Here is a 57,671-nt window from a genome sequence, read left to right as displayed (position 1 = left end):
TTTCAACGCGATTCCACATGCTTCCAAAACCAAAACCGGTCAATGTAAAAACTGCACAGATAACTATCACCAGAGCCCAAATCAACACCGTGGGGAGGGGGCGTCGATTCAACCGGCGATATAGTTTGAAAAACATGTTATGCATTGTCTCACACACTTTGGGGTAATTTTCACTAGGGTGGTGGCATGGACTTGTTTGATTCCTTGAGTGATACCGGCAAGGGGGTTCCGGAGTTTCGCCCGGATGCCCCTTTGGCAGTGCGGATGCGTCCACGTAACGTCGAAGAATTGGTGGGGCAGTCGCACCTTTTGGCACCCAATTCCCCATTGCAGAGGCTGTTACGGGGAGACACCGAGATGACCTCCTCGGTGATTCTCTACGGTCCGCCCGGCACCGGTAAAACGACTTTGGCATATTTGGTGGCGCAGGCAGGAGGTCGAGACTATGCCCAGCTGTCTGCCATCAATGCGGGAGTGAAAGAAGTTCGAGAGGTCATCAATGCGGCGAAGCAACGGCTGAGCCTGAGCGGACAAGAAACCATATTATTCCTGGATGAAGTTCACCGGTTTTCTAAATCGCAACAGGACTCGCTGCTGCCGGCAGTGGAGAACCGGTGGGTTATCCTGGTGGCTGCCACCACTGAAAATCCGGCTTTCTCGGTTATTTCTCCGCTGCTGTCTCGGTCCCTCTTGCTGACCCTGCAACCTTTAACGAACCGGGACATTGAAATCATCATGGACCGGGCTTTGGCAGATGAACGGGGACTGGGTGGGAAATACACCCTGACTCCGGACGCTAGGGAAAGTCTCATCAGATTAGCCGGCGCGGACGGGCGCAAAGCCCTGACTCTGTTGGAGGCTGCTGCCGGAGGAGCGGATTCCCGGGCTGCGAGCGAGATTACTGAAGACGATGTGGCAGCGGCAGCGGACACGGCTGTGGTGCGCTACGGTATTGACGAGCATTATGACGTGGCGTCGGCGTTTATCAAGTCGATGCGCGGCTCTGACCCCGACGCTGCCCTGCACTATTTGGCGCGGATGATTAAAGCCGGGGAAGACCCGCGTTTCATTGCCCGCCGCGTCGTTATCGCGGCGGCAGAAGACGTCGGGTTGGCAGACCCCAGTGTGCTGCCCCTGGCGGTCGCGGCAGCACAAGCGGTGCAATTGATTGGGATGCCAGAGGGGCGGATTCCCCTGGCAGAGGCTGTCGTCGCGGTGGCGACTGCTCCAAAGTCGAATCGGGCTTACGTAGGTATCAACTCCGCTTTAGCTGACGTGGAGTCCGGCAACATTGGAACCGTTCCGACCTATCTGCGGGATCAGCATTATCCGGGTGCCGCTACGGATAGGAAAATCGTCGGTACCTATCGCTACCCCCACGACGACACTCGCGGTATAGTCACGCAGCAATACCTGCCTGACCCACTGAAAGACAAGATTTATTACGAGCCTTCCGCGCACGGGTGGGAAGTCACTTTGGGTGATAGGCTGGCAAAAATACGCAAGATTCAAAAAATGGGGTAAGATAGCTAAGTTGCCCGGCGCTTTGGTTGACCTTCGGTTGCTTGGCGTCCGGACACCTGGGGTCTTAGCCATGAAGGTGACCCCTCCCCGTTGAGATGCCCTCGCGGGGCGACTTTGCGATAAGACAGGAAGAATAATAATGGGAAACCGTTCTCGGAAAATGGTGCGCTTGTCTCGCGCCTTGGGGATGCCGCTGACCCCGAAAGCTAAGCGGTACTTTGAACGTCGTCCGTATGGACCCGGCGAACATGGTCGCGCTCGTCGTCGTAGTGAATCCGACTACGCGGTGCGTTTGAAAGAAAAGCAGCGTTTGCGCGCCCAGTACGCCATTCGTGAGGCTCAGCTGGTGAAGACCTTCCAGGAGGCTCGCCGGATGGAAGGTCAGACCGGTGACAACCTGGTGGAATTGCTGGAAATGCGTCTTGATGCCCTGGTGTTGCGTGCCGGCTTTGGTCGCACTATGTTCCAGGCTCGCCAGGCGGTAACACACCGTCACATTCTGGTTGACGGCAAGATTGTGGACCGTCCCTCTTACAAGGTGCGTCCCGGACAGACCGTGCAGGTTAAACCGACCTCCCAGGTGAAGGACCCCTTCGTGGTAGCCGCACGCGGTTCGCACCGCGATGTGCTGCCTCCCGTCCCTGATTACCTGAAGGTCGATTTGGAAAAGTTGCGTTTTACGTTGGAACGTAAGCCGAAGCGCGAAGAAGTTCCGATTCAGTGTGAAGTGCAACTGGTCGTGGAGCACTATTCCCGCTAAACCTTACAGTGGCCCTGGGATTTTCCCAGGGCCAATTGTTTAAAGTTAGAATGCTTACGGCGCAAATCGCGCCGAAAACGCGGAAATGGGTCGCTATACCGGGACAGGAGAATGACATGATTGGTGAAATTGCCGGGATTATTGCCGCCGTGACTTTTGCGGTATTGGTGCTGGTTTTGGCTGTGCCACTGTGGAAACTGGGCGGAGTTTTTTCCCAACTGGAGCAATCCATTAAAGCAATCGGAGACGAAACGGTCGTGGCGGTCAAACAGGGGCAGACTTCTTTGGACCAGGTCAATAACCAGTTAGAACGGGTCGATTCTATGACCTCGGCAGCGAATCGTTCCGTCGAGGATCTCTCGGCATTGACGACCTTGTTTACGGCGACGCTCGGTCGACCGCTGATTAAAGTCGCGGCGTTTAGCTACGCGGTGCGTAAAGCTATGGGTATTGACCGAAAGAATGCGAAGTAGGGGGAGGAATGTCGAATACGGCAAAAGTAGTGGGAACGACGCTGCTCCTTTCGGCAGGGGCGGCGCTGGCGGCATACTTCACCGTGACCCCGTTCCGGCAGACTGTTGATCAGATGACCGAGCGTTTCCGTGCGGATATGTCGCAGCGTGAGGGGGAACTCATCGAGGCTCTCAGCTCCAGTGATTCAGAAATCGAACAGGCTCGTGAGACCTGGAACGCTCGGAAGGACGACGGCGCGGGTTTCAAAGTTGGACGCGGACGCCACCGTGACTCTGCTGCAGATGATGACCTGGACTTTTAATTACATTCATCGACAATAAACGAAAGCCACCCGGAACCAACCGACCGGGAGACTAGGACAGATAATTCCGGGAACAGCCCGGAGCTGAAAGAAAGAAACATATACATGCGTACTGCGGAAGTTCGTCAGCGTTGGCTGGATTTTTTTGCAAAGAATGGTCACGAGGTTCGTCCCTCGGTGCCACTTATTTCTCCCGACCCCTCGATTTTGTTCACTATCGCGGGGATGGTTCCGTTCATTCCTTACATTGTGGGGACTGAACCGGCACCGTGGCCGCGAGCCACATCGGTGCAAAAGTGTATTCGCACTAACGATATTGATGAGGTCGGGAAGACCACTCGTCACGGTACTTTCTTTCAGATGTGCGGGAACTTTTCTTTCGGTGACTACTTTAAGGAAGGTGCTTCGAAGTTTGCCTGGGACCTGCTGACCGGCAGTCAAAAGGACGGCGGTTACGGTCTGGATGGCGACAAGCTTTGGGTCACCATTTGGGAGCAGGACGAAGCCGCTTGGGACATTTGGACTCGGCAAATCGGTCTGGACCCTACCCACGTCCAAAAACTTCCGCGCGAAGAAATCTTTTGGGATACCGGTCAGCCCGGTCCTGCCGGTCCCTGTGCGGAGATTCACTTGGATCGCGGTCCCGAATACGGTCCCGAGGGCGGTCCGGAAGTTGACACACAAGGCGACCGCTACCTAGAACTGTGGAACCTGGTTTTTGATGAATTTCTCCGTGGCGAGGGCACTGGGAAGGATTACCCACTGCTGGGTAAGCTCGACCAGACCGCTATCGATACAGGCTTGGGCTTGGAACGTCTGGCTTTCGTCCTCCAAGGCAAAGACAACATGTACGAAATCGACGAAGTGTTCCCCGTCATTGCCGCCGCTCAGGATATGTCTGGACGTCGCTACACCTCTAGTACTGACCAGATGGATGTGCATTTCCGTATCGTGGCTGATCATGTGCGTTCCAGCCTGATGTTGATTGGCGATGGGGTTCGTCCCAGCAATGAGGGGCGAGGCTACGTGCTGCGCCGCTTGATGCGCCGCGCAGTCCGTTCCATGCGACTGTTGGGCGTATCCGAGGCTGTCATGCCACAGTTGTTACCGGCTTCCATGAATGTGATGAAAGCCTCCTATCCGGAACTGGAAAAGGACTGGGATACTATCTCCGAAGTGGCTTATGCCGAGGAGGACGCTTTCCGTCGCACCCTCGATGCCGGAACCGTCATCTTGGATACCGCGGTGGCGAAAGCGAAACAATCCGGTGCGGCTCTGAGCGGCGATGATGCTTTCCAACTGCATGACACTTATGGTTTCCCCTTGTCCCTGACCTTAGAAATCGCAGCGGAAGCCGGAGTTAAGGTGGACGAGAAACGTTTCACTGAGCTGATGAATGAGCAAAAGCAGCGTGCCCGAGCGGATGCCGTTGCCAAAAAGACCGGTCACGTGGACACACACGTTTATCACGAGTTGGCTGCGAAACTAGGCGAAAACAACACGGTGGAGTTCCTGGGATACACCGAAACCAGCGCTCCGGCGCGAGTGGTCGGCATCTTGCAGGACGGCAAACCGGTACCGGTCGCGACAGCGCCGGCTACCATTGAAGTCTTGCTAGATCGGACCCCGTTCTATGCCGAAGCCGGCGGGCAACTGGCTGACCAAGGTCAGATTACTTTCGCTGGTGGTGGCGTACTGGATGTGGCTGATGTCCAGGCTCCCGTGAAGGGATTGCCGATGCACCGGGGAACTTTGACGGAAGGTCAGGTCACCCTCGGTGAGGACGCTCAAGCCACGATTGATGTGGAGCGTCGTGGAGCGATTGCACGGGCGCACACCTCTACCCATGTCATTCACCAGATTCTGTTGGATTCTTTAGGACAGGGCGCGACTCAAGCGGGGTCGGAAAATGCTCCCTGGCACGTCCGGTTTGATTTCCGCAATGCGAAGGCTCTCCCCGATTCTTTAATGGCAGACATTGAGGCGGAAGCTAACGAACGGGTACAGACCAATATGACTGTTACCGACTACCAGATGCCGATTGAAGAAGCTCGCAAGACTGGTGCCCAGGCAATTTTCGGGGAAAAGTACGGCAAGATTGTGCGGATTGTTGATATTGGCGACGGTTGGTCCAGGGAGTTCTGTGGCGGCACTCACGTGCCGTTGACTGGGCATATTGGGTCTATTGCGTTACTGGGAGAATCCTCAATTGGCTCTGGGGTACGGCGTATCGAAGCGTTGGTTGGAAACGGTGCGTCGGGATTCCAAGCGAAAGAACACGCGTTGGTGTCTCAGGTCACGCAGCTGGTCGGCGCCAAGCCGGAAACCCTGGTGGAACGGATTACTTCCCTAATGGATCGGCTTAAGACCGCGGAAAAAGAACTCGAAAAGACCCGGTTGGCAGCATTGCTGTCCAATCTGGACGACTACGCTAAATCTGCTGAAACGCTGTGTGGCGTACAGGTCATTCACCAGGTCGCCCCAGCAGGTTCTGTGGACGACTTGCGTCAAGCAGCCACCACTTTGCGAGCACGATTCTCTAACGCAAATCCGGCGGTCGTTGCTTTGGCAGCCGTTATTGGCGGAAAACCAATGCTGGTTGTGGCAGTGAACGAAGCGGCTCGTGAAAAGGGCGTGAAAGCTGGGGCGCTGGTAAAGGCCGGTGCCGCTGCGATGGGCGGTGGCGGCGGCGGCAAGGATGACTTGGCGCAAGGTGGTGGAGCCCTCGCTGGGAAACCCGAAACCGGTCTGAATGCCCTCGTGGATACCCTGCGAACCATACTCACGAAGTAAGCAACTTGTCGGTTCGGGCTGGTCCCGAGCCGACAAGTCGAGAGGAGATAGCGCACAGGATGGTTGCCGGAAACTTTCTCGCCATAGACGTGGGCAAGGCGCGCATCGGAGTCGCCCGCTCGGTGTCGGGTACCTCCTTGGCTCTACCGGTGAAGACTCTGCAGGTGCAGCCGGACGGTTCTGAACTGGATGAACTGTTGGCAATCATTACGGACAGTAACCCTGCAGCTGTGTTTGTGGGCTTGCCGAAACTGATGAGTGGCAAAGAAGGCGAGGCGGCGCGGATGGCACGGTCTTATGCCCGGCGTTTAGTGCGGCGACTTGGTGAGCTACCGGTGCATCTCATTGATGAACGATTGAGCTCGGCTGATGCGCACGCCAAACTGCAACAAGCGGGAGTCTGCGCCCGCCGCCAAAAGGAGATGGTTGACCAACTTGCTGCCGTGACCATCCTCACGCGAGCTTTAGAAACTTTAACTCAAACAGGAAACTTACCTGGTGAGTTGGTTATCATTTAGTAAACCACGGAACAAGGGAAGTACATGTCAGAAACTGAAGATTTAGCTTCGATGGGACCCCGACGCCGACGTCGGTATTTGGCTCAACACGGTCAGGCTGCCTTGAGTCAGCTTGACTCGCAGTCTCCCGCGACCTCGGCACTTCCACCCGAGGCGGCTCTTCCGCAGACTCCAATACCGGCGTCGCCTTTCGTCGCATCTCCGTACACAACGGTTCAGCCAGAACCACACGAACTTCCAAACTTTCGTGACTATCACGAGGAACCTCACCCCCCGTCTTTTCCCCGCGTGACCCCAGACATACCCCCAGCCGCAGACACGACCTGGGAATCTCTGTTACAGGACACGCAGGTTACTCCCGCCGAGCAACCTGAAGTTACTCTGAGTGACAATCGTCGGCGTGATAAGCGATCCCGAATTCGGCGCCGTAAAACTATGCGCAATCGCACTTTTATCATCCTGGCTATAGTCGTGACGCTGCTGGTGATAGCGATTGTTTTTGGTGCCATCATCTTCAACCGTTGGTTGAGCGCAAAGGGAGCCGATTATGAAGGCAGCGGCACCGGTCAGGTCATGGTGACCGTTCCCGAGGGTGCTCTGGGGTCAGACATTGGTAGCATTCTGGCTAAAGCGCAGGTCGTGGCCTCTTCACAGGCTTTCTTTAATGCCTGCCGTGACCAAGAGGCGGCGTGTTCTGCGATTCAGCCCGGAACTTATGCCATGGCTAAACACATGTCTGCCGTCAACGCTTTGTCAATCTTGATTGACAAAGCAAACCGGGTCGATGATCAAATTACGATTGGTCCCGGTCTGACAAAGTGGCAGGTCAAAGAGCAGCTAGTCAACACTGCTGGATTCAGCGATGCGGACGTGGAGGCAGCTTTTGCCAAAGCTCCAGGGCTACCCAAAGTCGCTGGGGGAAACATCGAAGGCTGGTTAGCTCCCGGAACGTACCTGGTGGGACCTGGTCAGGACGCGACCGAAACGGTGCGCCAGATGGTGGCAGCGAACGTGAAACGGCTGCGAGAGTCAGGAATTCCTGAAGACCAGTGGGAGACCTTCCTCACCAAGGCATCTATCGTCCAGCGTGAGGGCAGTGACCTGCAAAAACAGGACTATGCAAAGATTGCTCGGGTTCTGGAAAACCGCATGGATACGAGCAAAGAAACCGTCGGGTTCTTGAACATGGATTCCACGGTTATCTACGGCTTGGGTGAAGCCTCGAAATCGCGCAAAATTCCGACCTCCGGTGAGGTTGCTGACGCTTCCAATCCGTACAATACTTACCGTCACAAGGGGCTTCCGCCGGGACCTATCGGGGTCGTGGGTCAGGACGCTTTTGACGGTACCCACAACCCGCCACCGGGAGACTGGCTTTACTTCACCACGGTAGATTTGAACACTGGTGAAACCCGTTTCAGTGCGACCATGGAGGAACAGAAAGCCAATGTGGAGTTGTTGAAACAGTTCTGTAAGGATCACTCCAATATTTGTAAAGGGTAGCGGGTCGTGCCGTACTGTTTGGTCCTGGGAGACCCAATTTCACATTCTTTGTCTCCCGTCATACATCTTGCAGCGTATCGCGAACTGGGTTTGAACTGGGATTTTCGGCGCCAACAGGTTCAGCGGGGGACACTCAATGCATTCCTGTCCGGAGCGGATACCCAATTGCGTGGCTTGGCGGTGACCATGCCTCTGAAGCCAGAAGCGCTGCAGGTTGCCACTTTTGCTGACGGTTTGGCTAAAGCTACCGGCGCGGTTAACACCCTGGTCCCGGCTACGGGAGGGGACTGGACTGGATTTAATACTGACGTCCGGGGCATTGTCGAGGCTTTTCGGGGAGCTACCGGGGAGGAATTGCCGTCAACGGGCAGCGCGGTTATCTTTGGCTCGGGCTCCACAGCGGCTTCTGCCCTAGCGGCTTGCGCAGAGCTGGGGATGAAAGAACTGACCATAATTTCGCGGAATACGGAACAAACGGGGGCGGCCTTTCAAGCCGCACGACGGATGGGCTTGTGCATTTCCGCAGTGGCGTGGCACCAGACCGAGGCGGTCAACCTAGCCCTGAGCGCGGCACGCCTGCTGATGGGAACAGTTCCCGCCCCCGTCCAAGATGCCCTGCCAATGGCGCAGCTGCGGATTAATCCGAATTCGATATTACTGGACGCGGCTTACGCACCGTGGCCGACTCCGGTCGCCCGCTGGGCAAAGTCCTGCGGTGCTCAGATTATCCCTGGTTGGGAAATGCTGCTGCACCAAGGCGTCGCTCAGGTTAAATTGTTCACCGGAGAGGAAATTGACGCTGCGGTTTTACGCCCCACTTTGCTGAAAGTCGTCAACTCCACAGATTAGAATAAGTGCGAGCTTTGTCTCATGATTTGCAGGCTCCCTATGCAGTTACAGCGCAGTAACGAGAGAGAGGACCGATGCTCTGGCACGTTTTGACATGGATTTTTAGCGGAATTTGGGGTTTTGTGGTGGGCGCACTGACCACCAAAATCCTGCGTCAACGCCATCTCGAACTGCCAGATTTGCATTACCTACCGTTTTCACTGTGCCTCACCTTTGTTACGGTATTAATTAACGTCGCCCAGTGGCTCATTCTGGAATACTTTTCAAACGACATGTGTTGCACGCATCTGTTGCTTACGCTACCGGTGTATTTGAGTACCGCTCCGTTCTGTGCGTTATTCCTGACTGACGCCCGCTATCGGCTGCTGCCGAACCGGTTGCTGGGATTGGGAGCGGCTATGCTTCTGCCTCTGTTGAGTATTGTCGCCATAATCCTGCATGACCCGGAGGCGCTGGCACGGGTCTGGGGTCTGTCTTTGGCTATGGGGTTGGTTCTGGCTTTCGCCACGCATTTCGGTTTAGGGATGGGAGACGTCAAACTCGGAGCGCTACTCAGTGCCTGGTTAGGTCTTTATGATTGGTTTGCACCCCTGGTCATGCTGCTGTTGGCATCCTTTTTAGCCGGAGTGTTTGCCCTAATTCTCATCATCAGCAAGAAGCTCGATTTAGACAATGACATTGCTTTTGGTCCCTGGCTCATCACGGGTGCGTTCATTACGTGGGTCGTGTATCTCCCTTCGATATTGGACGGTATCTAGCTGGGGTTGCTATCACGAGGGCGGGGCATCCGGTTCGGGATGTTTTGCGAAATGTGGCAAGATGAACTCATGCTGGAATGTGTCACTGCGGGGGAATCGCACGGAGCTGCCCTGGTCGCTGTGCTCAGCGGGTTACCTGCGGGCATTGAAATCACCACTGATACCCTGACCAAAGCCCTGGAACAACGGAGAAGGGGATACGGCAGGGGAGCGCGCCAAAAGTTTGAGCAGGACGTGGTGACCATCCTGTCGGGGTTGCGTCACGGAAAAACGTTGGGTTCTCCGGTAGCTGTAGAAATTAAGAACACAGAATGGCCCAGATGGCAGACTGTCATGAGCCCGGACCCGGTGCCTCGTCGGGCGCTGCTTCGGGACGCGGGGCGAGGCGACGTGCGTGAGGTGGCACGGAACCAGAAACTTACGAAACCGCGGCCGGGACATGCTGATTTTGCAGGCATGATGAAGTACGGCTTCACTGATGCCCGTAATGTGTTGGAACGTTCTTCGGCTCGCGAAACCGCTGCCCGGGTGGCGTTGGGGGCTTTTGCGCAAGCATTTCTGGATCAGGTCGCAGGTATTCGTATAGTGTCTCATGTCACGTCCCTGGGACCGGTTTCGGTTTCTCTGCGTGCCCCGGTGCCTCGACCAGAAGATGTGGATTATCTGGATCGTGACCCGGTGCGCTGCTTGGATCCGCATACGTCTGAACAGATGGTGCAGGCTATCGACCAAGCGCAGCATACGGGTGACACTTTAGGAGGAGTGATTCAGGTCATTGCTTACGGGGTGCCGGTCGGTTTAGGCTCTCACGTGAGCCGCGACCGCCGGCTGGATGCGCGTCTCGCCGCTGCCTTGGTTTCTATGCAAGCTGTAAAAGGGGTAGAAATTGGTGCTGCTTTCCTGCAAGCCTCCCTGCCGGGCAGCAAAGCTCACGACCCTCTCTACCGTGGTGACCAGCCCGCTGAGGCAAACACCGGCTTGGGCATGATAGTGCGCCCCAGTAACCTGGCAGGTGGCATCGAAGGCGGAATGTCCAACGGCAATCCGATTGTGGTCTCTGCTGCGGTGAAACCTATCTCTACAGTGCCCCACGCCCTACCCACCCTGGATGTGGCAGATGGCAGCCCTGCAACCGGGTTACACCAGCGTTCGGATACAACCGCCGTGGTACCGGCGGCGGTCATCGCGCAGGCCGAAGTTGCCCTGGTGCTGGCTGATGCTCTGTTGGAAAAAACTGGCGGGGATTCGGTAGCGGAGTGTTCGCGAAACTTATGGGCTTATTTGGACGAAGTCACCCAAAGGAACACATTTTCATGACTCGCAAGATTGTTTTGATGGGATTACCAACCTCCGGTAAGACCAAAACTGCCAGGCTGTTGGCTCAAATGTTGCACGCCACCTGGGTTGATACCGATTTAGAAATTGAGCGGCGTTTCGGCAAAGCTATTCCTTGGATTTTTAAAGAACTTGGGGAGGAAGGCTTTCGCGCCCTCGAATATGCGGTGGTACGGGATGTTCTGCGCGGACCAGCACAGATTGTTTCCCTGGGAGGTGGTGCCCCAACCTATGTCCCGACCCGTGAGTTGCTGCATGGACACACTGTCTACTATCTGAAAGCGGATCCAGACTTTCTGGTGGACCGTCGGGGGGGACGTGCCGGGCGTCCTGGATCACATAAAGGCACCCAAGTCCGTCCTTTGCTGGCAGGCGATTTGCGGAAACGGATGCATGAGCTGTATTGGGAACGAAGAGATATTTATGAAAGCATCGCTTCGGTGGTCATCGACGCGCAGCGCAAAAGTGGCGAAATAGCAAATGCCATTATCACGCAGGAAGAAACTCTGGCAGGTCGTCTCTGGGTGTCTACTCCGAGCCAACCCTATGCCGTCAGTTTCGGGCGAGATTTAAATTCTCAGGTGACCGACTTGATGAAGGCTCACACGAAAAAAGTTTTGGTGTTGAGCGCGCCTCCGGTCGCATCGGCAGCAAACAGTTTAGCGCTGCACCTAGATTCGTTGGGCAAACACGTCACCGTGAAAGTGTTGCCTGACGGAGAGGCTGCTAAGCAGCTTCCGGTGCTTTCTGAAGTATGGGAAGCAGCTGCCAGTGCCGGTCTGGAACGCCGCGATTTAGTGGTTGCCCTGGGCGGAGGAGCCACTACTGATTTGGGTGGTTTCGCGGCTGCGACCTGGCTACGCGGCATTGACCTCATCACGGTGCCGACCACCCTGCTGGCGATGGTTGATGCCGCAGTTGGAGGCAAGACTGGTATTGATTGGAGTACCGGGAAGAATTTGGTGGGAGCGTTTTATCCTCCCATCGGGGTGGCGGTGGATTTCACGACTTTGCGGACGCTCTCTCCCCAGCATCTGCGAGAAGGCTTAGCGGAGGCTCTGAAGTGTGGGTTTATCCGCGACCAACAGATTCTAGACATTGCTCGGGATAATGCGCCGGCGCTGCTGGATCCCGATTCCCCTTCGCTTCGCGAAATTATTCGGCTGGCTGTCACGGTAAAAGCCGACGTGGTATCTGCCGATTTATATGAATCAGGCCAGCGGGAACACCTGAATTACGGTCATACTTTGGCGCACGCCATAGAACGGGTAGAGGACTACCGTTTCCCCCATGGTCTAGCAGTGTCTATTGGGATGGTGTTTGCGGCAAACCTCGCCACGGTGCTGGGTTTAGGTTCAAAAGACTTGTCTGCGCGCCTGCGTGAGCAGCTGGAAGCTGTCGGTCTGCCCACCACCTATACCGACCACACTTTTGCGGAACTATTACCCGTCATGTTCACCGATAAAAAAGTTCGTGGCGGGCAGTTGCGGTTTGTCCTGCTGGAAGATTGGGGCAAACCCGTGGTCGTTCCGGTGGCTGATTCCCAAGCCCTGGTCAAGGCGGCTGAACTGACAGGAATTCCCCTGTGAGTCGACGCTGTTCGCTAGCTTTAGTGTCTCTGCCGGGAGCTCGCCTGCAGGAGTTGGCACAGGCAATTTCGCCGAACCTCGGGCTGCCCGTAATAGGTGCAGAGGACTTCGGTTCCTGGTCGCCGCACTGCGCTCCCGCCGTGTTCGTGCTGCCCTCTGACGTGCTCGAGAGCGGGGCAACTGACCGGGTAGAGGACTTTCGGCACGCCGGGAATCCGGTCTTTTTCCTGGATCTGCCATGGGAGGACTCGTGGCACGCGATGAACCCGGAGAATCTCCGTGACCCCAACGGCTTGCCTTGGCGCGCAGCCTATCGTCGCTTAGCCAAAAGCCGTCGCGAGCAACTCATGGCGCACGCTGACCACACGGTCGACGTGGACGGTACTTTCACAGAATTGGCGCACCGCCTGTTGAAAGTTATTACTACAAACGGCTATAGTTAGCCAGTGGTCTGCTTTTTCGGTAGACTGTTTGAGCTGATTTTGCTAACTGTTAAGACTGTAAAGGATGAAACGTGGCAACGACTAATGATTTGAAAAACGGCTTGGTGATGAAGATTGACAACCAGTTGTGGCAGGTTGTCGAATTCCAACATGTAAAGCCCGGTAAAGGACCGGCTTTCGTGCGCACCAAGATTAAGAACATCCTTTCGGGCAAAATCGTTGACCGGACCTTTAACGCGGGACTAAAGATTGAAACCGCGACCGTGGATCGTCGCGACATGACCTACTCATACAACGACGGCACCGATTACGTATTCATGGACGAAAAGACCTTCGAAATGGTCAACGTCACCCCTGAAATCGTTGGGGATGCCGCACACTTCCTGTTGGAAAACCAGAAATGCATCCTGGCTTTCAACGAAGGCAACGTTTTGTTTATCGAGTTGCCCGCTTCGGTCGTGCTTGAGATTTCGCATACGGAACCCGGTCTGCAAGGTGACCGCTCCAATGCGGGCACCAAGCCTGCCACCCTAGAGACGGGATACGACATTCAGGTACCGCTGTTCTTGAATATCGGTGACAAAGTGAAGGTTGATACCCGCTCTGGCGACTACATTTCGCGGGTCACTGATTAATACTGTCGTGGACGCGAGCCGGGGCGCAGGCTTCCGGCTCGCGTTACGCATTTTCGCGAGGGGATGAGACCGTGGGACATAAATTGCCGCGACGCACGCGGGAGCGGGTACGTGCCGTTGACGTGCTGTATGAGGCGCACGTGCGGGGCTGGGACACTCCTGAAGGCATATTTTCTCTGTCTCAGCTGCGTCAAGACGAGACTACCGCCCAAACTCCATTACCGGCGTATGCCGTGGAAATATTGGAAGGCGTGGCGGAGCATTTGGAGCGGATTGACGCAGCTCTAGCTACGTACTCAAAAGCCTGGCCTTTGCATCGGATGCCGGAGGTCGACCTGGCGATTATGCGGGTCGCGGCTTGGGAAATCTTGTTCAATCCTGATGTTACTGGACCGGTCGCTATCACCGCGGCGATGCAAATCGCAGAGGAACGATCGACTGACGAATCGCCGAAATTTATTAACGGTTTGCTGGGCGCCATCGACGACATGAGGGATACGTTGAGCAATACTGAGACTGACCAAACTTTGAGTGGTGAGGCAATTGCCAAACTTGAGTCCTCGGTACCTCAGAGCTTCGATACCGTCGCCAAGACCGCAGCGGCGGGCGGTGTTTTGGAACAGATTGACTTAGACAGCCTGGAATAGAGTCCGCAGTTAGTCTCGATTCATCATTTCACGCAAGATGTCCGCGGATTTTTCCGAGTTCTCCAAAGTCTCGTTGATGGTTTGGGCTTTCTGTTGTGCTTTTGCCCACTTTTGGAAACGAGCCGCAGCCTCTGGTGAGTTGTCTGGTTGGGTGACCTCGTTACTCAATCCCGGCTTGTCCTCGTTGCCAAAAAGAAGCTGCATTAATAGCTCGCGTTTCTCGTCCATAACCCTATTATCGGCGATTAATTCCCCGAGTTTAGCCTGAAAACGCCCGATGTTGAGATTTGTGGGCGGTGGTGTGTCTGTTGCGTGCAGAGACACCATAACTGACCCATTTTTCGGCGTCATGGCGTGAGATTCGGAGGTGACAGAAAAAACGTGTACTATTGAGTCGCTATAAAACCTTTAATTTTGCCCTGTGAGGCAGAAAGGAAAAATATGGAAAAAACAGTGTTGGGCAGTGCTGACATTGCCCGTTCGCTGAAACGACTGGCCTTCGAGATAATGGAGAAAAACCAAGGTCTTGAAGATGTCGTTCTGTTAGGAATCCCCACCCGTGGCGTTGATTTAGCCAATCGGTTGGGGTCTTTTTTAAAGGAAAATAATCCCGATACAGACGTCCCGGTTGGCACCTTGGACATCACTCTGTACCGCGATGATCTTTCCCGTCAACCGATACGAGTCCCGAAGCCCACTGTGATGCCCAAGGGCGGCATTGACGGCAAGACGGTCATCCTGGTCGACGATGTGCTTTATTCCGGACGAACCATCCGGGCTGCGCTCGATGCTTTGAATGACCACGGTCGACCTGCCCAGGTGCAGTTAGCCGTGCTGGTGGACCGCGGTCACCGTGAACTTCCGATTCGCGCCGACTACATCGGCAAGAATCTGCCCACGTCACGCGCGGAACAGATACTCGTAAAACTTCAAGACAGTGACGGCGAAGACGCCGTGATTATTGCAGACGGGAAGGAATAAAGACTATGCGACATTTGCTCTCTGCGGCTGATTTGAGCCACGAAGATGTCCTGAAAATTTTGGATACTGCCGAAGCTATGGCGATGACCCAGGCTCAAAAGGTAAAAAAACTGCCGACCCTGCGCGGCAAAACCGTGGTCAACCTCTTTTTTGAGAACTCCACCCGCACCCGGATTTCTTTTGAAACCGCTGCCAAGCGTCTCAGCGCGGACGTCATCAACTTTTCCGCGAAAGGCTCCTCAGTAGCCAAAGGCGAGTCTTTGAAAGACACGGCTTTGACCCTGCAGGCCATGCGGGTTGACGGTATCGTAATCCGTCATTCCTCCTCCGGAGCGGCTTACCGTTTGGCTAACGCTGGGTGGTCTGACGTGCCGGTGCTTAACGCTGGTGATGGTGAACACCAGCACCCTACCCAGGCTCTGCTCGACGCGATGACACTGCGCCGCCACTACCTCGGTTTGAGCGGCGGTGACTTGGCGGGCAAAGACCTCAATGGAGCCAACGTGGTGATCGTGGGCGACATCCTGCACTCTCGCGTGGCCCGTTCCAATGTGGACCTGATGTCAACTTTGGGTGCCCACGTGACCCTGGTTGGTCCGCCGACCCTGATGCCGGTCGGAGTGGAAAATTGGAAATGTGATGTGAACTACGACTTGGATGCGGCTTTGGCAACTGACCCTGACGCGGTCATGATGCTGCGGGTACAACGCGAGCGTATGAGCTCTGCCGGTGGCGGTTATTTCCCCTCCGTGGTCGAATATCACCGCGCTTACGGTTTGAATAATGTCCGTTTCGCTAACCTGCCGGAACACACGGTAATCATGCACCCCGGTCCGATGAACCGTGGGGTGGAAATCTGCGCCCAAGCCGCAGATTCCGCAAAGTCTGTCATTGTTGAACAAGTTGGAAACGGCGTGAGCGTCCGGATGGCTGCCCTCTACCTTTTGCTTGCGCCGGAAGGAGGCCTGCTGTGAAGGAATACTTGATTAAAAACGTAACCCTGCCGAACGGCAAAGGGGCTGACATTGCTGTCAAAGACGGCATTTTTGCAGGGGTAGGGGTCAACGCGGCGGATGCAGTTTCGGCTGGCGCTACCACCATTGATGCCAACGGCTTAGTGGCTCTGCCCGGTCTGGTTGATATGCACACTCACCTGCGCGAACCCGGTGGCGAAGACGCGGAAACAGTAGCGTCGGGGACCCTCTCAGCTGCTTATGGCGGTTACACCTGTGTTCACGCGATGGCTAACACGACCCCGGTTCAGGACAACGCCGGTATCGTCGAGCAGGTTGTCCACTTGGGGAACCTGGCGGGCTGGGTGCAGGTGTGCCCAGTTGGCGCCGTTTCCGCCGGTCTGCAAGGCGAACACCTGGCTGACTTGGGGTCTATGAACCGTTCGGATGCGCACGTCACGGTGTTTTCTGATGATGGTAAATGCGTTTCTGACCCAGTGCTGATGCGTCGTGCTCTGGAATACGTGAAAACCTTTGACGGTGTAGTCGCGCAGCACGCCCAGGATCCGCGTCTGACCGAAGGCGCCCAGATGAACGAGTCTCCGCTGTCAGCGGAAATGGGTATGCCTGGATGGCCGGCGGTGGCGGAAGAAGCCATTATCTTGCGTGATATTCAGTTGGCTTCTCACGTGGGTTCACGAGTCCACATTTGTCACGTGTCTACCGCAGGTTCGGTTGACATTGTGCGTTGGGCCAAGAGCCGCGGCATTGCCGTGACTGCCGAAGCCACCCCGCACCATATCTTGCTGACCGAAGATAAGGCGCAAACTTACGACCCGCGCTACAAGGTCAACCCGCCGCTGCGCACCTCTGCGGACACCGAAGCCGTGGTGGCAGGTCTGCTGGACGGCACTATCGACTGCATCGGCACCGACCACGCGCCACATCCTCTGGAAGATAAGGACTGTGAGTGGCAAGCTGGGGCTTGCGGCATGATTGGTTTGGAAACCGCTCTGCCGGTGGTCCAGAAAGTCATGGTCGATACTGGCAAGTTCACGTGGGAGGACGTGGCACGAGTCATGTCCACCGCGCCGGCACACATCGGGCGAGTCAAAGAACAGGGTCAGGGCATCGTCACCGGTAAACCGGCGAACCTGACCTTGTGGGATCCCTCCACACGCCGCACTATTGACCTGAACTCCCAGCATTCCCTGTCCACAAACACACCCTACCTGGGCATGGAGCTGCCCGGTCAGGCGCGGTACACCATGTGGAAGGGCGAGTTCACGATTATGGATGCCACGGCTATCCCGCTCGACCAGCGCTGAAAGTATGACCGTGACGGAACTGCCCAATCTGGGTAGCAATCTGCGCGGTTATACCCGGTCTGTGTCGCCGGGTTATATCTGAACTAAATCGACTTCGAAGGCTTTGTCTAAGTGGGCAAAGCCTTCGAAGTTGCTTTTAATGAGCGACGCGAAGGAGCTCGAGTTTCAACGCGCGATTCCGATTCCAAATACTTTGCGCCACCAAATAAATTAAAGAGTGGACCGTCGCAGGCAATCTTTTGGGGAAACGTGAACTGAAAATGGAAAAGTTTGTTACCCGGAACCCCGGTAAGGCATAAAATAACTTTTCAAGACGTTCGAGCGTAGTTGCTCGAGCAGATTCTTGACACTAACTGCGAAAGGGAAGCTATGAGCGCTGCGCCGGAAACTAATCCTGTTAAACCCTTCGGGAAACGCTGCTTGGAAACCATTGCGAACCAGGGTCCCCTGTGTGTGGGCATTGATCCTCATCCGGAGCTGCTGGATGCTTGGGGATTGCCACGCAGCGGGGCCGGCGTCTGGGATTTCGCCATGCGCGTGATAGACGCGCTGGGTGATTTGTGTGGATTCTTTAAACCGCAGTCGGCGCTGTTCGAGGAATACGGCACTTCTGGAATCTCTGCGCTCACCGCGACATTGCGGGCGATTCATGATGTCGGGGCAATCAGTATTGCGGATGTGAAGCGCGGTGACATTGGTTCTACTATGAGTGCTTACGCAAGGGCGTATCTGTCAGAAGGACCGTTGGAAGCGGACGCGATGACGTTGAGTCCTTTCTTGGGATTTGAGTCGCTGCGTCCCGCGCTGGACTTGGCAAAACAGAACGGAAAAGGGACTTTTGTGCTCGCGTTAACTTCAAACCCAGAGTCTGCTCCCGTCCAATCAGCGATGATTATGAATGCGGGCGGACAGCCGGTATCTTCCCTGGCTGCGGACATTATGCAACGTGTGGGTGCGGAGAATCACGTGGCGGCACAAGCGGGACACTGGGGTCACGTGGGCATGGTGGTTGGAGCTACTGTAGGGGAGCGGATGCGCGGTCTAGAGCCTTTGCTAGATGCCGCTAATGCGCCCCTGCTGGTTCCTGGTTTTGGAGCCCAGGGTGGAAACACTGAAAGTATCGCCACAGTCTTTGGAAAGGCCACTGAACGGATTATTGTTTCGAGTTCTCGCGGAATTTTACGCTGCGGTCCGGAACCGAGCGCGCTGCAGGCAGCCTTCAAAGAAAATTTAGATTCCCTTAAATCCCTAATTTCGTGAAGCAATCCTGTATAGAATGCTCAATAGAGTTGGTCATTGACCAATTCGCGTTCACAAAGAAGTCAGAAAACAGGAGTTTAGCAAATGGCACTTCCTCCACTTACCGCTGAACAGCGCGCAGAAGCTTTGAAGAAAGCGGCTGCGGCGCGTAAACACCGTGCTGAGATTAAAGCTGATTTAAAGAACCGCAAAAAGACGCTATCGCAAATCCTTAAGGCTGCCGAAAAGGACGAAGCCCTAGCAAAGATGAAAGTTCAGTCCTTGCTGGAGTCGCTGCCTCGGGTTGGCGCTAAAACTGCCGCTTTGGCAATGGAAGAAATCGGGATTTCCCCCGCTCGTCGCATTCGTGGTCTGGGACCCCACCAGACTGCCGAACTTATCAAGCGTTTCGGCTGATGGTCGCTGCCGGCTCCGCTGCCCGGCTGTTCATACTTAGCGGACCTACCGCTGTTGGAAAAGGAACAGTGGTAGGTTCGCTTTGTGCGACTTTTCCGGGTGAGTTTTATCTTTCTGTCTCTGCCACCACTCGTGACCCTCGACCGGGGGAAGTGGACGGACAGTCCTATTTCTTTATGACGAATCCCCAATTTGAGCAGCTTATTGAATCCGGGGGTCTGCTCGAGTGGGCACGAGTCCACGGCAAGAATTATTACGGTACTCCCGCAGACCCGGTCGATGAGGCATTGCGTCAGGGCAAACCGGTTCTGTTGGAAATCGATTTGGCAGGAGCCCGGCAGGTGAAAGCGAAACGCCCGGATGCTCATACCATTTTCCTCAAACCCCCGTCTTGGGAAGAGCTGGTGCGTCGTCTGCAAGGTCGCGGTACGGAATCTTCCGAAGAACAGCTCCTGCGTCTTAATACGGCGCGCACGGAACTGGCTGCCGCCACGGAATTTGATGAGATTGTGGTCAACGACGAAGTGCCCGCCACCACCGCGCAACTGGCTAAAATTATGGGTTTGCGCTAGGATAGCTGGGCTGAAGAAACCAAATTCACTATTGAGGGGAAACTTTTATGACCGGAACCGTCGCCCGCCCCGAGGGCATTACCGACCCGCCTATTGATGACCTGTTGGAAAACGTTGATTCCAAGTACGCTTTGGTGGCTTTCGCGGCGGCTCGCGCACGCCAGATTAACACGTACAATCAGCAGCTGGAAGCTGGTTTGTTGGATACTATCGGTCCGCTGGTTGAACACGGTCCGCGAGAAAAGCCACTGTCCATCGCGATGCACGAAATCGCCCAGGGCATGTTGGACATGGAGCTGAAGGGCGATGAGCCCGAGGAAGAAACTCCTGAGGAAGACACGCCGGCACCGGTGGATCCGCTGGCAGCCTTGGCAGCATCTTTCCCCGAGGGGCTGGCGAAAGATGACGACGCCTGATAGCAGCGCCCCCGACGCTCCTGAAAAAACCGTCATTTTGGGGGTGGGTGCCTCCGTGGCTGCTTTCAAAGCCATCGAGGTGCTGCGCAATCTCATTGCTGCCGGCGTTGATGTGTGGGTTTGTCCCACGGTCGATTCCCTCAATTTTGTGGGAAAAGCGACTTGGGAATCCCTAAGTAATCACCCCATTCACACCAACGTATTTCAGACTCCGGACTTCATCACCCACATTACTCTGGCCAGGCAAACTGACCTGTTCCTAACGGTGGGGGCTTCTGCCGATTTGATGGCGCGGTTCCGCGTAGGCATGGCAGACGAGTTTCTCACGCTGGTCGCTCTCGCGGTAAATTGCCCACGTCTCATCGCGCCATCTATGCATCCTACGATGTGGGAGAACCCGGCAACACAGGAAAACGCTGCGGTGCTGCGTGATTGGGGCTGGCATTTTATCGGTCCCGGAACCGGTAAGCTGGCTGACAACACTTATGGCATGGGACGTTTGAGTGAACCTGAAGTCATCTGTGATGAGGTTCTGACACAGCTAGGTGTGAGTGTCCCCGGTTCAAATAATTAGTTTTCACAAGGTCGCCCCATGAGTTTTTGTTCTGTAGTGGTTTCCGCGGGGGGAACCCGCGAGCCTTGGGACGAGGTGCGTTTTTTAGGGAATCGTTCCACCGGGCGCCAGGGTTGCGAAGTGGCTCGGGCTGCCCTTGAGGCTGGCGCAGCGGTCACTCTCGTGGCTGCCAATGTGGAAGCTGCGTTGATTCCTCACGGAGTGACGGTTGTGGACGCGCCTACCGCTGAGGATATGCTGCACCATATGACCGCCTTCTTGCCGCAGGCAGACTTGGTGGTCATGTGCGCCGCAGTAGCTGACTTTCGCCCGATTCGTGTTGCCGGAAAAATTTCCCGCCACGACGCAACAATCCCTACCTTGGAACTGGAACGTACCCCAGACGTCCTTCTGAACCTGATTCGACAGCGGCGCGAAGGACAGACCATTGTCGGATTTGGGGCGTTGGCCGGCAGCGAAGCACAGGTACGGGAGAACGGTCGTAAGAAAGCTCTGGATAAGGGCGCTGACCTGCTGTGTGTTAATCGTGTAGGGGACGGTCACGGCTTTGCGACCGCGACCAACACTTTGATATTTTTTGATTCCCAAGGAAACGAACGAGGTCAAGCCAGCGGCACGAAATTTGAGGTGGCACAAGCTATGTTGCGGCTAGCTGGAGAAATCTCACAAAGTCACTAGAATTAATTTATGAGTAAAAAAGTAACTTTCACATCTGAATCTGTCACTGAAGGACATCCCGATAAGGTTTGTGACCGGATTGCCGACTCAATCCTGGACGCTATTTTGGAACAAGATCCGGCGGCGCACGTTGCGGTAGAAACGTTCGTTACGACCGGACTGGTGCATGTTATGGGTGAGGTGACGACTGAGGCCTACGTGGAGATTCCCCACATTGTGCGCCACGAAATCGCCCAGATTGGATACACGTCCTCGGATATTGGTTTCGATGGACGCAGCTGTGGCGTGATGGTGTCTCTGGGGCAGCAATCGCCAGACATCGAAGCGGGCGTCAGTCATTCTCTGGAAGTGCGTCAGCGTCCGGAAGCCTACGATCCTCTGGACGAGCAGGGTGCCGGGGATCAAGGCATCATGTTCGGCTATGCCTGTGATGAAACCCCGGATTTGATGCCCATGCCGATATGGTTGGCACATAAACTTTCCCAACGCCTGGCTCAGGTGCGCAAAGAAGGAATTGTATCCGGATTACGTCCCGACGGCAAAACTCAGGTCTCTATTGAGTACGAGGACGGGGTGCCACGTGCCCTGTCGACCGTCGTGGTATCCACCCAACATGCTCCAGATCGCACCCAGGCTGAGCTCCATGCCATGGTCGAAGCGGAGGTGATTCGTCCGGTGCTCGACCAGTTGAATATCGAATTGGACACGAAAAACGCGGAAATTTTGGTGAACCCCTCGGGACAGTTCATTATCGGCGGACCTGCTGCAGACTCCGGTTTGACCGGTCGCAAGATTATCGTCGATACCTACGGGGGCATGGCACGTCACGGGGGAGGAGCGTTTTCTGGCAAGGACGCTTCAAAGGTCGACCGTTCTGCGTCTTACGCCCTGCGTTGGATAACCAAGAACATCGTGGCGGCAGGTCTGGCGAAGCGTTGCGAGATCCAAATCGCGTATGCCATTGGTCGAGCCAATCCGGTGTCTCTGTCGGTGGAAACCTTCGGGACCGGAGTCGTGTCGGATGAGGAACTGGCAGCGGCGATTCGTGAGACCTTCGATTTGCGACCTGCGGCCATCATTCGAGATTTGGATTTGACTCGTCCGATTTTCCGCTACACCAGCAACTATGGACATTTCGGACGAGACGGTTTCAGCTGGGAAGAGACCAATCGAGCGCAGGCTCTCAAGGATTATTTTCAGTGAAGCCGACTGCGGGGCAGGGCAGGGTTTTGCCCTGACTATCGGGATGAAATGACAACTGTTAGATTTTCGTCTCCGGGGTATGAGCTGTAATTAAGTCGTGTTTTCTGAACCGATTTTGCCGCTGGACGATTTCGCACCTCCCGAACCTCGGGAGGTGCGGGTCGACGGTGTGGAAAAGCCTGTGGCAGCAGTTCTGCTCAATACGTTTGCTCCTGCTTTGTCTCATCCTCTTGACTTCCTGATTCCTGCGAAACTTGATGCTGTGGCGGTTCCAGGGGTGCTGGTGAAAGTGAAAGTGGGGGCGAAACGCTACACCGGGGTCATCGTGGAACGCAAGGATAGTACCGATTGGCAAAAACCGCTGCGGGAAATCGAACGGACTTTGGGTGACCTGCCCTTGTTGGACATCCCCACTCTGGAACTGCTGGAAAATGTCTCTCTGTACTACGGGACGGGACCTTCCGCCCTATTGCGTTACGCCCTGCCGGAGCGGCGAGTCAAGGTAGAACAGGACTTTTCTACCGCCCCTTCCGAGCTGGACCCGATTCCAGTCACCGTGCCACCACCAGAACAAACAACTTGGGCACGCTACGCAGGTGGCGTCGAGTTTTTCTCTGACTTGTGTCAGGGACGCCACCCTCGTGCTGTGGTCAGCGCGTTGCCACTGGGGAATAATTCGCATTTCCAGCCATCGTCGCGATTTCAGCCTATCGCTGAGTTAGTGTCGGCGGCATGGTCGAACGGGGAGCAATCCCTGATAGTGATGCCTACGGTAGAACAAGCCGACGAGGCATATCTGTATTTGCGTGACTACTTCGCCGACTCGGATCAAGTGGTGCTCTACACCTCAGAAATTCCCACTGCAGCTTCCTATGAAACATTTTTGCGTTCGCGTTTCGGGACTGCCGCAGTGGTGGTCGGCACCCGCGGTGCGGTGTTCTTACCGTTGGCGCGCCCCGGTTTGTTTTTTCTCTGGGATGATTTGGCTTGGTCCCTTAGCTCGGACATGTTCCCGAACTTTTCTGCCCGACAAGTCCTGCTGATGCGTTCTCAGCTCTGTGGCATAGCCTTAGTGTTGGCGCATTATTCAGTCAACGCAGGGGATTTGCAGCTCGTGACCCGTCACTTTGCTCGCGGGTTGGCTCCCAATCGCGAGGTCTTGCGCCAATGCACGGGACGATTTGAATTCCTCAGCGAGGATGCTCAGTTGGCAGAAGGGATGACGGGGGCAATGCTCCTACCGAATGCCGCTTTGCGTTTGGTTCGCCGGGGTCTGCAGTCCGGACCGGTTTTACTGCTGATTCCCCCCGATGGAGCGTTTTCGGTCGTGAGTTGCGCAAACTGCGGTGCTAATGCTGTGTGTGAAGTGTGTGCTGGACCGTTGACCTTTGAGGGTTCCCGCCTGGTCTGCACCCGCTGTGGTAATGTCCCCGCACACTATGCCTGTTTGCGCTGTGCCAGCACGAAACTGCGCGGTCGCCACCTGCAGTCACGTACCGTGATTGATGATATTGGGCGGGCTTTTTCGGGGGTGCCGGTGTTGGTTTCGCGTCCCGGAAAAGGACGAATTGGTCTCGTAGATGGAGCCTCGCGCCTGGTCATAGCCTATCCAGGCGGTGAACCTTTCGCCACGGGGGGATACGAAGCTGCGGTTATCCTGCGGGCTCACATGTGGGCTAATCGGACCGCGTTGTGGACTGCCCAAGAACTCATGCGGCAATTTTTAGCAGCCGGATCCTTGGTAAAACCAGAAGGGCGTATTTTGGTGACCAACCGGATTGATTCGCGTCTGGAACAAGCCCTGGTACGTTGGGATCCCTGGAGTTTTGCTGCCCATGACTTGCGGGAACGCGAAGCGGGTCACTTTGCCCCCGCGTGGCGCACGGCTTTGCTGCAAGGGTCATCACTGAGTGAAGTGTTGGCATTTTTGCGCCAGGATTTCCCCGAAATCATGGTATTTGGTCCGGTTCCCGCACGTGATAATCCCGCACTCAGCACCGCTTTTGTGTCAGTGTCGCTGCGTGATAGCCAAGAATTTGGGCGGGCATTGCGCGCGGTGGAACTCCAAAATGCGCGCGAACGTAAATCCGGTAGTAGCGGTTTGCGTATCGTGGTGGATCCTCCCGATCCTGCCGGTCAAATCGGATAAGTAGTGTCAGCTCCTCGAAAAACCCCAGTTGAACTTAGATAGGATAGATTGCATGCGTATTGTTTTTGCCGGTTCCCCCCCAGTTGCCCTTCCCGTGTTGGAATACCTTGAGCAATCTGCACACGACCTGGTGGCGGTGTTGTCACGCCCGGATGCGCCCTCCGGACGAGGGCGGAAAATGGCTCCGTCAGCGGTATCCAGTTACGCGACTCAGCATGACCTGATGCTTTATCAGCCTAAAACTCTAAAGAATAATGCAGAAGCTGCCACATTTTTGCGTGACCTCCAGCCTGATTTGGGCATCGTCGTGGCTTACGGGGCGATTCTGCCGGCTGACATTTTAGAGATTCCTCAGTTTGGGTGGATTAATATCCATTTTTCACTGTTGCCACGCTGGCGGGGTGCCGCCCCGGTGCAGCGCGCTTTGCAAGCGGGGGATACTGAAACTGGAGTGACGGTATTTCAACTGGAACAGGCTTTGGACACTGGTCCCATTTATGCGACCTGTTCTTATACGGTGCCGGAGCAAGCTACGGCGGGAGACGTATTGCAAGAACTTGCCGAACTCAGCGTCAAACCGCTGGAACAAGCGCTATCCATGATTGCGCGAGGCGTTGCGCCGGAACCGCAATCCGACATCGGCATCACTTATGCGTCGCCGTTGCAGCCAGCAGAAGGTGAAATTGACTGGTCCGCTGCAGATGACACGATTGCCTGCCAGATTAAAGGATTTATGCCTTCTCCGGGAGCCTGGACGATGTGGCAGGGTTCCCGCATGAAATTGGGTGTACTGGAAGTAAATCCGCCCGTAACGATGCCTATCCCGTCTCTGGAACCCGGTCAGATTTTTACCACTCGTCACGAGGTGTGGGTTGGCACCGGTTCCGCCCCTGTTTGTTTAGGCGCGGTGGCTCCCGCCGGAAAAAAACCTATGCCAGCTGACGCGTGGGCGCGTGGAGCCCACCTGGAAAGCGGTGCGAAATTTGAACCTTCGCACTCGATGGGGGGACAAGAGTGAAGCATCCCGGGACATCTTCTGGAGGTAAGCCGCGTACACCGCGCAACCCTGCAAAATCCACGGGCACGGGACGAAATTTCCGTAACTCCCGCACCGGTTACGCCTATCGCAGTAAAACCCGGCGCGACCCCGCTCGTGACGTCGCATTCCAAGCCTTGCGCCGGGTAGACCAAGACCATGCTTACGCAAACTTGGTTTTGCCCGGTCTGATTGAACGAGCACGGTTGCATCGACGTGACGCGGCTTTTGCCACCGAGCTGGTGTATGGCACCCTGCGTTTACAAGGACGCTACGACGCTATCATCGGGCTGCTGAGTGACCGAGACATCGCAGCTTTGGATTCGGAGTTAGTGACGGTGTTGCGGATGGGGATTCATCAGATCCTCCAGATGCGAGTGGAAGATTATGCCGCGGTAGACACCATGGTTGACCTGGCACGCGACCGTTTATCTGCCGGTCCGGCAGGAATGGTAAATGCGGTGTTGCGCAAGGTTACGGAACATGACCTGTCCTATTGGCTCGATGCCATCACTTCGGGACTGACCGGAGAAAAAGCCCTGAGTCGAGCGTTTTCCTATCCGGAATGGATTGTGTGGGCGCTGCGCGATGCCCTGGTCGCCACGGGTCGTGATGCCGGTGAGCTACCGGGACTTTTGCACGCCCAAAATCGTCCTGCCTACGTGACCCTGTGCGCCCGACCAGGGTTGATTAGTGCAGATGAGCTGGCGACCGCTGCCGAAACTTATCTCGATGCAGACACACGTTTGGGTGAGCTCTCGGATTGCGCAGTGGTGCTGTCTGGAGGCGACCCGCGGCGGCTGCGTGCGGTGGAGCGTGGTCTCGCCGGGGTTGAGGACGAAGGCTCGCAGCTGGTTGCCAAAGTCTTGGCAGCAGCACCCGTGACGGGGGTGGAGCGGACCTGGGTCGATTTATGTGCTGGTCCGGGCGGGAAAACGGCACTGCTGGCGGGGCTGGCGCGCTCACGTGACGTTTCTGTCATTGCTAATGAGGTTTCGCCGCACCGGGCTGAATTGGTGCGAGACTCTACGAAAGCATTTACAGACCAAATCGTGCAGGTATTACAAGGCGACGGTCGCGATTTCGGGGGACTTCATCCCGGCAAGGCCGACCGGGTTCTGGTGGATGCACCATGTTCGGGCTTAGGGTCGCTGCGGCGTCGGCCGGAAGCCCGGTGGAACAAATCCGCCACCGATTTAAAGGATTTGACCGCCCTACAGCAGGATCTGCTGCGTTCCGCATTGGAAACTGTCAAGCCTGGGGGTGTGGTGGGATACGCGACTTGTAGCCCGCATCTGGCTGAGACCCGCCAGGTGGTAGAAACCACAGTGAAAAATCGCGCGGATTTGCGAGTCCTCGATGCCCCCGCGGTAGCGCGTGAGATTATCGTCAACTCGGAACATGACCTTGGTCCGGGACCGTACCTGCAGCTGTGGCCTGACCGAGACGGTACCGATGCCATGTTCCTGGCGTTGATACAGAAAAAGTCCCCTACAGAAGAGGCAATCGCACCAAAACAGTCCGAAACAGACCTCGAAATCAGACAATAGAAGAAAGAATGGATTTGATATGAGCCTTAAGATTTATCCCTCCGTGCTGAACTGTGACCAGATGCATTTTGCCAAAGCGTTGCAAGACATTAAAAGCGCTGATGGGGTTCATCTCGATATTATGGACAATCACTTTGTGCCCAACCTGACGTGGGGACTGCCCACCGCCACGGCGGTGTTAAACTCCACCAGACTGCCGGTTGATGCCCACCTGATGATTGAAAATCCAGACCGTTGGTCCTTGGAATATGCCAAGGCTGGCTGCGCAATCGTCTGTTTCCACCTGGAAGCCTCCCGTGCCCCGATACGAACCGCAGACGTACTGCACAGCTTGGGCGCCAAAGTTGGCATTGCGTTGAATCCAGCGACCCCTGCCAGCGCCATTAAAGATATTTTGGGACGCTTTGACCAAGTGACAGTCATGAGTGTGGAGCCGGGCTTTGGGGGGCAAAAGTTTATCCCTGAGGTTCTTCCCAAGATTCGCCAGCTGCGCGCATATGCCGAAGACGCCCGCTTGCCCCTCGACATTGAAGTTGACGGGGGAATTAACGATGATACCTTGCCTCTTGTGCTGCAAGCCGGAGCAAATGTGGTGGTGGCAGGGTCCTATGTGTTCAAGCGCAACCCCGAACAGGCTATCGCCACGTTGCGCACCATTGGTGCAACCGACCATACCCATTAGCCTCCTCCGGAAATTTGACCGCAGCGCCTCGCTGAGGGGCTATACTGTAGATAGCTCTGGGGGCTGTGTGATTCAGCACCGGCGGTTAAAGTCCGCGACCTCGTGCTTGCACGAGTTGAATCGGTGAAATTCCGATACCGACGGTTATAGTCCGGATGGGAAGAGCCGTGCGTTTCACCGTGCCTGGGTTTGCTTACTCAGGCGTTGGTCAGCGTTCATCTTTCTTTGCCCTGGGCTGTCCAATGAGGTGCTGCACCGAAAGGGGTGAAGATGTCGATGAGTCAGAACCGGGCAACGCCAACGTTTCATGCCGTCTCGGGATTTCGACCGCTCAATGTCATTGCCCCGCTTTCTTTAGCGTTGCTCATTGTGGCAGTCTGGTTCCTCGCGACGAGTTCTGGAAACATTCCGACCTTTATTTTGCCGCGTCCCAGCGATGTAGTTAGCTCCGGTGTGGAGCTGTTGAGCGGGAAAACTTTTTGGGTTTGCCTGGGAAACACCTTGCTGGCAGCGGCGGGCGGAACCGTTTTGGGATTGATAGTGAGCGTGCCGCTTTCTTTTGCGATTCATCATCTGCGACTCCTGAACGCGGCAGTCCAGCCGTTTTTGGGAGCTTCCCAAGCGGTTCCGGCAGTAGCTCTGGCGCCGCTGCTGTTGATTTGGCTGCCGACTCCGCGTCTCGCCATCGCGATGTTGTGCGCGTTGATGGTGTTTTTCCCCATTTTGGTTTCTACCACTGTGGGTTTGCATCACCTGAACGCCAGCATTTTAGAAGCTGCCAAACTCGATGGTGCCGGAACTTGGGACTTGTTGCGATACATGGAGATTCCCCTGGTATTGCCGTCTTTACTGGGGGGCATCCGTAACGGTGTGACCCTGTCTATCACCGGGGCAGTGGTGGGTGAGATGGTCATCGGTGGGCATGGTATGGGCACCCTGATTACTCTGCAGTCACACAACGTGGATACACCGGGCATGTTCGTGAGTTTAATCATGATTTGCACCGTCGCCGCGCTAATTTACCTGGGGGTATATCGCCTGGAGCGTCATTCCAAAACTGTAAACGCAGTTTAGCTGTGTCTCTAAGAAAGGTTCACGAGAAAATGTCACATCGTTTCATCAAGTCCCTAGCAGGGTTGGCGATGAGTGCCGTACTCCTCGCGGGTTGTGCTGCCGGTTCCACTGCGGAAAAGGGAAGTTCCGCGAGGTCTGCCGGTAGTCCTGCCGGGGCGAACCGGGCGGTCACAATCGGTTTGACTTATATCCCCAATGTACAGTTTGCGCCGTTCTATGTGGCAGCCCAAGACCGGCTGTTCCGTTGGGACGGTGGTGGGGGAGTCCGCCAGCAGCCCGTTAACCTGCGTCACCACGGTGCTGATGAGGGACTGTTCAACGCCCTTTTGTCCCACAAAGAGGACTACGTGGTGGCGTTTGCTGACGAAGCGGTACAGGCGATATCCGCCGGTATGGATTTGTGCGTCACGGGTATCCTCTACCAAAAATATCCGGTGGAAGTTATCGCCACCAAGCAATCGGGGATTACCTCTTGGGCGGATTTGAAAGGAAAAACCGTAGGCGTACCGGGTCGCTTCGGCTCGAGCTGGTTTGGTTTCCAGGCAGGTTTACAGCAGGCGGGTTTGAGTCTGGATGACGTGAAAATTTCGGAAATCGGATATACCCAACAGACTCAAATGGCCACCGGAAAAGTTGATGCGGTGGTCGGATTTTCCAATAATGACCTGGTCCAGTTCCAGTTGGCAGGGCTCGCAGTGACCGAGATTCCGCTGCCGCCAAATCTGCCGTTAGTCGGTGCTGCCGTGGTGACGACCGGCGAAAACTGTAAAACCCAAGATTCTGTGAATGAGGGCGTCATCAACGCTATGGCGCAAGCCGTCAACAGTATCCAGCAAAATCCAGAGAAAGCGGTGGAATACACAAAAAAGTATGACCAAACGCTTAACACCGCTGCTTCCTTGCAGGCTGCCAAGAAAGTCAATCAGGCGACGCTGGAGCTGGAGCAAATGCCTGGCTACGACCCGGCTGACCCTGGTCGCGCTGCCGCTCCCGACCCGCAAAAATTCAAGGACATGATAGCCCTGTTAGATGAAATCGGAGCGTTGGATAAAAAAGTCGACCTCAGTTCTCTGGACCAGGCAGGTTTAGAAAAAATTGCCCGACCGTGGCAGTCGCTGCAGGCCCATTCTTCAGCCACGAAATAGATGCGGGGAACCTCGGAGGATCCGGATGGCATACACCCATATTTAATTCTGTCATATTGATATTTGGGAAAACTTCTGCCATTGCATAATCTTTAAACGTGAATAACTTCGAAGAACTGTATGAGATTATCGAAAGCCGAAAGAACGAACGTCCGGAGGGATCCCGCACGGTTGAGGAGCTAGACAGGGGGGTCCACGGGATTGGCAAAAAGATTGTAGAAGAAGCTGCCGAAGTGTGGATGGCGTGCGAATATGAATCGGATGAAGCCGCCCAGATTGAAATCTCACAGCTCATTTATCATTTGCAGGTCATGATGGTGGCGAAAGGGTTTACTCCCCAAGACATCTATCAACATATGTAGGACAGGGGCAACTTCGTCTAAAGTTTGCGTCCGATAACACCCGGAAACCAGTCACAATAGTTTGAGAAAAGGGGAATCAGCCATGTTACGAATCGCGGTGCCGAATAAGGGGTCACTGTGCGAACCGGCGGTCACGATGCTAAAAGAAGCCGGTTACAAGGTAACTCGGCGGGGACGTGAGCTGACGATTATTGACAAAAGCAACGATGTCGAGTTCTTTTTCCTGCGTCCGCGTGACATTGCAGTTTATGTCGGTGCCGGGGTCGTGTCTTGCGGTATTACCGGGCGGGATTTGCTGATTGACTCCGGAGTAGCCGCGGTGGAATATCTGGGGTTGGACTTTGCCCGTTCCACATTCCGGTTTGCTGGACCGGCGGGTAAGTTCCAAGAAGTGGAGGATATCCAGGGCAAACGAGTCGCGACTTCCTATGACTTGCTGCTGAAAAAGTTTCTCGCCGAGCATGAAATTTCTGGGGTCAGCGTGGTACACCTGGACGGTGCGGTGGAGTCTTCAGTCCAGCTGGGTATCGCCGATTTGATTGCTGATGTGGTCGAGACTGGTTCTACGTTGCGAGCTGCAGGTTTGCATACTTTCGGGAAACCTTTGATGGAATCTGAGGCCTTGCTGATTACTGCCGCGGGACAGGAGACTCATGCCCAGCTGCAAACTTTGGCAGCACGCCTGCGGGGCGTGATGGTAGCGCGAACCTACGTGCTGATGGACTACAACGCTCCTTCCGCCCAACTTGCAGACTTGCTAGCGATTACGCCCGGTATTGAATCTCCAACCATTTCCGACTTAGCTGAGGATGCCTGGAAAGCTGTGCGCGTCATGGTGAAAGCCGCGGATGTGAACCTCATTATGGATCGTCTCTATGCGGCGGGGGCACGTGGAATCATTGTGACTGACCTGAAGGCGTGCCGTCTGTAACACTGCGGTCCCCTCAGAGACGCGGCGCGGGGTCTTTCTCTGATTTCTTGGCTTCAGGGACTGGCACAGTGGCTCCGTAGACTCCCGCGGCTGCCGCCGCTAGGAAAGCGGCTGGGTCTTCGCTTAGGGTCCTGCCCATGGTGGAAAGTTTCACCGGGAACTCCTCCAGAGCTGCGTACAGTCCCGTAGTGGGTTGGTTGATAACCCTGTGGTGTTCCTGCAGAAGGCTCAGTTGGGACTTCACCAGGGGCGTGAAGGTTCCTTTCGGGTCGGCGAGGGTCTTTTCAACAGGATTGTCTATGTCGAAAATGGGAAGTACGACATCCAGAGGAGGCAACCCCATCCAAGTCAGCATGGTTAGGGAATGATGCGAAATTCCGTAGTGGCGGGGGCGCGCGTCACCACTGGACATGCGCAGCACTGCAATTGGATGACCGTTTAACGCCGAGGCGGTATGTAAAAATTGTGCTCCGTCCACCCCCGAGTAACCCCAGCGAGTACCGGTGCCCAGGTTGCCCGGACCTTGTGACACAATGACTGCGTCAGCTTTTACCACCGCAGACGCTACGAACAGGGCGGAAGGAAAACTCACGGCTTCGTAATCGCCCCCAAAACACTGACCGCAGGTAATGGTGGCAGCTAAACTGCCGGACTCACGCATTTGAGCTACGGTACGGGAATACGCTAACGGCAGAGCGCCGCCATCGGTTTGAATATAAACCAGCCGGGCTCGCGGGTTGTGGTGCAGGAATCCCGCCACGATAGCCGGTAGAGCCGAATGCAAATCCGTCACCAGAACCGGAAGTCCATCTAGCGTATCAGCGGAACGCAGCAGAGAGTGGTAGGGGCTGTCCGGTTCGTCCGCGCCCAACACTACCTTTTGATGTGGGGTGTAACGAGCCTTCACCAAGTGACCGGGATTAGGCAGCTCGTCCGCCGGCAGACGGGTTTCATTAGCCAGAACCATGGCTTCGCCACCGGTACCCAAGGCCTTTGCCAGGGGAGAAACTTCAATCTGGATGATGTCACCGGGCTGCGCGGCACCGAGCAACTCTGGATAGCAGATGGCTCGGCAGGTGTCACCGGGCTGGAAACTCACGGCAGGTCCGGAATCTTGTTGGGGAGGCGCAGCTACAATTTCGCAGAGCAAAACCTGATGAGGGGTCTGCCGCCGCACTTCCAGAACACGTGCTTTCCGAATCATCACGGCTTAAGCATAGCCGCTTTACGCCTGGGTTCAGAACAATCCTGAAGGCGCACAGCTATAATTTTTGTATGCACCAGGTATCCAACGAGCCCGACATTTTCGATGCAGACGACGATTATGAATGGCGCGAAGACCTCCCTAGTGAATCGCAACTTGCCTCGGCATCGCGACGTTACCAGGGGCTTTTAACGATTTTTTATCGAAATGCCCGCCCTCTGACTTATGACGAAATCTATGCCGCCTACAATGCCACCATTGGACCTTACCTGCCGGTCAGCCCCGACACCGACCAGACGCAGCCGCATGACGCTTACAGCCTCAAAATCCGCAATGATATTAAAACTCTGAATAAAATCCTGGGCGGGATTATCGTCCAAGATGAACGCAACAATGCGGGGACTGCCCACCGATACCTGCTGCGACCCGATGTGAGTCGCCAAACGCACTTGGCTTTTGATGCTGCTGAATCAGTCTGGGTACACGTCGCACTGGGATTATTAGAAGGCGACTTTACCCAGATTGATTCCCATGTCCGTTCCGTCAGCGAAATCGACCCCGCAAATCCGTTAGAAGTGCAATCTCAAGCACTCATTTCGCGGTTTACGCAGGATGTTTTTCGGGCAATTGCCGCGGCACAGATAATCGAGTTTGATTATCAGGCACGCTATGGTGAATCTACGCATCGACGAGTGCGACCCACGCGGATGATGCTGTCGCGCGGTTTTTTCTACGTTCGCGGTTTTGACGAAACTCGCCAAGGTTTCCGGACCTTTAAGTTGTCTCGACTCAGTAACCCGGTGATTATGGACCAGACCTTTGACGTTGCGGAACACGTTGAATCCCCGCGCAACGTTTCTCTGGAGAGCCCCCTGGAACGCGTCATTTTTGTGGCGGATCCTGAAAAAGCCTCCGAAGCCGTCATGAATGCGGAACTCATCTGTGAGTATGCCGATTTCGCCTGCCAAGCGCCGAAACTGGGGCTGGACGTACCCGACCGGGTTCCTTCAGGATGGAATTTGTATCGTGCCAAACGACCAGATTTCTATACATGGAGCCGTTTAGCCACCGAAGCAATGGCGCACCTGACAGTGCTGGACCCACCGAAACTTGTGACGGCGACCATACAAGCGGCTCAGCGTCTGACTCATCTCGAATTGACGGCGGGCGAGTCTGAAACCGGACGGCTGAAGTTTGACGAGTTTAGCCACCGCACCGCGGGCGTTTCTATAGATAACCAGACGCGCGTCACAGCTGAATCCCTGGCAGTGATGACGTTTATCCTCAAACACAGCGCGGCAGGTAACACCTGTACCGTATCTGAACTGGCCAAACATTTTGGTCTGCAAACTGCAGACATCAAAAACATTATTTGGGATTTCTTGGACTTAGACGCGGCAGCCAGCAACGCAGATTCTGACTATGACAGTTTCCTGCCCTCGATTCGTAAAGACGGAACGATTGAAGTCAACGGTTCTCGCAGTTGGGTGATGCCCCCGTCCTTTAGCGCTCATGAGGCGCTGTCCCTCCTGTTGGGGCTGGAAGTCGCCGGATATTTGGCGCCGTCGTCACAAGAGGCGATTGCGACCGCTCGTCTGAAGGTTGCCTCCTGGTTGGGGCAAGTGCATGAACTGACCGCCCCTCAGTTGGTGACCAATACGGTGCCGCCCTCGATTCAGAACTCTTTGGAAACGTTGAATCGGGCGATAGAACAGGGTCGCACGGTCGTTTTCACCTATACCAATGCCAGCTGGGATACTGCGCCGCGCCGAGTGGCACCCCAGTCTGTCTATACGGATCGCTACCACGTGTATCTGGTGGGAGTGAATCTGGATAAACGCAAGTGGCACAAGTACCGCCTGGATCGCCTCAGTGACCTGCATGTCACCGCGGATCCGATTCCTGACAAACTCCCGCAAAAACCCAGCTACAAGTACCAGACGGTCGATCTGGAGCTAAAGAACCAAGCGAAATCCTATGTTGACACGATTCTTCACGCCCAGACGGTGGAACAATCCGCGACCACATACCGGGTGCGTTTGAAAGTGAAAGATCCTGCCTGGCTGCAGCGGGTGATACAGATTCTCGCCACCGATATTACAGCCATTGTCGGTGGACCTGCACATCAGACCGTAGTGGAGGCAGCTCGACAGACGGGTGTCGCGGCTTTGTCTCGATATACCGAACTCGACTCCACGCGGGCGGTAGCGGACGGGTAAGATTGAGTTATGAGTGTTCAGGGTATCGTGTGGCTCATCGCCGTAATTTGTGCCGTGGCAATTTTTGTGGCGACGACCGTATGGATTATTTTGCGGGGGATACGTCTCTATCGGACGGTTCGCGATATTGAGATGCCCGTCCACGATGCCTTGGAGCCAGTTAGCGAACCGGTCCGAAAGCCGGCACCTACGGGAGACCCTGCAACTTTGAGCGCAGCACGCGTGGCTCGCGCCGAGGTGAAACAGGCTCGCAAGGTCAACAAACAACGCCGCCTGAACGCCGCTCATGACCGTTGGGCGAGCTACGATTTGGTGGCACCGCGGCAGTAAACATCTGAAATTATGAGTCCTAAACGTCACCGTTACCGTGAAAGCCAGAAAGCTGCCGCACGATTGGCGCAAACGGAATCCGCCGACGCGACCAACCCCTCTCCTGCACAGCGTTATCAGGCTTTCAAAGCGACCCAGCAGTCTCCGGAACTCTACGAGTTCCAAGCTCTGTTTGATTTTCCCTTGGACGACTTTCAAATCGAGGCCTGCCAGGTACTCGATAAGGGGCAAGATGTTTTGGTTAGTGCCCCGACTTCAGCTGGGAAAACTATTGTCGGCTTTTACGGGATTTTCCTGGCTTTGCGCCAGGGCAAACGCCTGTTTTACACGACCCCGATTAAAGCTCTGTCCAACCAAAAGTATCTGGAACTGGTGGAGTTATTCGGTGTCGATAATGTCGGATTGTTGACCGGCGACACCGCGATAAATGGCGACGCCGCCATCATTGTGATGACCACCGAAGTGCTGCGGAACATGATTTACGCCGCGGCGCCGCTGGCAGACCTGGGATATGTAGTCATGGATGAGGTTCATTATCTCTCCGATCATTTCCGTGGACCGGTGTGGGAAGAAATCATTATTCACCTCGATGCGGCGGTGCGTCTGATTTGCCTTTCTGCCACGATTTCTAACGCTAATGTTTTCGCCCAATGGCTCCAGACTTTGCGCGGTCCCACCACCGTCATTTCGACCTCTGTCCGCCCGGTGCCGTTGAAACACTTTATGATTAGCGCCTCGGGCGAAGTTCTGCCCCTATTTGCCAAAGGTGAGGTGGGTGGACACCTGAACCGGGCTCTGCTAGCGCAAGCTGCCCAGCAGGTCATGCCGCGTCGGGGGCGGATGCCCCGCCGGATTCGCGCGGACAGACCCGCCGTAGCACGCAGTCTGGAACAGCAGGATTTGCTCCCGGCGATTGTGTTTATATTTTCCCGGCAGGGCTGTAACGATGCGGCAGCGCAGGTGTTTGACGCCGGTCTACGTTTCACCACTACAGAAGAAGCCGACCAGATTCGTCTCGAGGTAGAAACTACGCTGGCAGGGTTCAGCCAGGGCGATTTGAGCGCTATTGACGTTTCGAACTGGGAAGAAACCCTGGCTGCCGGTATCGCCCCACATCACGCCGGATTACTGCCGATTCAAAAGCAACTGACCGAGTCGCTATTCGCGAAAGGCTTGATTCGCCTGGTCTTTGCTACCGAAACGCTGGCCCTCGGGATTAACATGCCTGCCCGCACCGTTGTCCTGGAATCGCTGAATAAATGGAACGGTCAGGAACGCGCGAACTTGACGCCGGGGGAGTACACCCAGCTCACGGGTCGCGCTGGACGCCGCGGGATTGATTCGGTGGGACATGCGCTGACTCTCATGGAAGTGAAGAATCCGCCCCAGCTGCTGGCTAATTTGGCGAGTCAACAAACCTACCCGCTGCACTCGGCTTTCGTACCAACGTTTAACATGGCAGTAAACCTGCTGGCTCGCACTACGCTGGAGGGGGCAAAGGAAACCGTTGAAAAGTCTTTTGCTCAATATGTAGCGTTGGGAAGTTCACGCAAATTGTTCGCACAACTGCGCCGGTTTGAAGATTTGGCAGCGGATCAAGAACGCAGTGCCAGTTGCGAGCGCGGGGACGTGATGGCGCTGCTGGACTTGATGAACGCCCTTTCCAAAACCGAAAAACAAGCTAAACAGCGACGCCACAGCGGGGAAAATACCCCCCAGAACCAGCAAGCCGACCGTCGGGCTATAGAGCAGGCACGCGCCCAGATGAAAGCCCACCCGGTCTATAACTGTCCAGAACGGGACAAACATCTGGTGAAAGCCCGCCAGGCTGCCAAAAACCGAGAATCTGCCCGGATCACTCGCCAGCGGATTGAAACTCGCACAAAGTCCCTGGCACGTCAGTTGGATCACACCTGTCAAGTGCTGCGGGAACTGGACTATGTTGATGATAATTTTCAGCTTCGTGACGCGGGAATCATGTTGCAGTCGGTCTATAACGAGCGTGATTTGCTGGTGGTGGAATGTTTACGTCGCGGCGTCTTCGATGACTTGAACGTGGCGGATTTAGCAGGGGCGCTCTCGGTGTGCCTGGCGCAAAACCGTACTGGCGGACTGTCCCGTTTGATTCCAGCCGAGGCATCTGCCAGTCTGGCGATAGCACTGGAATCGATGGGGCGAATTAACTTTGAAATCGCTACTCTCCAGCAAGAACACTATCTGGAGGCATACCCGCCATTGGAGACAGATTTGTTGCCTGGAGTTGTGGCGTGGGCGCAAGACATCAGTCTCGGGCAATGCTTGGAGCTGACCGGCATGAGCGCCGGGGACTTCGTGCGGGTCATCCGCCAGGTTATAGACCTCGCCGACCAGTTGCGCAAACTGAACCTCAATCCGGCTCTGCACGCGAAATTCCGCAGCGTTATCAATCAGGTGAAGCGGGGAGTGGTGACGTGGGACTTCTGATAGCTCTGCCCCTAGCTTTCATAGGGGGAGTGGAGGGAGCCCTGGCTTTTCCGCACTGGAATGTGTGGCCTTTGCTGATTCTTTCCCTCATGATTTTGCTGGGAACCTTGCGTCGCCAGTTCGGTCGTGGTTCTCGCAGGCGGCGTGTTCTGTTAGTGTCAGCAGTGTGGGGGCTCGGTTTTTTCGGTCCGCAGCTGAGCTGGACCGGGGTTTCTGCAGGTTCAGCTTTTCCGTGGATTGCCCTGACGATTTTAGAGACGCTGTTTATTTGTTTTTTTGCACAAGTGTGGGTGCGTGGGGATCAGGCTATTCCACGGTTTCCCCGTTCGTTGGGGATGTTACGGCTGGTTTGGGCGCCTCTGGCATGGGTCGGCGTGGAACAGTTGCGCTCCTTGATTCCTTTCGGTGGGTTTCCCTGGGCAAAACTTGCTTTTGCGGTGGTGGATACGCCGTTGTTGGCATGGGCACCCTGGGGAGGCAGTGTGCTGGTCAGCGGGGTTTGTGTATTCATAGCCGCTGCCGTGCTGGAACTTTTGAATCGCCACCGTGGTCTGATGCTGAGGATGGTGTCGCTGGTCGCTCTCATTGCCGTCGTCGTATTCCCCACCTTGGTGCATCCGGCGTTGCCCGTTGTTACCAGGCATGTGACAGTCGCTGCGGTCCAGGGCAATACGCCGGGACGCGAGCCACAAACGGCATTCGGGCAGCCTTATGAAGTGTTGCTAAACCACGTAGCGGAGTCTCTCCGCCTGCGTCAACGGACGTCTCGTCACGTTGATTTGGTGTTGTGGGCGGAAAACGCGGCAGACATAGACCCGCGGACCAGTCATCATGCAGCTGCTCTGGTGAACCAGGTGACAGCCGCCTTTCAAGCTCCGCTCATCACGGGTACGTTAGGAGCGGGAGCCCGCGGACCAGGCGTAGCTAACCTTGCCGGATCGAACCTCGACACAAGTTCTTTGCAAAACACCATCTTGGTGTGGACCAACGGGCAAGCCCGCGACACTTATGCCAAGAAGCATCTGGTTCCTTTCGGCGAGTACCTGCCTTGGCGAAAATTTTTTGCCACATTTATTCCCTTTTTAGCCGATTTGGTTCCCGCGGACCTAATTGCCGGGCAGAGTGTGGCACAGCTTGAGGTTTCGCTCTCCGGTCGAGACGTGCATTTGGCCAGTCCCATCTGTTACGAGATTGCTGACGATGACCTGGTGCGACAAGCGGTCAAAGGTGCGAACTTTATCTATGTGCCTACCTCGAGTTCCTTCTTTGGTTCTTCCGATGAAGCTGACCAGCAACTCGCTATTGCCCGCTTTCGTGCAGCTGAACACGGTTTGGACACCATCCAAGTATCCACGATGGATTCCACAGCCCGGATTAATGCTCGTGGACAGATTGTGGGGCGGGTGATTCCAAACTTCCAGGCAGGCAGTTTCGTCACGAGCCTTCCTCTGCGCAGCGGGACCACCCCCGCAACCTTCACCGGCGAACTGCTCGGTCTGGGGGCGCAGGTATTGGTGGTGCTGGCGGCGGTTTTACAAGTTTTATTGGCACTCTCAGAAAGTTGGAAACGTGAAAAACACTAACTATAACGCGCAGACCGTTATCGCTATCCCGACCTATAACGAGCGAGAAAACCTCGAGTGGATTACCACAGAGGTTTTGGCGCAAGCGCCAGGAATTCACATCCTCATCGTGGATGATAATTCACCTGATGGGACGGGGGAATTGGCAGACGCTTTAGCTGCGAATCACCCGCAGCTTCATGTGTTGCACCGCACGGGTAAGGAGGGTCTGGGACCGGCTTATTTGGCAGCATTTGCCTGGGCGGATAGCCACGGATACAGCTGGGTTGGGGAATTCGATGCAGATGGTTCGCACCAGCCTCGGGATTTACCGCGTCTGTTGGCTTTAGCTCATGGTAGCGGTCGTCCGGACCTGGTCATCGGATCGCGCTGGCGGCGTGGGGGAGCGACCTCAGGGTGGTCGCTCCCGCGTCAGGCGCTGAGCCGGGCGGGAAGCGTTTATGTCAATGTGGTGCTGGGATTGGGCGTAGCTGACACCACAGCGGGTTTCCGGGTCTATCGGGTGGATTTCCTGTCCCGTTTATTGCAGCGTTACGTCATTGAATCAAAAGGGTACGGTTTCCAGATTGAGATGACCTGGCGGACGCGCCGGGCGGGGGGCAAGATTGTGGAAGTGCCCATTACCTTTGTGGAACGCCGGGCAGGTACTTCGAAAATGAGCGGGTCAATCATTAAGGAAGCGTTCCTAGAAGTCGCCAAGTGGCGGATACGGGAACTATGCCAACGTGCCTAGTGTTATGTCATTTTATTAGTGTAGCTCCACGGAGTGTTGAAACCGGGAATATTAGCGTCCGTAGTGGCGCCGCCCGGAACGCAAGGCTTCTAAACGCTCATCAAGCAGCACGCGGAGTTCCTCCTCGCTGCGTCGTTCAATGAGATGTTCCCAGTGGTTGCGCTGAGGTTTAGCTGTGTTTTCCTCCTGGAAGTCTTCCGCGCCGTTGCGTACCGCAGTCTTGGAGCAAATCGGGCAATCCCAGGTGTCAGGCACCTCGGCGTCAATGGCGAAGGGAATATCGAAAGCGTGTCCTTCCGGGCAGGTGTAGTCTACGTTTTGGCGCTCGACGAAAACGACGCCTTCTTCAGACTCGAGAGAATTGGAACCCATACGCATCCCGCGTAGTGCGCGATCAGCCACGATTAGTGCCTCCTTTTATGCTTAGCGGTTCATTCTAACCGATTTAGCGGAATTTTGCTCAAGGACGGTGCGAAGCTTTGGTATCGCACGCTCGCGACGCTCCTTCAATCCGATAATATATATTATGTCATTTTACACATGGCGGGTTTATGTGTCTGTCCCCGCGGATATATGTACAAAAAAGTGTCCCGGTCGTTACGCATCTCCCTAACCTCCGACCGGGACACTACCTTGCCAAAAAGTTTGGCACCGCGCTTGTGAACGCGAGAAACCTCTCAGCTGACTTGACGCCGACGCGCGCGACGCTCCGCCAGTTCATCGTGGACCACCACGTTGTCATCATTAATGTTTTCTACAGGCAGCTGCGCCAGCTCGCCCTCAATTTCGTGCCAGACGCGACCTACCGCGATGCCGAACACACCTTGTCCGCCCTGCACCAAGTCGATAACTTCGTCCTGTGACGTGCAGGCGTAAACCGAAGCGCCATCACTCATCAAGGTGATGCCAGCTAAATCCTCGACACCCATCTTGGACAGAGTCGCTACCGCAACTCGAATCTGTTGCAGGGAAACACCGGTATCCAGCAGACGTTTAACCACCTTTAACAGCAGGCAATCCCGGAAAGAATAGAGACGCTGGGACCCTGAACCGCGGGCGTTACGCACAGAAGGCTCTACCAAACCGGTACGCGCCCAGTAATCGAGCTGCCGGTAGGTAATTCCGGCTGCTTTACAGGCAGTCGGTCCGCGGAACCCGGTTTCTTCGTCAATAACCGGCAGGGTTTCACCAAATAGCATCCCCTGCTTAATCTGCGGTACTCCAGATTTGCTCGGCTTTTCCAAGGCAACCTCCGTTCAAGTATGTTTCTATTTTAGATTATGCACCATAGAAACTTGGTCCGATGCGCGGCGCGCCCAAACCTTGCACTTAAAGTTTAAGTGCAAGGTTGTCGGGGAACCAAACTTTATTCCCGCAGCCTTACAGCTCCTCGACACCGACAGTCAGCAATGCCTCAGCTAACGCCGCTAGCTGTGCCGAGAGTTCCGTTGCTCGCATTTGGGCACGATCCTTGGCAACAGCGTTATTCTTTTGCCGCTCCGGAGCCACCACTCGATCCACCAAATCCAAAATCGCATTGACCGCAGAATAGACGGAACGCAAATTGCGTGGCTCGATACCCTGCTTTTCCAAGACTTCCAAAGCCTGCACCACCGCAACTGCCCCGGCAGAAAAGCGGGAGGAAAAATCTGGAGCAATGAGCTTGGCATTGACCGCCTTTTCCAACAGTTCATCAGAAGCGCCGGTATAAACCTGTAAATCACGCAACGAAATCCGGGAGTGAGTCGGCAGGCGCATTTGTCCTTCCGAAGCCACCACTCGCATGACTGGCTGCACCGGCAGGGGCTCCTCCCCCAAATCCAACAGCCGCAAATTTTCGCCAATCTGATTTAGAGGCAAGTAACTGTCCCGCTGGGCTTTCAGGGCGTACCGTATCCGCTCCACATCTGCCAGGGAGTAACCGCGGTAACCGTTGGACATCCGTGCCGGGCTGACAATCCCGTGCTTCTCAAAATTGCGCAATTTAGCCTGAGATACCGAAGGAAATTCCTTCACGATAATCTCGTGGACTCGTCCAATAGACATAGTTGGCTTATGGCTTACCTCGGGAGGCCACGAGCTGCCAATGTCATTGACTTTTCGGGCGACCTGACTCATTGCTTAAAATTCACCGCCGGGTAGTAAGCCAATCTAAACTTGCCAATCTGGACTTCTTCCCCCGAAGTCAGCAGGTGCGACTCTACCCTTTCCCGGTCAATATAGGTGCCGTTGAGAGAACCGACATCGCGAACCATGTAGCCGTTTTCCTGGCGAATAAACTCGCAATGCCGGCGCGAAACCGTTACATCATCAAGGAAAATATCCGACTTGGGATGTCTGCCCGCGGTGATGCGGTCTGTATCGAGCAGGAAACGCGCCCCCGCGGAGGGACCACGCTGCACAATTAACAGTGCCGAACCTGCAGGTAGAGCCGCCACAGCTTCCTCGTCAGCGGAGGACAGAACTCGCTTACCCAGTTCTGGTTCCGTTTCGGTAACGCTGCCTATAGCCCCAAATACTGCCGTTTCAGTAGGGTCCGGTCCTGGATTCGTTTCCGACACTTCGTCCTCCTTAAAAAATCACGTATCTCTACTTTAGTAGAAGCGCCGGAAAAAAGTTAACCGATTTGTTATCTTTCGGTCTGTCACAAGCTCGAACGGTAATCCAGGACCTAGAATGGCATTTGCGTGTAAGTTAAGAGACGGAATATCGGGGTAAAGGGGAAATATAGTGACGGATGCAGCCTACCTTGAATGGGCGCTTTCTCTGACTGATAAGCAAATCGGAGTCACTCCCCTAGCACCACCTGCCGCTGCCCTGACTTTCCCCTTTTCCGCGGACTCCCTGAATGCAACCCTTCGCCAGTTGCGCGCTGGCGGGACTTTCCCTCTTTCTACCGTTGGTGGGGATGCGGACACGCAGCTCACTACCGCCGAACATTGGCGCTGGCTCTTGGCAAATCGATGCGATGGTCTGGAACTACAACTCGCTTTCGGTTTCCTGGTCGCGAACCGTGGGAGTGTTCGTTTTCCAATTTTTCAAGCCAGATTAGACCCCGACCCCGATCGTCCCCTGGGATATTTACGGCTGGCACCGGGCGACAAACTGGAGCTGAACAGTACAGTAGTGCGTTTGTTGCACCAAAAGTTTCGGATTCCGTCCCGCTGGGTGAAAGCCGGTCGAACTTCTCGCGGGCTCGACCTCGACGCCATTCTGTCGGCTTTGGAAAAAGCTCTGCAAGATAGCTCCCTCCATGGCAAAATGCAGCTGGAACGTCAAGCTGCTCTGGGGCTGTCTCATTGTAACTGGTCCCCCGTGGCGACCGACCTGAAAGCGCACCACCAGGATTACAGCAGTTCCGCCCTAGTGAAACGTTATGCCACCACCAATGCCCCCACCCAACTTTCCGAAGATAACACTGACACCGTCCCTCTCTCGGGAGATGTTTTTGCGCCTCTAAAAGCCGACCGCAAACAACTCCAGATACCAAAGTTATTTGGTCAAGGTCATAGCCTCATTCTGTCCGGAGCCCCGGCGACCGGCAAGACTGATGCCGTCGTGAATGCACTGGCGCAGTCTCTGGTACAGCAGCATTCCGTTCTGGTCGTGGGGAGTCGCACCAGTCTTAAGAAACTGCGTAACCGGGTTCGTAAAGCCGGATTTGAACACGTGTTCCTCACTCTCGACCCGCAAGCCGAGACTCGCGATGAGCGCAGCCGGGATTTGCTTCGAGGGGCTTGGGATCGCCCAGTCAACGCTGACGCGGGATACCTGGATTCTTGCCGAGCTTCCCTGAAAACTCTGTCCCAGGATTTGGATTTGTATCTCAACCAGATTCACGAGGTCGGTCCCAACCATGTTTCCGCATGGCAGGCTTACACTGCACAAATCATGACTGCCGCCGAGTTGGAACCCGAAGAACGGGTTTTGGCAGGTCGTCTGGCGGCGGCTCCGAACTTCCCCTATCTGTCTAATGACCGGTCTGCTGCGGCGAAACTTGGCAAAGAATTGGCAAATCTGGATGCTAACTCGGTGAATGGCATCGGTGCTAATCCCTGGTCCCTGGTGGGCGAAAGTGCGCGCAGCATAGACCGCACGGAATTGAAATTGGCGTTGCAAACCTTGGAAGATGCCATTACCCAGGCTCACCCTGCCGTGTTGGAAATTATGTCTGCCGCTTCCGACCTGGCAGCCTGGCCAATTTTCGCGCGATGGCTGGACCTGCTAGAGATTGGATACGGCAGGGCTCCAGTGGAACTAACCGAAGCGGAACGTAGTGCGGTTACTTCCGGAATCGAAACTTTGCAACAGTCCTTGCAAGACCTGTGGGACGAAGCCACTCCCCTGCTAGAAATTGCTGCCCCCGCTTACCATTCCGGCAAAGATTTAGACTTGCTGATGGATGCGCGTCACGCCGAAGCCTCCGGTGGGTTTACCCGCAACAGTCGCCGCAAAGCCGTGTTATCTCAGCTGCAGCCCTACCTCACTGGTCCGGTTACCCCCAATAAGGTCGCGGAGTTATTAGACGACCTCAATGCCCTGCGGATGCGCGCGGAAGCCTTGGGCTCGCAAATTGGCGCCAATCCCGTGTTAGGGCTGAAAGATTTTGACGCCTTAGCCCCCGACTCGCGTGAAAAATTCGCAAACCATGCCGATACGGTGCGAAGCGCTATCGAATTGGGGCGGTATCTGCCCAGCCGCCGCGATGATTTGGAGTCTTTGATGCCTCTGGCTCGCCAGGGTGGTCGTTTAGGTCAGCAAGTGCGCGCGATTTCTGACGCTTTTGCTGAGGTTTTACAGTCTTTGCAGGTCTCGAGTACGGATTTGGAAACGTGGTCACAAGGTCTGCCACCCTTGGGTCGTTACTTGCAGGTTCGCAAGGTTTGGGGAACGTCGCTCAGCTCGGAGGACTCGACCCTGGACGATATTTTGGCTTTTCGAGCCCTGACCCCTCAGCTGAGAGCCTTGGGGCTGGATGACCTGGTCACCTGGGTGGCAGAAGGAACTCTCGGCGGAATGGCGATTCAAGGCGTGTTGGAACACGCTTTGTCGGTCGCGGCGGTACGCGAGCGGCAGCGAGCCTTGGCGCAGCAGGGGTTTGATCCGGTGACTCATGCCGCCCAGGTGGAACGACTCTCGCTGAACTGCACGGAAACTCGTCGAGAAATCCTAAATCAGGTGATTACCGCGGCAGGCGAATTTGCTCAGCGTGCAGATAAAGAAACCTTGCGCAGTTTTGGGGCACGATTGCGTGACGATAATTTCTCCATCCGTCAAGCACTGCGTGAACACTTGGACGGTGTCTTGACTCGTACCCCAATTGTGGGTTTGACTCCGCTGGAAGTCGTGACCTATTTGCCTGATTTTACCCAGAAAACACCCCGTTTTGATGCCGTGGTGATTCTCGATGCCTCCGAGCTACCTTCCGGGTCCGTGGTGAAAGCCCTCGCGGGAGCGGCACAAGCCATGTTCGTGGCGAGCCTGCCCGCAGCCACGAGTTTTGCAAAAGGTCGGGCGCGCAGCGCCTACGAGTTCGCTAAGTCAGCAGGTTTTCCCGAATACGAACTGACTATCCGCTATGGTCGAGATTTAACCCCCACCCCCGGTCGTTTGGCACAGCTGCTCAGTCCTGATCAGCTGGACACCTGGCCGGTAGCACAAGTGCAAGCGCATCCAGTCTTAATTATGGAATTTCCCGCCGCGCATCATCCCCTTCCCCTGCACCTTGCCAGCGAAAATCCGGGCTGGCAGGGACTGGGCGCCGATTACGTGTGGTTTGAAAAGGCCGGGAATCTGCTGATGAATCTGTGCCTGAAAAACCGTGGTAAAGCCGTCACGGCGCTGACCTGGACGGCTGAGTTAGCAGCGGGTATCCGCTGGTATCTCGATGACGCTAACCGACAGGGTGAAATCAATCTGATGAATCTGCGGGTCACCCACCTGGGTGCAGCCGGAGCAGCGTTCCCCAGCGCCGATACAGGAGTACCGGGGAATAGCGGAGGCTTCAGCGATGGTGACGGCGTCGCAGCTTGCGATTTGCTGGTGTGTTTCCTGGGGTCTGATTCGCAGCCGGAGACGTCGAAATCTGCGGTTACACGTGATTTGCCCCTGGCTTGGACTCGAATTTTGTTAGAGACAAATCGCCAGGTGCTATTTGTCGTCAACCGCGACCTCGATCAATCTGGGCTGCCTGCCATACTGCAAGACGTCTTAAACGTCCCGAGCATCATGCCCGATACCGTTCCAGTTTCGGCAGTGCGTGACCACCTCGCGAGGCTACTGAGTCACGCGGGTTTGGAGGTCCGCACAGATATGGGGTCGGCATCATTACGTCTGGATTTAGCGGTTCGTGGTGATGCAGGCGCGCCGTGGCTAGGTCTGATTTTGGATAGTCCCGAACAGCGACAGGTTCATTCCGCTTGGGATCGAGAGGTCGGTATTCCCCAATTCCTCCTGGAACATTGCGGTTTTGGCGCTATCGAACATGTGTATTTGACTCAGCTGATGGAAAACACAGATGAAGTGACGCGGCGTCTCGTTTCTATAGCGTTAGACCTCGCATTTCCCGGTGACGTTACGGACGGCTCGGTAGCGAGCGATGACCGCTACACCTCTCCGTCACGTATTGCAGCGGCGCAAAATAACCGTGACGACGAGCCGTGGAAAGTTCCCGATGAAACGGAATGGGATTTACCGCAGCCCCTACGTGAAGCCGCGGCTCACACGCAGACCGACGAGTCTGTCCCTCCTCCCGCCCCGATGCCAGCCCTGCCACAAAACGAAGCTGTTTCTGAGGAAACAAAGCCGGAACCTTCTGCGCCTACACCGCCTCCGTCGGAACAGCCTGCCGCCCGCATCGAGGACCTTCCCCCTGCCGTACAACGGAAAACTCGTTCAGCGCTACCGGTCATCGCGGACATTCCCGCGGATACATTTGCGCATGTAGAGAGAGGAGAGCTCACCTCGACTCACGATGCTCCAACTCTGGGAGATCAGCTCGGAGCACAAGAAACCGACTTTTTTATAGAACTTGCCCAAAATCCTGAGTCGAACGAGGAACTCGGCAAAATTTCTAAGCCCGGTTTGGGTGCGTTCGCCCCCCTCTTTTCCCCTGAGGAAACCGCGGAAGGCACTGAAAAAACTGATACCCCCGCGATGTCTACATCGCCCCTGGCAAACCCCATACCAGAACCTTCCGAAGCCAAGCTCCCCAGTTTTACTGCGCAAATTCCCGCCATTGTTCGTTCTAAAACGGTCCCGCAGCCGTTTGTTCCCCGCGGAAAACCCTTACAGAATCAGGGTTCCAAGGAAGTCCTAGATGATTTACAGGACCCCGCTAATGCTGCCGCTGTGGCTGACGTGTTGGCGCAGGTGCTCTATACGGAGGGACCTATCGGGGAAGTTCGGCTGGCTAAACTCGTTGCCGATGCCTTCGGAATGCAACGTCTACATCCGAAACGCCGTCAACGGATTTTGGAACTGCTTAATCCAGAAGTCCAGAAAATTAAGACGAAATTCGGCACATTTGTTTGGCCTGCCGGAACATCAGCCGCGGATTTTACCGTGTTTCGAACTGGGTCAATCTATGGTCAACGCTCCTTGGTAGACATCTGTGACGAAGAGTTTAATAATGCTTTGACCTGGGTTATCGACACGCAGCAGCCCCTTGAGGACGAGACCTCAGAAGCAGTGGCACGAGTGCTAGATTTAACTCCAGCGCGTACCGATATTCGTCAACGGATGCAAGACGGACTGAAGTCTTTGGAACAGACCGGACGAATCCGGCGTCTGGCGGGTCACCTGTATCTGCAATAATTTTCAAATGTTGAAACATTCCCATCTCTCAGGGTTTAATGGCGGTAAGTGATTGGAGTTCACAGATGTCAAAACAGAAAAAAGGTTCTTCTCGAACGAACTTGACGGTGTCTCGACCCGGCAATCGTTCTGGCGCCATCTTGGCGATTGTTTTGGTCGCCATCGTGCTGGCGTTGATTATCGTTTTCGTTAAGATTGCGACCACGAAACACGAGTTAGAGGCTCAGCCTACGGACACCATCGCGGGAACGAAGACGATGATTGGCTATGCCGAACCCCAAACCTACGCCGCCGGGCGGGGCATCTGGCTCAAAGATGGCAAAGTTTTGACTAACGACGAAATCACTGCCGAGTCGAAAAAAGGCACTAAGGTCCTGGAACTGTACTACGACTACTTGTGCAACATCTGTAATGACTTCGAAGACCAACTCAACCAAGGTAAACAGCTCAACGACTTGGTCGAGGGCGGTCAGGCGATAGTCGTGTTGCGCCCAACCCTGACTCACGCCCAGCAGCTGAAGTTCCCCAACATTGCGTATTCTGCGAATAACCTCATGTACTGGACCGCAGAAAATAAGCCCGAGAAACTATGGGGACTCAGCAAGGACTTGACCAAGTTCGCGATGGATAACTATAAGTCCGCTGATTACGAAAAGAACCAGAACAATGAACAGTGGGCGCAGACCATCCGTAACCCCGATGCGGAACTGGCTAAAATTGCTGGAAAACACGGCATAGACTACAAATCAGTGCCACCGGCTACCGAACAATCTGGTCTGATGCCGATTAATATTTTGGCGCAGCAGCGTCTCAAGAGCCTCGGTCGGGAAAATGCGGGGACACCCCTGTACATTGCGAACGGTCACCCCGTCGACATGAGTGGAATCGGGAAAGACGACAAGCTGCTTGAGAAAGCCACCCTGTAAGGTCTTTTCCGTCGTGGATAGTTTCGGCGCATCTCCCAACATTTTGGTCAGATGCGCCGATTGACGTTCGACTGGTGGGAACTGGTCATTCCTGAGGCTGAAAACTAAGCGCCACCGAATTCATGCAAAATCGGTTTCCGGTCGGGGTTTGCGGCGCGTCCGGGAATACGTGTCCCAAGTGAGATCCACAGTTTGCACAGCGAACTTCGGTGCGGGTCATGCCGTGGGATGTATCGGTCACTTCGCGTACGGCTCCCGGCTTCGCTTCAAAAAAGCTTGGCCAACCGCACCCGGAATCAAACTTTGTGTCGGCATCAAACAGTGTCGCCCCGCAGGCTCCGCAGCTGTAGAGACCATCACGGGATTCAAAGAGCAATTCCCCGGTACCCGGTCGTTCCGTAGCGGCTTGACGGAGCACCGCATAAGCGCGGGGGCTCAGTCGTTCTTTCCATTCCTCGTCGCTCAAATTTACAGTCATTTTGTGCCTTTCACTTTGAGGATTTCTGCCAAGTATTGCCCGGTAAATGAACCGGGTACTGTTGCCACGGTTTCTGGAGTGCCTTCCGCAACCACCGTACCGCCGCCTTTACCGCCTTCTGGACCGAGGTCGATAACCCAGTCAGCACACTTGATGACATCCAGGTTATGTTCGATGACCACGACCGTGTTACCTTTCTCGACCAGTCCCTGCAGGATGACCATAAGCTTGCGGATGTCGTCGACGTGCAGACCAGTGGTTGGTTCGTCAAGCACATAAATGGCGCGCCCGTTCGTGCGTTTGTGCAGTTCACTGGCTAGTTTGACCCGTTGGGCTTCGCCTCCAGACAGCGTGGTTGCGCTCTGCCCAAGTTTCACGTAGCCCAAGCCGACCGCTGTCAATGTGTCCAAGTAGCGAGACACGCTGGGAATTGCGGAAAAGAACTGGGCGGCTTGTGCAATCGGCAAATCCAAAACATCGCGCACATTTTTTCCGTGATAGTACACTTCCAAGGTCTCCCGGTTATACCGCGCCCCGGCGCAAACCTCACAGGGCACATAAACATCGGGCAGAAAATTCATCTCGATTTTCAATGTGCCGTCACCTCGGCAAGCTTCACAGCGTCCGCCCTTGACGTTAAAGGAAAAGCGCCCCGGACCGTATCCGCGAATCCGGGCTTCTTCAGTCTGGGCAAAGAGCTTTCGGATTGCATCCCATACTCCGGTATAAGTCGCAGGATTCGAACGTGGAGTGCGACCGATGGGTGATTGGTCCACGTGGATAATCTTGTCCAGATGAGCAGCGCCGTCAATCTGCTTGTGACGTCCCGGCACCGTGTGGGCGCGGTTCAAATCCCTGGCTAACGCTTGGTACAAAATGGAGTTGACCAGCGTGGATTTACCGGATCCTGACACCCCAGTGACGGCGATGAGGCATCCCAGGGGGAACGATACGTCAATGTTTCGTAGGTTATTTTCGCGCGCGCCTCTTACTGTCAGAATGCGCTCCGGGTCAGGTTTGCGGCGATGCTGCGGGATTTCAATAGATTTCCGTCCCGCTAAATAATCTGCGGTAAGCGAAGACTTATTTCGCAATAATTCCTTGACGGTTCCGGAATGCACAATCTGTCCGCCGGACACTCCTGCGCCGGGACCAATATCCACCACCCAATCTGCTGCCCGGATAGTGTCTTCATCGTGTTCCACCACGATGAGGGTATTGCCTAAATCACGCAAACCTTTCAGGGTATCAATGAGGCGTTGGTTATCTCGCTGGTGTAGACCGATGGAAGGCTCATCCAAGACATAAAGCACGCCTACCAGTCCGGATCCAATCTGAGTAGCTAACCGAATACGTTGTGCTTCACCGCCTGACAAGGTGTTGGCAGCTCGTGACAAAGTGAGATAGTTCAATCCCACATCAATTAGGAAAGCCAATCGCGCGTGTACCTCTTGTAAAATCGGTGCAGCGATTTTAGCTTTCATACCCGATAAAGGAATATCCTTTAAATAGGATTGCGCTTCATCAATTGATAAATCCGTGACTTCTGAGATATTGAGTTTCCCGATGCGAACGGCCAGAACTTCAGGCTTTAACCGCCGTCCCTGGCACGTCGGACAGGGAACTTCGCGCATATAACCTTCATATTTGGCTTTGGATAAATCAGAATCGGTTTCATCGTAACGACGCTGGATATAGTTCGCTGCCCCCTCAAAGCCCGTGGTATATACCCGTTCCCGTCCCCACCGGTTGCGATATTTCACTCGTACCTTATAGTTCTTGCCCCACATCAAATAGTCGCGTACTTGTGCAGACAAATCCTTCCACGGAGTGTCGAGGTCAAAGCCTACTTCATCACCCAGTCCTGTTAATATACGTTGCATGGTATCTTTGGAACTCGTCCAAGGGCTGACAGCGCCTTCACGCAGGGTCAAATCAGGATTTGGTACCACCAGTTCTGGGTCAATCACTAACCGAGAACCAATTCCGGAACAATCGGGACAGGCTCCGTATGGCGCATTAAAAGAGAACGTCCGCGGTTCGATTTCTTCCAAAGCGAGCGGATGATTATTTGGGCAGGCTCGTTTTTCTGAAAATCGACGACTGCGTTCAGGGTCGTCCGGGTCGCGGTCCACAAAATCCACCACGACCAGTCCTTCTGCCAACTCTAAAGCGGTCTCAATAGAATCCGCCACTCGTGAACGGGAGCCTTCCCGAATTACTACCCGGTCGACAGACACCGAAATGTCGTGCTTCAGTTGTTTTTCCAGGGTCGGTGGTTCTTCCAGGCGATGAGTTTCACCATCCACGCGCATCCGGGTAAAGCCCTTGGCGGCGAGCTGTGCAAACAATTCCGAGTACTCGCCTTTACGCCCCCGGACCACTGGAGCCAAGACCTCTAACCGCGTCCCCTCCCCCAAAGTGAACAGCCAATTCACGATTTGTTCCGCAGACTGGGCAGTAATTTCCTCGCCGCACACCGGACAATACTGGGTGCCGGCTCTCGCAAACAGCAGGCGCAGATAATCGTAAATCTCGGTAATGGTACCCACGGTGGAGCGTGGGTTGTGAGATGTAGACTTCTGGTCAATCGACACCGCGGGGGATAGACCTTCTATGAAATCCACCACGGGTTTGTCCATCCGCCCGAGGAACTGCCGAGCATAGGAGGACAGCGATTCTACGTAACGGCGCTGCCCTTCTGCAAAAATTGTGTCAAAAGCTAGCGATGACTTGCCCGAGCCGGACAGACCGGTGAACACCACCAAAGCATTCCGAGGGATTTCAACGTCGACTGCCTTGAGGTTATGTTCGCGAGCTCCGTGGACTTTCAAAGTTTCATGCACCTGTTAAGTTTAATGCCCAAGTGTGTTTCTGACGATTCGGATCGGTTTCGTTGGCGCTGGGCACACGCCTAGAATTGCAGCATGAGTAAAGTCGTCGTTATCTACCACTATGACCCCGCTCGGGAAGCCGACCGAGCCACGATTCGCCCCGAACACCTGGCTTACCTGGGAAACTTGGAAAAATCAGGGAAACTTCAGGCCGCCGGTGCCTGGATGAACGAAACCGAAAAGCCCGGTGCGCTGCTGCTGATGAACGTCGAGACGCCGGAGGAGGCGTTGATGTTTCTCAAGCACGATCCCAATCAGGTCCACGGCATCGTGCAAGCCATTGAGACTCACCAGTGGGGTCCGGCGATCGGTTCCTAAGGGCTACTTCAAAAGAGTTAGTTGGCACGGCTCCATGCCTTTCATTCGGTGGTTTTTTGCTTACGTAGACTGGTTCGTTTTTACCCTCCTGCTGATTATGGTTGCGGGGATTTTTATCCCTCTGCCGGTCACTGTGGTGACTGGGGTGGGGTCAGTCAGCCACTACGCCATTGCGGTACTGTTCTTTGTCTACGGGGCACGTTTAAAAACCGTCGAAGTGCTGGGCGGACTAAAAAACTATCGCCTGCAGCTGGTCATTTTGACCTCCACTTTCGTGCTCTATCCCCTGTTGGGAATGTTGAATTACCAATCCTGTGGATGGTTTTTGGGACCGAGTTTTGCCCTGGGCATGTATTACACCTGTCTGTTGCCCTCCACGGTGCAATCCTCCATTGGGTTCACATCCATTGCCGGGGGTAATGTCGCCGGGGCAGTCACTGCCGCCACTATCTCCAACCTAGTCGGGACATTTGCAACTCCCCTGCTGGTGCTGTTGCTGTTAGGGAGGGTCGGTACCGTCTCTCTAACGACGTTACGCGATATTGCCATACTGATTTTGCTGCCTTTTGTTCTGGGACAGCTAAGTGGTCGATGGACCCGCGATTGGCTGAATGCTCACCCCGTCATCACCAAAACCGTCGATAAGGGCACGATTTATTTGGTCGTTATCGCGGCAGTTTCCAGCGCAAAGCTGCATGGCTTGTGGGACACCGTGGAAGCTTTAGACTTCGTGCTGATAGGTGCAGATGCGCTGGTCATTGTCGGTATCATGCTGATTTTGACCTGGTATGGGTGGGGGAAACTTTGCGCCTTGAATCGGGCTGACCGTATAGCTGCCATGATGTGTGGCTCAAAAAAATCTCTCGCTACCGGTCTGCCGATGGCGATGATTATCTTCCCAACCTCCACGTTCGGTGCTATCGCGGTGCCCATCATGCTGCTGCATTTGGAACAGCTCATCATGTGTTCGGTCATTGCTACGCAGCTCGGGCGTGGTGCCGGTCCTCGTCAGGCTGATTTCTAAAATTCTCTAACCTCGTACTCCCCAAGCTACTGCTTCGCTAATAGCCCCTGATCCGCCGATAATGACGGAGGCAGCGCGGTTGGGCAAGTGTGCCAATCTGGCTGCCGTTGGCGGTGAAAGCCGACTTGGGTCGGTCAGCAACAGGCAAGCATTACGGTGAGCTGCCAGAGCTGCTCCTGCCAGCCCATCGGGAAAGCTCACTCCGCTGGCTACCACCGCGGAGGTTGCCCCGGGGGCAAAGGCTTGTGCCACAAACTGAGCTGTTTGATAACGATCCAGACCTTGAATCGGTTGCGATCGGAAATCCGCTAACCCCGACTGGTTCCACGCTTGCGCTGCCGGTCCCCCAATGGGGAATATGCTTCCTCCCGACTGTGCCCGGTGATTTTGGATGAACTCTGTAGTCTCTGGAGGCAGGGAGGCTCCTGCATTCAGCACCACCACGCCGTGTATAGAAGCCGCTCCCGCTCCCGCACTCAGGGCGTCAGGGAAAGACATTCCGTCTGCCAGCAAGATAGGAGTTTGCGCAATTCCACGCTGGTTCCATTCCGTAATCGTCTGGCGAGCTACCGCCGCGGCAGTGCCGTAGCGATTCATGCCGTAAATTCGACTCACCTGAATTCCCCGTGCCTGGAAATCCCTCATCGTGGCAGGGTCAAAAGTCACTTGACCTCCCACCAATCTCACGTCGCGAATTCCCCTCCCCAGAATCTCGGCGACTATGCCGGGTTCGATGCGGGGACCGTTAGATAGCACCAGCGGTGCGTCCAGCGCTGCAGCTAGCGGACCGGCACTCAAAGCATCGGGTGCTGTTCTCCCGGTGGCAATGACCAGGGAAGGTCCGGTGAACCCGCCTTGTCGCCAGGCTTGCAGAGATGTCTCGACACGATTGGTGCCGGCAATTCTTCCCGGAGCGGTCCCCGGTTGAGGCTGAGCAGCAGGCTGTGGCTGCGGTTGCGGCTCGGGTTTTGTTGGGGAGGGCGATACTACCCTCGCAATGCCGTCGATACTGGAAACTCCGATAGTTTCAAAAATCCAGTTGGCAAAAGCAGAACTCGGCACATATTTGTAGTCTTCAGAGAGCAGGAAGCCTCGTGGTGTTTGCACCGCTGCTGAGAGCACCCCATAGAGCTTTCCCCCACTAATGAGAGGTCCGCCGGAGTCACCAACCTCTGAATACTTACCTCGTGAGGAACGAGCATAGAGATAACCATCATTGAGAGTGCCGAGAGAAGTTAATTGTGTCGTTTTAAGATTCAATCCGGTACCAAACCCATAGGCCTCACTTACCTGTCCGGAGGGCAAATTTTGACTGCTGAAAGGCAAGATGGCTCTACCAGGGGAATCTAAACGCACCAAGGCTATGTCATAGTGGGGATGCGCGACAATACCCGTTACCGCAAGGGGAAAGTTTCGATTGATGCTCGCCCCCACCGAAGCGTAAGCGACTTCTAGGTTGGCATTCGCCACGCAATGCGCAGCTGTAAGGACCCAATTTGCGGCTACGAAAGAACCGCTGCATTCCATCCATCCGCTATCAGATTGATTAGAAATACGTAAAGCAGCTGCCCAGCCTGATTCATTTGGATCAGTTAGGTTCCCACCCTCGATGGCATAGGCGGGGGTTTCATATCCCGCTGCCAGACCGAGGGTTGCCCCTAAAATGGAAAAAAGGGCGATGCACCGATAGATAAAACGTCCGCTCACGTTTTTATTATCGGTGAAAATCGCAGATTTTTAAGCATCCGGATGGTTCTGAACTGTTCCATTCGATTGATTCTTTTGACGGCGTCGGCTGACCAACAGGGAGACCACCGCGGTAATAATCAGCACCGCAACGATGTAGCCCAAAGACACCACGTTGCTCGTTTCAGGCAATCCCGTAAAGGGCTGACCGCCGTTGATAAACGGAATCTCATTCGTGCTCAAGGCGTGAATTATGAGCTTTGCCCCGATGAAACCCAGAATGGCGGCCAGACCGTAATGTAAGAAAATCAAACGTTCCATCAGACCTTCAATTAGGAAGTACAGTTGGCGCAGTCCCATTAACGCAAAAGCATTGGCAGCAAACACGATAAAGGCTTCGTTAGTTAGACCAAAAATGGCAGGAATGGAGTCTACGGCAAACATCACGTCTGCTGATCCCACCGCTACGACCACCAGCAGGAAAGGAGTGATGTGACGTTTACCGTCAATCTTGGCAAAGTATTGATGCCCCACGTAATCGGGCGTGACCGGGAAAATCCGGCGTACCCCGGACACAAAAAAGTTATCTTTGTACTCCGCTTCTTCCTCTGCGTCAGCGCTGCCTTCGCGAATCTGCTGTAGCGCAGTGAAGAGCAGGAACAGCCCGAAAATATAAAAAATCCAACTGAAATGTTCGATGAGGGCGGCGCCCAACAAAATGAAGATTAAACGGAATACCAACGCCAAAGTGATGCCAACCGCAATAATTTTTTGCTGAACTTCCCGCGGCGCTTTAAATGCAGCAATGATGATAACGAATACAAACAGGTTATCCAGCGACAATGACCACTCGGTTACCCAGCCGGCGAAGTATTGTCCGCCTAGGTCCCAGCCCAACGTCAAGCTGATAACCAATCCGGCTACCAAAGCTATGGAAATGTAGATGATGGTCCACGCTGCAGACTCCCGCAGCGATGGAAAGTGGTCTTTGCGTACGTGGGCGAAAAAATCAAAAGTCAAAACGCCGATAATTACGACAAACAGAATTATCCAAGCCAACAGGGGCACATGCATATGTAAACTTTCCTCCGGTACGAAATCGTTGGGTACCGAAAGTCTCTCCCCGCCTGCGGTTCAGCAGGCTGGTGACACCGAGTGACGCGGTTCCGCAGCATTGGCAGCGGACGGTTTCACCGTGATGACGATGCCCCATTAGTGGGAATACTCCCCTTCGCACCAGCGATTGTACCAGGATGCGGTCACGTTTCTAAAATATAAGGACTTAAGTACTATGATGACGCTGTCGAAGCATTGTGCCCGCGTTGTTGCTGGTTTAATTATTTTCAGAAAGGTTCAATATGTACATAACCACAGTTGTACCCGCGGGAGCCGCTGGAACCACGGCTAATCCCGCAGGCATCGCCATCGCGATGATCATCTATTTCGTAGCCATGATTCTGATTGGCGTCTATGGTTATACCCGTTCCAAGAGCCTGGACGACTATATGCTGGGCGGTCGCGATTTGCCCCCGTTTGTAGCCGCCCTTTCCGCAGGTGCGGCTGACATGTCTGGCTGGCTGATGATGGGGCTGCCCGGTGCCATGTACTTGAGCGGGATTTTTAACGGCTGGATTGCAATCGGTTTAACCGTTGGAGCCTGGATTAACTGGCTGGTCACCGCGCCACGTTTACGTGCATATACGGAAGTCGCCGGTGACTCGATTACCGTCCCTTCGTTTTTTTCAAACCGTACCCACGATACTTCTAAGATCATCCGCTACGTAGCGGGCATTATCATCGTGGTGTTCTTTACGTTGTACGTATCCTCCGGCATGGTGGCTGGTGGCACTTTCTTTCACTCGACTTTTGGCTGGGACTATCACGTCGGCATGGTTTTCGTAGCGGGCATCGTGATTCTCTACACTTTGGTGGGCGGGTTCCTGGCGGTGTCTTGGACCGATATGGTGCAAGGGCTAATCATGATGGTGGCGCTGGTAGCGGTGCCAATTATGGGTCTGTTTGTTATCGGTGGTTTCGGCGGTGTTGCGGCGGGCTTGTCCATCACCGGCGATAACTCCCTGCTGAACCCCCTGGGTACCGGACTTGACGCCGTAGGCTGGATGGACTGGGTTTCCAACGTCGCGTGGGGACTGGGGTACTTCGGGATGCCCCACATTATTGTGCGTTTCATGGCGCTGCGTTCTCCGCGCCAAGCCACTCCGGCACGTCGTTTCTGGCTGGGTTGGATGGTTTTCTGTCTACTCGGCACCGGCATGACCGCCATCATTGGTCGTGCCATGAGCGAGCAAGGCATCATCCCCGACCTTATGCCCAAAGACGGGGTGGAAGGTAACCCCCAGGAAACCGTGTTCCTGGTCATGGGTACGAAACTGTTCCCCGCCGTTCTGGCAGGGTTCATGCTGGCTGCTATCCTTGCGGCGATTATGTCCACCGTCTCCTCCCAATTGCTGGTAACGTCTTCGGCGATGGTCGAGGACATCTATCACGGTGCCACCAAAAAGGAACTCAGTGATTACAAGGGCGTTCTGCTCGGTCGGATTACGGTTCTTTTGGTGTCC

At 55.1% G+C, this 57,671-nt stretch carries 53 protein-coding genes and 1 riboswitch (2 of these 54 running past the window's edge); of the genes, 42 read left to right on the top strand and 11 right to left on the bottom strand.

The window, feature by feature from the left end:
- On the bottom strand, window positions 1-136 hold the beginning of the coding sequence (locus tag HMPREF0573_RS08470; protein WP_236589603.1) for an MMPL family transporter. It extends 2,207 nt beyond the left edge of the window; only the first 136 of its 2,343 coding nucleotides appear in the window; it begins with the start codon at window positions 134-136; the stop codon falls past the left edge of the window.
- A 50-nt stretch (window positions 137-186) separates the two neighbouring features.
- Here HMPREF0573_RS08470 and HMPREF0573_RS08465 point away from each other — a divergent pair, with 50 nt between their 5' ends.
- The 14 genes from HMPREF0573_RS08465 (at window position 187) to nusB (ending at window position 14,129) form a co-directional block, all read left to right on the top strand.
- On the top strand, window positions 187-1,524 hold the full coding sequence (locus HMPREF0573_RS08465) for a replication-associated recombination protein A (RefSeq protein WP_004009609.1): 1,338 nt from the start codon (window positions 187-189) through the stop codon (window positions 1,522-1,524).
- Between the two features lie 139 nt (window positions 1,525-1,663).
- Window positions 1,664-2,284 (top strand): 30S ribosomal protein S4, encoded by a 621-nt coding sequence (gene rpsD / locus HMPREF0573_RS08460; RefSeq protein WP_004009608.1) that lies wholly within the window; start codon window positions 1,664-1,666, stop codon window positions 2,282-2,284.
- Window positions 2,285-2,400: 116 nt separating this feature from the next.
- Window positions 2,401-2,757 (top strand): DUF948 domain-containing protein, encoded by a 357-nt coding sequence (locus HMPREF0573_RS08455; protein ID WP_036324192.1) that lies wholly within the window; start codon window positions 2,401-2,403, stop codon window positions 2,755-2,757.
- An 8-nt stretch (window positions 2,758-2,765) separates the two neighbouring features.
- Window positions 2,766-3,059: a hypothetical protein gene (locus tag HMPREF0573_RS08450; protein ID WP_004010653.1), complete on the top strand. Its 294-nt coding sequence runs from the start codon at window positions 2,766-2,768 to the stop codon at window positions 3,057-3,059.
- A gap of 105 nt (window positions 3,060-3,164) precedes the next feature.
- Window positions 3,165-5,852 carry an alanine--tRNA ligase gene (gene alaS, locus HMPREF0573_RS08445; protein ID WP_013189566.1) on the top strand — a complete coding sequence of 896 codons (2,688 nt, stop codon included), beginning with the start codon at window positions 3,165-3,167 and terminating at the stop codon, window positions 5,850-5,852.
- A 59-nt stretch (window positions 5,853-5,911) separates the two neighbouring features.
- Complete coding sequence (ruvX, locus tag HMPREF0573_RS08440) at window positions 5,912-6,370, top strand: Holliday junction resolvase RuvX (RefSeq protein ID WP_004010655.1); 459 nt, start codon at window positions 5,912-5,914, stop codon at window positions 6,368-6,370.
- 24 nt (window positions 6,371-6,394) lie between these two features.
- Entirely contained in the window at window positions 6,395-7,873 is a 1,479-nt protein-coding gene (mltG, locus tag HMPREF0573_RS08435) for an endolytic transglycosylase MltG (RefSeq protein WP_004006778.1), read from the top strand.
- Between the two features lie 6 nt (window positions 7,874-7,879).
- Window positions 7,880-8,722, top strand: coding sequence for a shikimate dehydrogenase family protein (locus HMPREF0573_RS08430; RefSeq protein ID WP_036324197.1), 843 nt, complete (start codon window positions 7,880-7,882; stop codon window positions 8,720-8,722).
- 74 nt (window positions 8,723-8,796) lie between these two features.
- A complete protein-coding gene (locus tag HMPREF0573_RS08425) occupies window positions 8,797-9,480 on the top strand; it encodes a prepilin peptidase (RefSeq protein WP_004010657.1) in 684 nt (227 codons plus the stop codon).
- A 39-nt stretch (window positions 9,481-9,519) separates the two neighbouring features.
- Window positions 9,520-10,797 (top strand): chorismate synthase, encoded by a 1,278-nt coding sequence (gene aroC / locus HMPREF0573_RS08420; RefSeq protein ID WP_013189563.1) that lies wholly within the window; start codon window positions 9,520-9,522, stop codon window positions 10,795-10,797.
- Window positions 10,794-12,404, top strand: coding sequence for a 3-dehydroquinate synthase (aroB, locus tag HMPREF0573_RS08415; RefSeq protein WP_013189562.1), 1,611 nt, complete (start codon window positions 10,794-10,796; stop codon window positions 12,402-12,404). Before aroC ends, aroB begins: the two co-directional genes overlap by 4 nt.
- On the top strand, window positions 12,401-12,847 hold the full coding sequence (locus tag HMPREF0573_RS08410; protein ID WP_236585886.1) for a hypothetical protein: 447 nt from the start codon (window positions 12,401-12,403) through the stop codon (window positions 12,845-12,847). Before aroB ends, HMPREF0573_RS08410 begins: the two co-directional genes overlap by 4 nt.
- Window positions 12,848-12,918: 71 nt before the next feature.
- Window positions 12,919-13,482: an elongation factor P gene (efp, locus tag HMPREF0573_RS08405; RefSeq protein ID WP_004006784.1), complete on the top strand. Its 564-nt coding sequence runs from the start codon at window positions 12,919-12,921 to the stop codon at window positions 13,480-13,482.
- Between the two features lie 71 nt (window positions 13,483-13,553).
- The gene (nusB, locus tag HMPREF0573_RS08400) at window positions 13,554-14,129 is read left to right on the top strand and encodes a transcription antitermination factor NusB (RefSeq protein ID WP_041798069.1); all 576 of its coding nucleotides are present in this window, start codon (window positions 13,554-13,556) and stop codon (window positions 14,127-14,129) included.
- Between the two features lie 9 nt (window positions 14,130-14,138).
- Here nusB and HMPREF0573_RS09990 read toward each other — a convergent pair whose 3' ends face one another.
- On the bottom strand, window positions 14,139-14,357 hold the full coding sequence (locus HMPREF0573_RS09990; protein ID WP_236585885.1) for a hypothetical protein: 219 nt from the start codon (window positions 14,355-14,357) through the stop codon (window positions 14,139-14,141).
- Between the two features lie 213 nt (window positions 14,358-14,570).
- Between HMPREF0573_RS09990 and pyrR the strand changes: the two genes are divergently transcribed.
- The 18 genes from pyrR (at window position 14,571) to hisG (ending at window position 31,419) form a co-directional block, all read left to right on the top strand.
- Entirely contained in the window at window positions 14,571-15,110 is a 540-nt protein-coding gene (pyrR, locus tag HMPREF0573_RS08390) for a bifunctional pyr operon transcriptional regulator/uracil phosphoribosyltransferase PyrR (protein ID WP_004006787.1), read from the top strand.
- A gap of 5 nt (window positions 15,111-15,115) precedes the next feature.
- A complete protein-coding gene (locus tag HMPREF0573_RS08385) occupies window positions 15,116-16,084 on the top strand; it encodes an aspartate carbamoyltransferase catalytic subunit (protein ID WP_004006788.1) in 969 nt (322 codons plus the stop codon).
- Entirely contained in the window at window positions 16,081-17,391 is a 1,311-nt protein-coding gene (locus HMPREF0573_RS08380) for a dihydroorotase (RefSeq protein ID WP_013189559.1), read from the top strand. Before HMPREF0573_RS08385 ends, HMPREF0573_RS08380 begins: the two co-directional genes overlap by 4 nt.
- Before the next feature lie 369 nt (window positions 17,392-17,760).
- On the top strand, window positions 17,761-18,651 hold the full coding sequence (gene pyrF, locus HMPREF0573_RS08375) for an orotidine-5'-phosphate decarboxylase (protein ID WP_036324813.1): 891 nt from the start codon (window positions 17,761-17,763) through the stop codon (window positions 18,649-18,651).
- Window positions 18,652-18,735: 84 nt separating this feature from the next.
- A complete protein-coding gene (gene mihF / locus HMPREF0573_RS08370) occupies window positions 18,736-19,047 on the top strand; it encodes an integration host factor, actinobacterial type (protein WP_004006792.1) in 312 nt (103 codons plus the stop codon).
- Window positions 19,047-19,619, top strand: a complete 573-nt coding sequence (gene gmk / locus HMPREF0573_RS08365) for a guanylate kinase (RefSeq protein WP_004006793.1) — start codon at window positions 19,047-19,049, stop codon at window positions 19,617-19,619. The genes mihF and gmk overlap by 1 nt, the downstream gene beginning before the upstream one ends.
- Window positions 19,620-19,666: 47 nt before the next feature.
- The gene (gene rpoZ / locus HMPREF0573_RS08360) at window positions 19,667-20,035 is read left to right on the top strand and encodes a DNA-directed RNA polymerase subunit omega (protein WP_004006794.1); all 369 of its coding nucleotides are present in this window, start codon (window positions 19,667-19,669) and stop codon (window positions 20,033-20,035) included.
- Window positions 20,022-20,609 (top strand): flavoprotein, encoded by a 588-nt coding sequence (locus tag HMPREF0573_RS08355; RefSeq protein WP_004006795.1) that lies wholly within the window; start codon window positions 20,022-20,024, stop codon window positions 20,607-20,609. Before rpoZ ends, HMPREF0573_RS08355 begins: the two co-directional genes overlap by 14 nt.
- An 18-nt stretch (window positions 20,610-20,627) precedes the next feature.
- Window positions 20,628-21,287 carry a phosphopantothenoylcysteine decarboxylase domain-containing protein gene (locus HMPREF0573_RS08350; RefSeq protein WP_013189558.1) on the top strand — a complete coding sequence of 220 codons (660 nt, stop codon included), beginning with the start codon at window positions 20,628-20,630 and terminating at the stop codon, window positions 21,285-21,287.
- Window positions 21,288-21,296: 9 nt separating this feature from the next.
- The gene (gene metK / locus HMPREF0573_RS08345; RefSeq protein ID WP_004006797.1) at window positions 21,297-22,490 is read left to right on the top strand and encodes a methionine adenosyltransferase; all 1,194 of its coding nucleotides are present in this window, start codon (window positions 21,297-21,299) and stop codon (window positions 22,488-22,490) included.
- A gap of 97 nt (window positions 22,491-22,587) precedes the next feature.
- A complete protein-coding gene (locus tag HMPREF0573_RS08340; RefSeq protein WP_013189557.1) occupies window positions 22,588-24,639 on the top strand; it encodes a primosomal protein N' family DNA-binding protein in 2,052 nt (683 codons plus the stop codon).
- Window positions 24,640-24,691: 52 nt separating this feature from the next.
- On the top strand, window positions 24,692-25,657 hold the full coding sequence (fmt, locus tag HMPREF0573_RS08335) for a methionyl-tRNA formyltransferase (RefSeq protein WP_013189556.1): 966 nt from the start codon (window positions 24,692-24,694) through the stop codon (window positions 25,655-25,657).
- Window positions 25,654-27,225, top strand: a complete 1,572-nt coding sequence (locus HMPREF0573_RS08330) for an RsmB/NOP family class I SAM-dependent RNA methyltransferase (protein WP_041798066.1) — start codon at window positions 25,654-25,656, stop codon at window positions 27,223-27,225. Before fmt ends, HMPREF0573_RS08330 begins: the two co-directional genes overlap by 4 nt.
- A 19-nt stretch (window positions 27,226-27,244) precedes the next feature.
- Complete coding sequence (rpe, locus tag HMPREF0573_RS08325; protein ID WP_004006801.1) at window positions 27,245-27,907, top strand: ribulose-phosphate 3-epimerase; 663 nt, start codon at window positions 27,245-27,247, stop codon at window positions 27,905-27,907.
- Between the two features lie 48 nt (window positions 27,908-27,955).
- Window positions 27,956-28,078: riboswitch (FMN riboswitch) on the top strand.
- Between the two features lie 99 nt (window positions 28,079-28,177).
- A complete protein-coding gene (locus HMPREF0573_RS08320) occupies window positions 28,178-28,981 on the top strand; it encodes an ABC transporter permease (protein WP_013189554.1) in 804 nt (267 codons plus the stop codon).
- Window positions 28,982-29,010: 29 nt separating this feature from the next.
- Complete coding sequence (locus HMPREF0573_RS08315; RefSeq protein WP_013189553.1) at window positions 29,011-30,126, top strand: ABC transporter substrate-binding protein; 1,116 nt, start codon at window positions 29,011-29,013, stop codon at window positions 30,124-30,126.
- A gap of 98 nt (window positions 30,127-30,224) precedes the next feature.
- Window positions 30,225-30,488, top strand: coding sequence for a phosphoribosyl-ATP diphosphatase (locus HMPREF0573_RS08310; protein ID WP_004006804.1), 264 nt, complete (start codon window positions 30,225-30,227; stop codon window positions 30,486-30,488).
- Between the two features lie 82 nt (window positions 30,489-30,570).
- A complete protein-coding gene (gene hisG / locus HMPREF0573_RS08305; RefSeq protein WP_013189552.1) occupies window positions 30,571-31,419 on the top strand; it encodes an ATP phosphoribosyltransferase in 849 nt (282 codons plus the stop codon).
- Window positions 31,420-31,432: 13 nt separating this feature from the next.
- On the opposite strand, the gene HMPREF0573_RS08300 is transcribed toward hisG, so the two are convergent.
- Window positions 31,433-32,626 (bottom strand): DUF3866 family protein, encoded by a 1,194-nt coding sequence (locus HMPREF0573_RS08300; protein ID WP_041798063.1) that lies wholly within the window; start codon window positions 32,624-32,626, stop codon window positions 31,433-31,435.
- Between the two features lie 68 nt (window positions 32,627-32,694).
- On the opposite strand from HMPREF0573_RS08300, the gene HMPREF0573_RS08295 reads away from it, so the two are divergent.
- Genes HMPREF0573_RS08295 through HMPREF0573_RS08275 form a run of 5 tightly spaced genes read left to right on the top strand, consistent with a single transcriptional unit; the run spans window position 32,695 to window position 39,951 of the window.
- Window positions 32,695-34,842: a WYL domain-containing protein gene (locus HMPREF0573_RS08295; protein ID WP_013189550.1), complete on the top strand. Its 2,148-nt coding sequence runs from the start codon at window positions 32,695-32,697 to the stop codon at window positions 34,840-34,842.
- A 9-nt stretch (window positions 34,843-34,851) separates the two neighbouring features.
- Entirely contained in the window at window positions 34,852-35,172 is a 321-nt protein-coding gene (locus HMPREF0573_RS08290; RefSeq protein ID WP_013189549.1) for a hypothetical protein, read from the top strand.
- 12 nt (window positions 35,173-35,184) lie between these two features.
- Window positions 35,185-37,635 (top strand): DEAD/DEAH box helicase, encoded by a 2,451-nt coding sequence (locus tag HMPREF0573_RS08285; RefSeq protein ID WP_013189548.1) that lies wholly within the window; start codon window positions 35,185-35,187, stop codon window positions 37,633-37,635.
- On the top strand, window positions 37,623-39,218 hold the full coding sequence (gene lnt / locus HMPREF0573_RS08280; RefSeq protein WP_013189547.1) for an apolipoprotein N-acyltransferase: 1,596 nt from the start codon (window positions 37,623-37,625) through the stop codon (window positions 39,216-39,218). Before HMPREF0573_RS08285 ends, lnt begins: the two co-directional genes overlap by 13 nt.
- Window positions 39,205-39,951, top strand: coding sequence for a polyprenol monophosphomannose synthase (locus tag HMPREF0573_RS08275; RefSeq protein WP_004006811.1), 747 nt, complete (start codon window positions 39,205-39,207; stop codon window positions 39,949-39,951). The genes lnt and HMPREF0573_RS08275 overlap by 14 nt, the downstream gene beginning before the upstream one ends.
- Before the next feature lie 51 nt (window positions 39,952-40,002).
- Here HMPREF0573_RS08275 and HMPREF0573_RS08270 read toward each other — a convergent pair whose 3' ends face one another.
- From HMPREF0573_RS08270 to HMPREF0573_RS08255, 4 genes are all read right to left on the bottom strand, one after another.
- Window positions 40,003-40,353, bottom strand: a complete 351-nt coding sequence (locus HMPREF0573_RS08270; protein ID WP_004006812.1) for an RNA polymerase-binding protein RbpA — start codon at window positions 40,351-40,353, stop codon at window positions 40,003-40,005.
- A gap of 275 nt (window positions 40,354-40,628) precedes the next feature.
- Window positions 40,629-41,150 (bottom strand): MerR family transcriptional regulator, encoded by a 522-nt coding sequence (locus tag HMPREF0573_RS08265; protein ID WP_013189545.1) that lies wholly within the window; start codon window positions 41,148-41,150, stop codon window positions 40,629-40,631.
- 181 nt (window positions 41,151-41,331) lie between these two features.
- A complete protein-coding gene (ftsR, locus tag HMPREF0573_RS08260; protein WP_004010677.1) occupies window positions 41,332-42,069 on the bottom strand; it encodes a transcriptional regulator FtsR in 738 nt (245 codons plus the stop codon).
- Window positions 42,066-42,512 carry an FHA domain-containing protein gene (locus HMPREF0573_RS08255; protein WP_004006815.1) on the bottom strand — a complete coding sequence of 149 codons (447 nt, stop codon included), beginning with the start codon at window positions 42,510-42,512 and terminating at the stop codon, window positions 42,066-42,068. The genes ftsR and HMPREF0573_RS08255 overlap by 4 nt, the downstream gene beginning before the upstream one ends.
- Window positions 42,513-42,681: 169 nt before the next feature.
- Between HMPREF0573_RS08255 and HMPREF0573_RS08250 the strand changes: the two genes are divergently transcribed.
- On the top strand, window positions 42,682-47,766 hold the full coding sequence (locus tag HMPREF0573_RS08250; protein WP_013189544.1) for a DUF3320 domain-containing protein: 5,085 nt from the start codon (window positions 42,682-42,684) through the stop codon (window positions 47,764-47,766).
- 65 nt (window positions 47,767-47,831) lie between these two features.
- On the top strand, window positions 47,832-48,692 hold the full coding sequence (locus HMPREF0573_RS08245; protein WP_036368068.1) for a hypothetical protein: 861 nt from the start codon (window positions 47,832-47,834) through the stop codon (window positions 48,690-48,692).
- Window positions 48,693-48,777: 85 nt separating this feature from the next.
- On the opposite strand, the gene msrB is transcribed toward HMPREF0573_RS08245, so the two are convergent.
- Together msrB and uvrA are read right to left on the bottom strand one after the other, a co-directional pair.
- Entirely contained in the window at window positions 48,778-49,170 is a 393-nt protein-coding gene (gene msrB / locus HMPREF0573_RS08240) for a peptide-methionine (R)-S-oxide reductase MsrB (protein WP_013189543.1), read from the bottom strand.
- Window positions 49,167-52,016, bottom strand: coding sequence for an excinuclease ABC subunit UvrA (gene uvrA / locus HMPREF0573_RS08235; protein ID WP_004010681.1), 2,850 nt, complete (start codon window positions 52,014-52,016; stop codon window positions 49,167-49,169). Before uvrA ends, msrB begins: the two co-directional genes overlap by 4 nt.
- A gap of 81 nt (window positions 52,017-52,097) precedes the next feature.
- Between uvrA and HMPREF0573_RS08230 the strand changes: the two genes are divergently transcribed.
- Both HMPREF0573_RS08230 and HMPREF0573_RS08225 read left to right on the top strand, forming a co-directional pair.
- Window positions 52,098-52,382, top strand: coding sequence for a YciI family protein (locus tag HMPREF0573_RS08230; protein ID WP_004006820.1), 285 nt, complete (start codon window positions 52,098-52,100; stop codon window positions 52,380-52,382).
- A gap of 34 nt (window positions 52,383-52,416) precedes the next feature.
- Window positions 52,417-53,406 carry a bile acid:sodium symporter family protein gene (locus HMPREF0573_RS08225; protein ID WP_004006821.1) on the top strand — a complete coding sequence of 330 codons (990 nt, stop codon included), beginning with the start codon at window positions 52,417-52,419 and terminating at the stop codon, window positions 53,404-53,406.
- 6 nt (window positions 53,407-53,412) lie between these two features.
- Here the strand turns inward: HMPREF0573_RS08225 and HMPREF0573_RS08220 are convergent, their stop codons facing one another.
- On the bottom strand, window positions 53,413-55,113 hold the full coding sequence (locus tag HMPREF0573_RS08220) for a cell wall-binding repeat-containing protein (RefSeq protein ID WP_236589605.1): 1,701 nt from the start codon (window positions 55,111-55,113) through the stop codon (window positions 53,413-53,415).
- Between the two features lie 30 nt (window positions 55,114-55,143).
- Entirely contained in the window at window positions 55,144-56,166 is a 1,023-nt protein-coding gene (locus HMPREF0573_RS08215) for a TerC/Alx family metal homeostasis membrane protein (RefSeq protein ID WP_013189541.1), read from the bottom strand.
- Window positions 56,167-56,450: 284 nt separating this feature from the next.
- Here HMPREF0573_RS08215 and putP point away from each other — a divergent pair, with 284 nt between their 5' ends.
- Window positions 56,451-57,671, top strand: partial view of a sodium/proline symporter PutP gene (gene putP / locus HMPREF0573_RS08210; RefSeq protein WP_013189540.1) — the 5' portion only. It continues 423 nt past the right edge of the window; the window shows 1,221 of its 1,644 coding nt (coding positions 1-1,221); it begins with the start codon at window positions 56,451-56,453; the stop codon falls past the right edge of the window.

It is taken from the genome of Mobiluncus curtisii ATCC 43063 (genome assembly GCF_000196535.1).
Taxonomy (GTDB): Bacteria; Actinomycetota; Actinomycetes; order Actinomycetales; family Actinomycetaceae; genus Mobiluncus; species Mobiluncus curtisii.
This window is presented reverse-complemented; position numbering and strand designations above follow the sequence as displayed.

Coding starts and splice junctions, on each gene's coding strand:
- HMPREF0573_RS08465 (WP_004009609.1), top strand. CDS start 187: ATGGACTTGTTTGATTCCTTGAGTGATACCGGCAAGGGGGTTCCGGAG.
- rpsD (WP_004009608.1), top strand. CDS start 1,664: ATGGGAAACCGTTCTCGGAAAATGGTGCGCTTGTCTCGCGCCTTGGGG.
- HMPREF0573_RS08455 (WP_036324192.1), top strand. CDS start 2,401: ATGATTGGTGAAATTGCCGGGATTATTGCCGCCGTGACTTTTGCGGTA.
- HMPREF0573_RS08450 (WP_004010653.1), top strand. CDS start 2,766: ATGTCGAATACGGCAAAAGTAGTGGGAACGACGCTGCTCCTTTCGGCA.
- alaS (WP_013189566.1), top strand. CDS start 3,165: ATGCGTACTGCGGAAGTTCGTCAGCGTTGGCTGGATTTTTTTGCAAAG.
- ruvX (WP_004010655.1), top strand. CDS start 5,912: ATGGTTGCCGGAAACTTTCTCGCCATAGACGTGGGCAAGGCGCGCATC.
- mltG (WP_004006778.1), top strand. CDS start 6,395: ATGTCAGAAACTGAAGATTTAGCTTCGATGGGACCCCGACGCCGACGT.
- HMPREF0573_RS08425 (WP_004010657.1), top strand. CDS start 8,797: ATGCTCTGGCACGTTTTGACATGGATTTTTAGCGGAATTTGGGGTTTT.
- aroC (WP_013189563.1), top strand. CDS start 9,520: ATGTTTTGCGAAATGTGGCAAGATGAACTCATGCTGGAATGTGTCACT.
- aroB (WP_013189562.1), top strand. CDS start 10,794: ATGACTCGCAAGATTGTTTTGATGGGATTACCAACCTCCGGTAAGACC.
- HMPREF0573_RS09990 (WP_236585885.1), bottom strand. CDS start 14,357: ATGGACGAGAAACGCGAGCTATTAATGCAGCTTCTTTTTGGCAACGAG.
- pyrR (WP_004006787.1), top strand. CDS start 14,571: ATGGAAAAAACAGTGTTGGGCAGTGCTGACATTGCCCGTTCGCTGAAA.
- HMPREF0573_RS08385 (WP_004006788.1), top strand. CDS start 15,116: ATGCGACATTTGCTCTCTGCGGCTGATTTGAGCCACGAAGATGTCCTG.
- pyrF (WP_036324813.1), top strand. CDS start 17,761: ATGAGCGCTGCGCCGGAAACTAATCCTGTTAAACCCTTCGGGAAACGC.
- mihF (WP_004006792.1), top strand. CDS start 18,736: ATGGCACTTCCTCCACTTACCGCTGAACAGCGCGCAGAAGCTTTGAAG.
- gmk (WP_004006793.1), top strand. CDS start 19,047: ATGGTCGCTGCCGGCTCCGCTGCCCGGCTGTTCATACTTAGCGGACCT.
- rpoZ (WP_004006794.1), top strand. CDS start 19,667: ATGACCGGAACCGTCGCCCGCCCCGAGGGCATTACCGACCCGCCTATT.
- HMPREF0573_RS08355 (WP_004006795.1), top strand. CDS start 20,022: ATGACGACGCCTGATAGCAGCGCCCCCGACGCTCCTGAAAAAACCGTC.
- HMPREF0573_RS08350 (WP_013189558.1), top strand. CDS start 20,628: ATGAGTTTTTGTTCTGTAGTGGTTTCCGCGGGGGGAACCCGCGAGCCT.
- metK (WP_004006797.1), top strand. CDS start 21,297: ATGAGTAAAAAAGTAACTTTCACATCTGAATCTGTCACTGAAGGACAT.
- fmt (WP_013189556.1), top strand. CDS start 24,692: ATGCGTATTGTTTTTGCCGGTTCCCCCCCAGTTGCCCTTCCCGTGTTG.
- rpe (WP_004006801.1), top strand. CDS start 27,245: ATGAGCCTTAAGATTTATCCCTCCGTGCTGAACTGTGACCAGATGCAT.
- HMPREF0573_RS08320 (WP_013189554.1), top strand. CDS start 28,178: ATGTCGATGAGTCAGAACCGGGCAACGCCAACGTTTCATGCCGTCTCG.
- HMPREF0573_RS08315 (WP_013189553.1), top strand. CDS start 29,011: ATGTCACATCGTTTCATCAAGTCCCTAGCAGGGTTGGCGATGAGTGCC.
- hisG (WP_013189552.1), top strand. CDS start 30,571: ATGTTACGAATCGCGGTGCCGAATAAGGGGTCACTGTGCGAACCGGCG.
- HMPREF0573_RS08295 (WP_013189550.1), top strand. CDS start 32,695: ATGCACCAGGTATCCAACGAGCCCGACATTTTCGATGCAGACGACGAT.
- HMPREF0573_RS08290 (WP_013189549.1), top strand. CDS start 34,852: ATGAGTGTTCAGGGTATCGTGTGGCTCATCGCCGTAATTTGTGCCGTG.
- HMPREF0573_RS08285 (WP_013189548.1), top strand. CDS start 35,185: ATGAGTCCTAAACGTCACCGTTACCGTGAAAGCCAGAAAGCTGCCGCA.
- HMPREF0573_RS08265 (WP_013189545.1), bottom strand. CDS start 41,150: ATGCTATTTGGTGAAACCCTGCCGGTTATTGACGAAGAAACCGGGTTC.
- ftsR (WP_004010677.1), bottom strand. CDS start 42,069: ATGAGTCAGGTCGCCCGAAAAGTCAATGACATTGGCAGCTCGTGGCCT.
- HMPREF0573_RS08245 (WP_036368068.1), top strand. CDS start 47,832: ATGTCAAAACAGAAAAAAGGTTCTTCTCGAACGAACTTGACGGTGTCT.
- msrB (WP_013189543.1), bottom strand. CDS start 49,170: ATGACTGTAAATTTGAGCGACGAGGAATGGAAAGAACGACTGAGCCCC.
- HMPREF0573_RS08230 (WP_004006820.1), top strand. CDS start 52,098: ATGAGTAAAGTCGTCGTTATCTACCACTATGACCCCGCTCGGGAAGCC.
- HMPREF0573_RS08225 (WP_004006821.1), top strand. CDS start 52,417: ATGCCTTTCATTCGGTGGTTTTTTGCTTACGTAGACTGGTTCGTTTTT.
- HMPREF0573_RS08215 (WP_013189541.1), bottom strand. CDS start 56,166: ATGCATGTGCCCCTGTTGGCTTGGATAATTCTGTTTGTCGTAATTATC.